49 protein-coding genes (2 of these 49 cut by a window edge) are annotated in these 56,856 nt (G+C 65.1%); 26 read left to right on the top strand and 23 right to left on the bottom strand.

Going from position 1 to position 56,856, the window contains the following annotated elements; all coding sequences use genetic code 11:
- Positions 1-680, bottom strand: partial view of a helix-turn-helix domain-containing protein gene (locus AB4099_RS16610; protein WP_441478849.1) — the 5' portion only. It extends 88 nt beyond the left edge of the window; 680 of the gene's 768 nt are visible here — the first part of the coding sequence; its start codon is at positions 678-680; its stop codon lies beyond the left edge, outside the window.
- Positions 681-807: 127 nt separating this feature from the next.
- On the opposite strand from AB4099_RS16610, the gene AB4099_RS16605 reads away from it, so the two are divergent.
- Positions 808-1,308 carry a hypothetical protein gene (locus tag AB4099_RS16605; RefSeq protein WP_441478848.1) on the top strand — a complete coding sequence of 167 codons (501 nt, stop codon included), beginning with the start codon at positions 808-810 and terminating at the stop codon, positions 1,306-1,308.
- Between the two features lie 24 nt (positions 1,309-1,332).
- Entirely contained in the window at positions 1,333-1,713 is a 381-nt protein-coding gene (locus tag AB4099_RS16600) for a VOC family protein (protein WP_113515543.1), read from the top strand.
- A 33-nt stretch (positions 1,714-1,746) separates the two neighbouring features.
- Here the strand turns inward: AB4099_RS16600 and AB4099_RS16595 are convergent, their stop codons facing one another.
- The 3 genes from AB4099_RS16595 to AB4099_RS16585 all read right to left on the bottom strand — a co-directional run bounded on the left by AB4099_RS16595 (position 1,747) and on the right by AB4099_RS16585 (position 3,986).
- Complete coding sequence (locus AB4099_RS16595; protein ID WP_441478847.1) at positions 1,747-2,361, bottom strand: DUF930 domain-containing protein; 615 nt, start codon at positions 2,359-2,361, stop codon at positions 1,747-1,749.
- Between the two features lie 282 nt (positions 2,362-2,643).
- Positions 2,644-3,486 carry a DMT family transporter gene (locus AB4099_RS16590; protein ID WP_441478846.1) on the bottom strand — a complete coding sequence of 281 codons (843 nt, stop codon included), beginning with the start codon at positions 3,484-3,486 and terminating at the stop codon, positions 2,644-2,646.
- On the bottom strand, positions 3,483-3,986 hold the full coding sequence (locus tag AB4099_RS16585) for a GNAT family N-acetyltransferase (protein WP_441478845.1): 504 nt from the start codon (positions 3,984-3,986) through the stop codon (positions 3,483-3,485). Before AB4099_RS16585 ends, AB4099_RS16590 begins: the two co-directional genes overlap by 4 nt.
- Positions 3,987-4,273: 287 nt before the next feature.
- On the opposite strand from AB4099_RS16585, the gene AB4099_RS16580 reads away from it, so the two are divergent.
- Complete coding sequence (locus AB4099_RS16580; protein ID WP_441478844.1) at positions 4,274-5,707, top strand: lipopolysaccharide biosynthesis protein; 1,434 nt, start codon at positions 4,274-4,276, stop codon at positions 5,705-5,707.
- Between the two features lie 215 nt (positions 5,708-5,922).
- Positions 5,923-6,732 carry a L,D-transpeptidase gene (locus tag AB4099_RS16575; protein WP_441478843.1) on the top strand — a complete coding sequence of 270 codons (810 nt, stop codon included), beginning with the start codon at positions 5,923-5,925 and terminating at the stop codon, positions 6,730-6,732.
- Positions 6,733-6,756: 24 nt separating this feature from the next.
- Here AB4099_RS16575 and mbfA read toward each other — a convergent pair whose 3' ends face one another.
- From mbfA to AB4099_RS16550, 5 genes are all read right to left on the bottom strand, one after another.
- A complete protein-coding gene (gene mbfA / locus AB4099_RS16570) occupies positions 6,757-7,713 on the bottom strand; it encodes an iron exporter MbfA (protein WP_113515548.1) in 957 nt (318 codons plus the stop codon).
- 121 nt (positions 7,714-7,834) lie between these two features.
- On the bottom strand, positions 7,835-8,644 hold the full coding sequence (locus AB4099_RS16565) for a DUF2076 domain-containing protein (protein ID WP_113515610.1): 810 nt from the start codon (positions 8,642-8,644) through the stop codon (positions 7,835-7,837).
- An 88-nt stretch (positions 8,645-8,732) separates the two neighbouring features.
- Complete coding sequence (locus AB4099_RS16560; RefSeq protein ID WP_113515549.1) at positions 8,733-10,037, bottom strand: UDP-glucose dehydrogenase family protein; 1,305 nt, start codon at positions 10,035-10,037, stop codon at positions 8,733-8,735.
- A 192-nt stretch (positions 10,038-10,229) separates the two neighbouring features.
- Positions 10,230-11,003, bottom strand: a complete 774-nt coding sequence (locus AB4099_RS16555; protein ID WP_441478842.1) for a L,D-transpeptidase — start codon at positions 11,001-11,003, stop codon at positions 10,230-10,232.
- A 315-nt stretch (positions 11,004-11,318) separates the two neighbouring features.
- A complete protein-coding gene (locus AB4099_RS16550) occupies positions 11,319-12,725 on the bottom strand; it encodes an MATE family efflux transporter (RefSeq protein ID WP_441478841.1) in 1,407 nt (468 codons plus the stop codon).
- A gap of 221 nt (positions 12,726-12,946) precedes the next feature.
- On the opposite strand from AB4099_RS16550, the gene AB4099_RS16545 reads away from it, so the two are divergent.
- The 3 genes from AB4099_RS16545 (at position 12,947) to AB4099_RS16535 (ending at position 17,218) form a co-directional block, all read left to right on the top strand.
- Positions 12,947-14,386: an amidase gene (locus AB4099_RS16545; protein WP_441478840.1), complete on the top strand. Its 1,440-nt coding sequence runs from the start codon at positions 12,947-12,949 to the stop codon at positions 14,384-14,386.
- Positions 14,387-14,507: 121 nt separating this feature from the next.
- Positions 14,508-15,737, top strand: a complete 1,230-nt coding sequence (locus tag AB4099_RS16540) for a Zn-dependent hydrolase (RefSeq protein WP_113515550.1) — start codon at positions 14,508-14,510, stop codon at positions 15,735-15,737.
- 68 nt (positions 15,738-15,805) lie between these two features.
- Positions 15,806-17,218 carry an amidase gene (locus AB4099_RS16535; RefSeq protein WP_441478839.1) on the top strand — a complete coding sequence of 471 codons (1,413 nt, stop codon included), beginning with the start codon at positions 15,806-15,808 and terminating at the stop codon, positions 17,216-17,218.
- 18 nt (positions 17,219-17,236) lie between these two features.
- Here AB4099_RS16535 and AB4099_RS16530 read toward each other — a convergent pair whose 3' ends face one another.
- Entirely contained in the window at positions 17,237-17,926 is a 690-nt protein-coding gene (locus AB4099_RS16530) for an amidohydrolase family protein (RefSeq protein ID WP_441478957.1), read from the bottom strand.
- A gap of 668 nt (positions 17,927-18,594) precedes the next feature.
- Between AB4099_RS16530 and AB4099_RS16525 the strand changes: the two genes are divergently transcribed.
- The 7 genes from AB4099_RS16525 to AB4099_RS16495 all read left to right on the top strand — a co-directional run bounded on the left by AB4099_RS16525 (position 18,595) and on the right by AB4099_RS16495 (position 26,017).
- Positions 18,595-20,193, top strand: a complete 1,599-nt coding sequence (locus AB4099_RS16525) for an ABC transporter substrate-binding protein (RefSeq protein ID WP_441478838.1) — start codon at positions 18,595-18,597, stop codon at positions 20,191-20,193.
- Positions 20,194-20,221: 28 nt separating this feature from the next.
- Positions 20,222-21,163 carry an ABC transporter permease gene (locus tag AB4099_RS16520; RefSeq protein ID WP_113515554.1) on the top strand — a complete coding sequence of 314 codons (942 nt, stop codon included), beginning with the start codon at positions 20,222-20,224 and terminating at the stop codon, positions 21,161-21,163.
- Positions 21,160-22,068, top strand: coding sequence for an ABC transporter permease (locus AB4099_RS16515; protein WP_441478837.1), 909 nt, complete (start codon positions 21,160-21,162; stop codon positions 22,066-22,068). The genes AB4099_RS16520 and AB4099_RS16515 overlap by 4 nt, the downstream gene beginning before the upstream one ends.
- 169 nt (positions 22,069-22,237) lie before the next feature.
- Positions 22,238-23,173 (top strand): N-carbamoyl-D-amino-acid hydrolase, encoded by a 936-nt coding sequence (locus AB4099_RS16510; RefSeq protein ID WP_113515555.1) that lies wholly within the window; start codon positions 22,238-22,240, stop codon positions 23,171-23,173.
- 22 nt (positions 23,174-23,195) lie between these two features.
- The gene (locus tag AB4099_RS16505) at positions 23,196-24,365 is read left to right on the top strand and encodes an amidohydrolase/deacetylase family metallohydrolase (protein WP_113515556.1); all 1,170 of its coding nucleotides are present in this window, start codon (positions 23,196-23,198) and stop codon (positions 24,363-24,365) included.
- 120 nt (positions 24,366-24,485) lie between these two features.
- The gene (locus AB4099_RS16500; protein ID WP_113515557.1) at positions 24,486-24,944 is read left to right on the top strand and encodes a RidA family protein; all 459 of its coding nucleotides are present in this window, start codon (positions 24,486-24,488) and stop codon (positions 24,942-24,944) included.
- Positions 24,941-26,017: a D-TA family PLP-dependent enzyme gene (locus AB4099_RS16495; protein WP_441478836.1), complete on the top strand. Its 1,077-nt coding sequence runs from the start codon at positions 24,941-24,943 to the stop codon at positions 26,015-26,017. Before AB4099_RS16500 ends, AB4099_RS16495 begins: the two co-directional genes overlap by 4 nt.
- A 151-nt stretch (positions 26,018-26,168) precedes the next feature.
- Here the strand turns inward: AB4099_RS16495 and AB4099_RS16490 are convergent, their stop codons facing one another.
- The 6 genes from AB4099_RS16490 to AB4099_RS16465 form a co-directional block, all read right to left on the bottom strand.
- A complete protein-coding gene (locus tag AB4099_RS16490; protein ID WP_441478835.1) occupies positions 26,169-26,858 on the bottom strand; it encodes an OmpW/AlkL family protein in 690 nt (229 codons plus the stop codon).
- Between the two features lie 227 nt (positions 26,859-27,085).
- Positions 27,086-27,814: a DUF1028 domain-containing protein gene (locus tag AB4099_RS16485; protein WP_113515560.1), complete on the bottom strand. Its 729-nt coding sequence runs from the start codon at positions 27,812-27,814 to the stop codon at positions 27,086-27,088.
- Positions 27,815-27,827: 13 nt separating this feature from the next.
- Positions 27,828-29,627 carry a gamma-glutamyltransferase family protein gene (locus AB4099_RS16480; RefSeq protein ID WP_441478834.1) on the bottom strand — a complete coding sequence of 600 codons (1,800 nt, stop codon included), beginning with the start codon at positions 29,625-29,627 and terminating at the stop codon, positions 27,828-27,830.
- Positions 29,628-29,647: 20 nt separating this feature from the next.
- Entirely contained in the window at positions 29,648-30,538 is an 891-nt protein-coding gene (locus tag AB4099_RS16475) for an ABC transporter permease (RefSeq protein ID WP_441478833.1), read from the bottom strand.
- Positions 30,538-31,482, bottom strand: a complete 945-nt coding sequence (locus AB4099_RS16470) for an ABC transporter permease (protein WP_113515563.1) — start codon at positions 31,480-31,482, stop codon at positions 30,538-30,540. The genes AB4099_RS16475 and AB4099_RS16470 overlap by 1 nt, the downstream gene beginning before the upstream one ends.
- 88 nt (positions 31,483-31,570) lie before the next feature.
- Positions 31,571-33,076: an ABC transporter substrate-binding protein gene (locus AB4099_RS16465; protein ID WP_441478832.1), complete on the bottom strand. Its 1,506-nt coding sequence runs from the start codon at positions 33,074-33,076 to the stop codon at positions 31,571-31,573.
- Positions 33,077-33,456: 380 nt separating this feature from the next.
- Here AB4099_RS16465 and otnK point away from each other — a divergent pair, with 380 nt between their 5' ends.
- The 3 genes from otnK (at position 33,457) to AB4099_RS16450 (ending at position 37,787) form a co-directional block, all read left to right on the top strand.
- Complete coding sequence (otnK, locus tag AB4099_RS16460) at positions 33,457-34,731, top strand: 3-oxo-tetronate kinase (protein WP_441478831.1); 1,275 nt, start codon at positions 33,457-33,459, stop codon at positions 34,729-34,731.
- 171 nt (positions 34,732-34,902) lie between these two features.
- Positions 34,903-36,237: a malonyl-CoA decarboxylase gene (locus tag AB4099_RS16455; protein ID WP_441478830.1), complete on the top strand. Its 1,335-nt coding sequence runs from the start codon at positions 34,903-34,905 to the stop codon at positions 36,235-36,237.
- Between the two features lie 20 nt (positions 36,238-36,257).
- Positions 36,258-37,787: a malonate--CoA ligase gene (locus AB4099_RS16450; RefSeq protein ID WP_441478829.1), complete on the top strand. Its 1,530-nt coding sequence runs from the start codon at positions 36,258-36,260 to the stop codon at positions 37,785-37,787.
- Positions 37,788-37,802: 15 nt separating this feature from the next.
- On the opposite strand, the gene AB4099_RS16445 is transcribed toward AB4099_RS16450, so the two are convergent.
- The 3 genes from AB4099_RS16445 to AB4099_RS16435 all read right to left on the bottom strand — a co-directional run bounded on the left by AB4099_RS16445 (position 37,803) and on the right by AB4099_RS16435 (position 41,229).
- The gene (locus AB4099_RS16445) at positions 37,803-38,567 is read right to left on the bottom strand and encodes an MBL fold metallo-hydrolase (protein WP_441478828.1); all 765 of its coding nucleotides are present in this window, start codon (positions 38,565-38,567) and stop codon (positions 37,803-37,805) included.
- A 193-nt stretch (positions 38,568-38,760) separates the two neighbouring features.
- A complete protein-coding gene (locus tag AB4099_RS16440) occupies positions 38,761-40,482 on the bottom strand; it encodes a Na/Pi cotransporter family protein (protein ID WP_441478827.1) in 1,722 nt (573 codons plus the stop codon).
- Between the two features lie 156 nt (positions 40,483-40,638).
- Entirely contained in the window at positions 40,639-41,229 is a 591-nt protein-coding gene (locus AB4099_RS16435) for an NADPH-dependent FMN reductase (RefSeq protein WP_113515569.1), read from the bottom strand.
- A gap of 75 nt (positions 41,230-41,304) precedes the next feature.
- Here AB4099_RS16435 and soxR point away from each other — a divergent pair, with 75 nt between their 5' ends.
- Positions 41,305-41,766 (top strand): redox-sensitive transcriptional activator SoxR, encoded by a 462-nt coding sequence (gene soxR, locus AB4099_RS16430; RefSeq protein ID WP_043241328.1) that lies wholly within the window; start codon positions 41,305-41,307, stop codon positions 41,764-41,766.
- Between the two features lie 9 nt (positions 41,767-41,775).
- On the opposite strand, the gene AB4099_RS16425 is transcribed toward soxR, so the two are convergent.
- Positions 41,776-42,573, bottom strand: a complete 798-nt coding sequence (locus AB4099_RS16425) for a creatininase family protein (protein WP_441478826.1) — start codon at positions 42,571-42,573, stop codon at positions 41,776-41,778.
- Between the two features lie 25 nt (positions 42,574-42,598).
- Complete coding sequence (locus tag AB4099_RS16420; protein ID WP_441478825.1) at positions 42,599-43,990, bottom strand: FAD-binding oxidoreductase; 1,392 nt, start codon at positions 43,988-43,990, stop codon at positions 42,599-42,601.
- Between the two features lie 265 nt (positions 43,991-44,255).
- On the opposite strand from AB4099_RS16420, the gene AB4099_RS16415 reads away from it, so the two are divergent.
- The 4 genes from AB4099_RS16415 to AB4099_RS16400 all read left to right on the top strand — a co-directional run bounded on the left by AB4099_RS16415 (position 44,256) and on the right by AB4099_RS16400 (position 48,472).
- Positions 44,256-45,284, top strand: a complete 1,029-nt coding sequence (locus AB4099_RS16415) for an ABC transporter substrate-binding protein (protein ID WP_113515616.1) — start codon at positions 44,256-44,258, stop codon at positions 45,282-45,284.
- A 100-nt stretch (positions 45,285-45,384) separates the two neighbouring features.
- Positions 45,385-46,197: an ABC transporter ATP-binding protein gene (locus AB4099_RS16410; protein WP_441478824.1), complete on the top strand. Its 813-nt coding sequence runs from the start codon at positions 45,385-45,387 to the stop codon at positions 46,195-46,197.
- Complete coding sequence (locus AB4099_RS16405) at positions 46,194-47,084, top strand: ABC transporter permease (protein WP_084651136.1); 891 nt, start codon at positions 46,194-46,196, stop codon at positions 47,082-47,084. Before AB4099_RS16410 ends, AB4099_RS16405 begins: the two co-directional genes overlap by 4 nt.
- Positions 47,085-47,086: 2 nt before the next feature.
- Positions 47,087-48,472, top strand: coding sequence for an FAD-binding oxidoreductase (locus tag AB4099_RS16400; RefSeq protein WP_441478823.1), 1,386 nt, complete (start codon positions 47,087-47,089; stop codon positions 48,470-48,472).
- Here the strand turns inward: AB4099_RS16400 and AB4099_RS16395 are convergent, their stop codons facing one another.
- Positions 48,473-49,360: a hypothetical protein gene (locus AB4099_RS16395; protein ID WP_113515574.1), complete on the bottom strand. Its 888-nt coding sequence runs from the start codon at positions 49,358-49,360 to the stop codon at positions 48,473-48,475.
- Between the two features lie 312 nt (positions 49,361-49,672).
- On the opposite strand from AB4099_RS16395, the gene AB4099_RS16390 reads away from it, so the two are divergent.
- The 4 genes from AB4099_RS16390 to AB4099_RS16375 all read left to right on the top strand — a co-directional run bounded on the left by AB4099_RS16390 (position 49,673) and on the right by AB4099_RS16375 (position 53,546).
- Positions 49,673-50,818 carry an MlaE family lipid ABC transporter permease subunit gene (locus tag AB4099_RS16390; protein ID WP_113515575.1) on the top strand — a complete coding sequence of 382 codons (1,146 nt, stop codon included), beginning with the start codon at positions 49,673-49,675 and terminating at the stop codon, positions 50,816-50,818.
- Between the two features lie 16 nt (positions 50,819-50,834).
- Positions 50,835-51,689: an ABC transporter ATP-binding protein gene (locus AB4099_RS16385; RefSeq protein WP_113515576.1), complete on the top strand. Its 855-nt coding sequence runs from the start codon at positions 50,835-50,837 to the stop codon at positions 51,687-51,689.
- Between the two features lie 116 nt (positions 51,690-51,805).
- Positions 51,806-52,939 (top strand): MlaD family protein, encoded by a 1,134-nt coding sequence (locus tag AB4099_RS16380; protein ID WP_113515577.1) that lies wholly within the window; start codon positions 51,806-51,808, stop codon positions 52,937-52,939.
- A gap of 10 nt (positions 52,940-52,949) precedes the next feature.
- A complete protein-coding gene (locus AB4099_RS16375; RefSeq protein ID WP_113515618.1) occupies positions 52,950-53,546 on the top strand; it encodes an ABC-type transport auxiliary lipoprotein family protein in 597 nt (198 codons plus the stop codon).
- A 202-nt stretch (positions 53,547-53,748) separates the two neighbouring features.
- On the opposite strand, the gene AB4099_RS16370 is transcribed toward AB4099_RS16375, so the two are convergent.
- On the bottom strand, positions 53,749-56,856 hold the 3' end of the coding sequence (locus tag AB4099_RS16370) for an apolipoprotein A-IV repeat region-like domain-containing protein (RefSeq protein ID WP_441478822.1). Its footprint extends 3,318 nt past the window's final position; only the last 3,108 of its 6,426 coding nucleotides appear in the window; its start codon lies beyond the right edge, outside the window — the gene reads right to left on this strand; the stop codon is at positions 53,749-53,751.

Genomic DNA, 56,856 nt, shown 5'->3' with positions numbered 1-56,856 from the left:
TCGAAGGCGATGTTCGCGATCGTGAGGTCGGACTGGCGTAGCATCATCGCTGCGCTGTGCATCCGCGTTCGCAGCAAGAACTGGTGCGGCGTCATGCCGATGAGCGTCCGGAAGGTCCGCAGAAAGTGATAGCGGCTCATCGCTGCTTCGCGGGCGAGACCGGCTAGCGTCAACGGCTGCTCGCTTTCGGCTTCGATCAGACGCAATGCTCTGGTGACCCGGCGCGTGTCTTGGGCGCTGGGAGCGACGGCCGCCGTCGGCTCGCCGTTCTGCAGGGCTGCGACAGCGCCGGCAAGCCGGACCGCGATCTCCTCGAGCTGGATTGCATCGCCACGCGCAACCTCCGCTTCCGCGGCAAGCCGGGACGATGCCAGGGACGGTGGCAGACAGGCCCGCGCAAATTCGAACCGCTTGGCGGCCGGGACGCCGGCCACGATGTCTTCCAGTTGTTCGGGCTCGAACTGGAAGGCGAGGCAGCGATCGCCCATCGCGTGTTCATGGCCGCATTCGAAGCACGTGCCTCGGTTTCCGAGCAGGATCGCGCCCGGTGCGAGCAGGGCGGTTCCGAGCGAAGAGCGGTACTGAAAGCTGCCCGCCGTGACGACAGCGATGCAGCAATGCTCATGCCGTTCCTCGAAAGCAGGATCGGAAGGGCCCGCGGTGCAGATGATGTCACGCACGCGCCAACCTGGGCCGGATGCCAGAAGTTGCGAAGTAGCGGTCATCTCGATTCAGCAATTTTTCCCAAGCGCAAAGTGGTGAGAGCGGCCTAACTCGCGGCATTCTGCACAGCACTGGAGCCTGAACATGGCAGCGGCCATCACCACCCTGAAAGAGGTGCTCCACGCCGGCGGACCCGCGCCCGATCGGGCCGACAAGATGGGTCTTTACGACTGGCTCATCGGGGCATGGACGATGGATGCCGTGATCGTCGCAGATGACGGCACTCGGCACGAAGGCAAGGGCGAGATCTGTTTCGGTTGGGTTCTGGGCGGACGCGCGATCCAGGATGTCTGGGTCCTGCCCGGCTTTTTCCATGGCACGACGCTGAGGGTCTACGATCCCGCGCTCGACGCCTGGCATATCCTCTGGAGCGACCCGCTGAAGCAGTACTACACGCGTCAGCTCGGTCGGGCCGAGGGGCCCGATATCGTCCAGCACGGCAAGCTGGAGGACGGCACGGCGATCCGCTGGCGCTTCACCGAGATCACGCCGAACGCGTTCCGCTGGCTCGGAGACCTTTCATCCGATGACGGGAAGACCTGGCGTCTCCAGGCCGATTTCCGCGCCCGGCGCGCTGCTTCCTGAAGCCACCTCTCGAGGAGAACCACCATGCTTGACCATGTTTCGATTGGCGTCCGCGAGATCGCCCGCACCAAGCGCTTCTACGACGCTTCGCTCAGAGCGCTCGGTTACCGCTGCCTGAGCCATGACGACAGTTCGCTCGGCTATGGCGGAGACGCTGTCGCCTTCTGGATCGGAACTGCCCAGGTCCCGGTTCCGCCGGATCCCGGTTCGAACCTGCACTTCTGCTTCGTGGCCCCCAGCCGGGCGAGCGTCGATGCCTTTCATGCCGCTGCGCTGAGCGCGGGCGGCATGGATAATGGCGCGCCGGGGCTGCGGGCGGATTACGGGCCGAACTATTACGCAGCCTTCACGATCGACCCGGACGGCTACCGGATCGAGGCCTATTGCGGCCAGCCGGAGGGCTGATGGATCGCTCGCTCTACGGTGGCGCCTCGCCTTTCAGTGCATCGGGGGAAGATTGTGCGCGGCCCACTCGCTACGGGGAACCGCATCGCCGACGAGGAACTCGAAACCGGCGACCTTACTGCGATCGGGCGTGGTCTCGCATCTGAACCTGAGCCTGTACCATTGCCGCTTGCTGCGGAAGGCGGCGCCGTCGGCTTGCAGCATTCCGGCCAAGAGCCTGGTGTCAGCCATGGCATAGGCGACGACCCTGTCCGGTTGGAAGTCGGCTTTCCATGCCTGGATCTGGCTCATCGCTTCGAGGTTGCATAATTGCTCGATGCGCTCTGAGGGATCCAGCTGGGTCAGGGCTTCCCGCGCCTGCCGGCTGCGCGGCTCGGCAAGGATCTTGCCGGATAGCGGTCGTCTCGCCCGGATCATGACCGGCGCCGCGCTGACGGGAGGAGAATCGGGACGCGGTTGCGGTGGCATCAGCGGCGCTGCGGCGGTGATCTCTGGCAGTGCAGGCTTGGGAGCTTCAGGAACAGGCTCCTGTTGCCTTGGTTCGGCCATGGCCTCGGCCTGCTGCGGCGTGACCAACTCGACGTCGATGCTGTCCTCCGGCGCCGGTTTCAACTGCTCGATATTTGGTAGCCAGATCAGAGCGCCCAAAAGACCGAGATGCAGACAGAGCGAGCCGATGACGCCATGGGCTTGCGCTCCGGGACGCGGATATCCCGAGGATCTCATGGATCACAGCGCTGCCGCGACGAAGAACGCACTCACCGCCGGGCCCCTCCGTGCGCTGTTCGGAAAGCCGCAGAAGTCGCAATCAATCGGGCGCTTTTGCGGCAGCCGCTCGATCATCGGACCGGATATCGTATCCGGTCCAATGATTTAACCTAATTGCATCGGCTTCCCCGAAGACCGCCATCCACTTTTCAGGCCGATGCTTTAGCGTCTGCTGACCGCAACGGCGCCGGCGACGATCAAGACGGCGCCCGCATAGGTGGTCCAGAGCGGAATCTCGCCGAAGAAGGCAAACCCGAGCAGGCTCGCCCAGACAAGCGCCGTGTACTCGATTGGCGCGAGCCGCGATGCTGCTGCGCGAGCAAAGGCCGAGGTCAGCATGAGATGGCCGGCGACGCCGAGCAGGCCGGCGCTGAGATAGGCCAGCAGGTCCTTGCCGGTCATGGGCACGAAGGCGAGCCAGGCGGGAATGGCGAGGCAAAGCGCCGGCCCGCAATTCTGGAAGGCGACGATGACGGCCGGATGTTCCTTTACCGCGATCCGTCGCAGCAGGATCAGATTGAAGGCATAGGACACTGCCGAGAACAGGGCTGCGGCGACGCCGAGCTCCGCTCCGGTGACGCCGCCCTGCAGCCTGGGCCAGACCATGACAAGCATGCCCAGCAGGCCGAAGCCGAGGGCCTGGAAAATACGCCCGTCGAGCCGTTCCTTGAGCAGAAATCCGCCGAGCAGGGCGACGAAGACTGGCGCGAGGAAGGACAGGGTGAGCGCCTCCGCCAGAGGCAGAACTGAGATGGAATAGAAAAAGCTGCCGGCAGTGAGCACCACGAGCGGCACGCGCACGACATTGCCGATCAGGCTGCTGCGGGTCGGGAAGGCCGGGCGCACCGCCGCAAGCACGACGAGGGCGCAAAGGCCGCCCGCGGCAAAGCGCATGAACAGGGCGACGATGAAGGGATGGTGCTGCATCTGCGCCTTGATCACCGCGTCCATTGCGGTGAGCAGGGCAATGCCGAAGACGGCTCGGAGCGCTGTGCCTGCGGTCATGCCGGTTGGCCGGTGAGGCGCTTGCGGAAATGGTACTCCCAGCTGAAGGAGATATCGCCGAGATAGCGCTGCCCGGGCCAGCGGACGAAGCCGTTCTTCTCGTAGAAGCGATGGCCGCGCGTAAAGCGGGCGTCGGACCACAGGATCATCTCTGCATGGTTGCCACCTTCCGCGAAGCGCAGCGCCTCCGCGAAGAGCACCTGCGCCAGACCAGCGCCGCGCCAGGCGGGAGAAACATAGACCTTCGCAAGCTCGGCGGCATTCTGTTCGGGAACAGGAAAGATGCCGAGCGACCCGGCGATCCCGCCACCAGGCGTGTCTGCGATCCAGAGCCGGCCGCCCTTGGCCGCGAAATGGCTCGCCGGCCTCCGCAACTCGGGAAATTCCGACCAGTCGAAATGGCAATCGGGATATTCGGCGAAGCTCGCGGCGATCAGGGCGGCGAGCGGTTCGGAATCATCGTCGCGCGCGGCGCGAAGCGGCGGGAGGCTTGCGGTCATGGCGCAGCGATGCAGGCCAATCCGGATTGGCGCAAGGGGGAGGCGCAACCGCTGCGCGCATGCCGTTCAGCTCAGCAATGCAAATGCCGCATCTGCGGTCAGTTTCAGCGCTGCCGTTCCGAGCGGATCGCCCGGCATCAGCGCAATGCAGAACGCAAATGGAGCGCGATTCGGCGCGCTTCTGCTTGGAAATGCACGAGCGGGCAGTTAGGGCAATTGTACATCGATGATGTGGTTGCCGCGTGAGTCGCGCGGCAGCTTCGCGCTGGCGCCATGACCGGGATCATATGACTGTTCTCGTGCCCTTCATCATCAATGCCGGGCTGAATTTCGTTCTCGGTCTGCTCATTGCCTATTTTCTCGGGCCCGCGGCTTTTGGACTCTACGCCATTGGCGCGGCCATCGTCGTGCTGGTCAACACTGCGCTGCTCGACTGGCTGAGGGTCTCGGCGATCCGCTTCTACTCCTTGGCGGCGCGCGAGAAGCAGCCGGAGATCCGCGCGACACTGGATATCCTGGCGGCCGGGATCAGCATTGCCCTGTCCGGCCTGCTGGTCGCGGCGATCGTGGCGGGCATCGATTTCCGCCTGCCGGCGATGCTGCTTGCCGCTGCCGTGCTCGGCGGCGTCGGGGCTGGGCTGTTCGACTATCACGGTGCGATCGCGCGCGCCCGGTTCCTCGACGCCGCCTACGCCAAGCTGATCGTCGTCAAGAACGTTCTGGCGCTGATCCTGATGGTCGGCGGAGCCTGGGTCACGCACGATCCCGCCATTGTTCTGCTTGGCGGCCTGATCAGCGTGGTGGTGGCGCTGCTTCTCGTCCGGCGGGCGCTGGCCGATGCGCCGCTCTCGCTGTCGGCCGCCGACAAGGCTGTCGCCTGGAGCTTCTTCATCTATTCCCTGCCGCTGATCGGCAGCAATGCGGTCTATTCGCTGATCCCGCTGATCAACCGCTCCCTGCTCGCCGGTGCCTATGGCTTTGCCGAGGCCGGCTATTTCTCCCTGGCCTCGGATATGGGGCTGAAGCTCTTCGGCACACTCGCCTCGACCCTGGAGATCGTGCTTTTGCGAGAGGTCATTCGCCTCGACGAGACGCGCGGGCGGCGGGCAGCATTGCGGCGCATCGCCGAGAACGTCGTCGTGGTCTTGATGGTGGCGCTCCCCGTCGCCGCCGGCCTCTGGCTTGTCCTGCCCGCCTTTGAACGGATTTTGGTGCCGCCGAGCTTTCACGGCCATTTCTCGGCCTATATGTCGATCCTGATCGCTGGCTTCGTGGCTCTGACGGTCTCGCAGGCCGCCTTCATCCCGGTCTTTCTCCTCGACAAGCGCACCCGCATCGCGCCCATGGCAACGGGCCTCGGCCTGGCCTGCAATCTGCTGCTGGTGCTCACTCCCTGGGGGGCGGCGGGACCGCAGCGTTACGCCTATGCGCAGGCGAGTGCCTTCATTGTCGCGCTTGGGGTGACTGCGGCTGCGGCACTCCGTTCGCTGCCGGTCTGGCCGTCACTGCGAGATTGCGCCTGCGTGCTCCTCGCCGTGCTGTCTATGGCTGCTGCAATCTGGCCGCTGTCTGGCCGTTTCGCTGCCCCCATCGAACTCGTGCTCCAGGTTGGCGTGGGGGCGCTCGTCTATGCGGTCGTCATCCTGGGCTGCGACGTGATGCGCAGCCGCACCCGGCTTTCCTTGTGGTGGGTCATGCGCAAGAGCCGTGCGGCCCGATGACACGGCAAGGTTTGCTCGATAGCCCGGTACCGGCCGAAGAGCTCTGCACGGTCACCCGAAACGCTTCGTTCACCGTCTCTCTAGGCGGGTTGCTAAGGTTAATTCGCTGAAGTCGCGCGATCGGTGGCGGAAACGCTGACGAAGCAGCAGCGATTCACCATTCCTTTGAGGGCGGCTCCCCAGGCTCTTCGCAGCTTGCTGAAGAGAGTTGCGTCATGCGTCCCGTCCTGTTCGTTCCGCTCGCGATCCTGTCCGGGTTGTGCGCCACCAACGGCCCCGTCTCCGCGCAGAGCTACGGGCGGCCCGCCGATCCCCTGGTGACCGGCTCGACCGCGCGTGGCAACTACGGTGGCGGCTTCATCGAGATGCTGATGACTGGCCGTGACCCGACGCCCCAGGGTCGTGGCGGGGCGGTCTATAATCGGCCGGGCGGCTACTCCGCCTATGGCCAGCGCGTCGTGCCCGCGCAGGGCTATGGCGCCGATCCGTTCGAGCAGGCATCCCAGCCGCGGGCTCCGGGGCGCCGCATGGCCGCGCTGGGTGAGCCCATGCAAATGGAGAGGCCAATCGAGCGCGTACTCGATCCGCGTTTCCAGAAGCAGGAAGTCGCCTATGACGGCCCGCACAAGCCGGGCACCATCGTCATCGACACGCCGCGGAAATTCCTCTTTCTCGTCCAGCCTGGTGGCCGCGCCTTGCGTTATGGCATCGGCGTTGGGCGACCGGGCTTCGAATGGGCTGGCATGAAGGCCGTGACGCGCAAGGCGGAATGGCCGAGCTGGACGCCGCCGGCCGAGATGCTGAAACGCCGCCCGGATCTGCCTCGCTTCATGCCCGGTGGGCCCGAGAATCCGATGGGTGCGCGCGCGCTCTATCTCGGATCGTCGCTCTATCGAATCCATGGCACGAACGAGCCGCACACGATCGGTCAGGCCGTCTCCTCAGGCTGCATCCGCATGACCAATGACGATGTGACGGACCTCTATGGCCGGGTGCGGGTCGGTGCAAAGGTGTTGGTGATCTGAGGCGGCGCACCACCTGCGCAGCCGTCAGGAACTGCCGATGAAAATGCCGGTCGCAAGGACCAGCAGGCCACCGAGCACGATCTGAACGATCGCCGATGTGAACGGCGTCTCCATGTAGCGCCAGCGGACCCAGGCGATCACGATCAACTCGATCGCCACGATGATGCCGGCGATGGCCGTGGCGGTCCAGAAATCGGGAATGAGGTAGGGCAGGGTATGGCCGAGCCCGCCGACCGTGGTCGCAACACCGCAGGCGGCGCCACGGACCCAGGGATGCCCCCGTCCCGTGATGGCGCCGTCATCCGACAGAGCTTCGGTGAGCCCCATGCTGATCCCCGCGCCGACCGATGCCGCGAGGCCGACCTGGAAGGCATTCCAGGAATCATGGGTCGCGAAGGCGGCAGCGAATATCGGCGCGAGCGTCGAAACCGAACCGTCGATCAATCCAGCAAGCCCTGGCTGGACGATCTGCAGCACGAACAGGCGATGACGGGTCTGGTCCTCCTCGGCGGTCACATCTGAGGTCAGGATGGTTTCGCCGAGGCGCTGCGCCAGGCTCTGATGCGATTTCTCGGCCTCGGAAAGGTCAGCCAGGAGTTTGCGCGTATCGACGTCATGCGCCCGTTGCGCGGCCTGGGCATAGAAGCTCGAGGCTTCCTCTTCCATCAGCGCCGCTTGCGTCCGGGCGGTGTCGAGTCGCAGCCCGTCCATCAGCCAGACCGGGTTGCGCTTCAGGAAACCCTTCACGTCCTGGCGGGTGATGTAGGGCAGTTCCTTGCCGAAGCGGCGCTCATAGAGCGAAAGCAGGCTGTGGCGATGACTTTGCTCTTCCGCCGCCATCTCCTCGAAGACCTCGGCGGAATGCGGGTAGATCGGCCGAAGGCGATTGGCGAGGGAAAGGTAAATCCGGGAATCCTCTTCCTCGTTGGCGATCGCGAGCGCGAGGATCTCGGCCTCGTCCAGATCGTCGATGCGTTTCATGATCACCTCTTAGATTAGAATTATTCTAATCTAAGAGGTGCGCGCCGGGTTGGGAAGGCCCTAAACGAAAACGGCTCGCCGCAAGGCGAGCCGTTTTTGGTAGGGGTGGACGCAGCCGGAATCAGGCCCAGTCGCCGCCATCATCAATGGGGTCGTCGTCCTGGCCGGGTTCATAGGGCTCGTCGTAGCTGGCCTGATCGTAGCTTGCCTGGTCGGAAGCACCCTGATCATAGGCTGCCTGCTGGTTGTCGGCGGTGCCGGCATCCTTTTCAGCCGTATCGGTCGGTTTGCTGGCGTCGGCTGCCTTGCTGGCATCCGCCGTTTCCGCGGCTTTTGCCTCGCCGCCCTTGCCGCCGCCAAAGGCGTTGGTCAGGACATTGCCAAGCATCATGCCGCCAGCGACGCCCGCTGCCGTGGTCAGCGCTGAGGCCATGAAGCCACCGCCACGTCCGGGTGCCTGGGCCTGCTGGTTCGCCCAGGGGCCGGCCTGCTGCTGGCCTTGCGGGCCGCCGAAAGCCTGACCGGGGGCTGGCTGCTGCTGCGGCTGCTGACCGGTCCAGGCGGCCGATGGGGCTTGCCCTGCCGGGCGCGCCGGGAAGGCCGGCACGGAACCGCTGCGTGCCGGGGCGTCAGCTGGCCGAGATGCGCCGCCGAAGATGCCCGACAGGAAGCCGCCGGCCTGCGCCGGAGCCTCGCTCGGTCGGTTCTGCAGGTCACGAACCTGCGCCTGAAGTTCCTCGACCTGGGCCTGAAGGTTGGTCAGCGCCTGTTCCTGAACGTAGACGGCCTGCGCCATGGCATAGGGCGCATAGGGCTGCTCGCGCAGGCGCTCCGCGATGTAGCCTTCAGCCTCGGGGTCGCGGGGCTGGTTGGCCGCCTGTCTCAGGCGATCGAAAATCCCGGCGATCACGTCGCGTTCTTGCGGCGTCATCGTCATCTCCTCTCATTTGGGCGGCGCGGCTGCGCCGCCGCGTCAAGAGGTGGGGGCTGCCTGTGACGCTATCAAGGCAGTGCGTCGATCAGGCATTGCCGACATTGCTGTACTGGAAGCCACGGCGGCGCATGTCGTCCGAGCGGTAGATATTGCGCAGATCGACAACGACGGGCTCGCGCAGGGCGGCCTTGACCGCGGCGAGATCGAGCGCGCGAAAAGCGTCCCATTCCGTCACGATCACCAGCGCATCTGCGCCCCTGATGCAGGAATAGGCGTCGCTCGCATAGGAGATCCCGGGCAGCAGGGGCTTGGCGGCATCCATGCTCTCGGGATCATAGGCAACGATCTCGGCCCCGGCATCCTGAAGCGCGGTGATGATCGCGATCGAGGGCGCTTCGCGCATGTCGTCGGTGTTCGGCTTGAAGGCGAGGCCAAGGATGGCGATCCGCTTGCCGCGCACCGAACCACCGCAGGCGGCGAGCACCTTGCGGGCCATGGCTCGCTTGCGCTGGTCATTGACGGCAACGACGGTCTCGACGATCCGCAGCGGAGCAGCGAGGTCCTGCGCCGTCTTCATCAAGGCCAGCGTATCTTTCGGAAAGCAGGAGCCGCCATAGCCGGGACCTGCATGCAGGAACTTCGCGCCGATGCGATTGTCGAGGCCGATGCCGCGCGCGACCTCCTGGACATTCGCGCCGACGGCCTCGCAGAGATCGGCCATTTCATTGATGAAGGTGATCTTGGTCGCGAGATAGGCGTTGGCGGCGTATTTGATCAGCTCGGAGGTTCGGCGTGAGGTGAAGAGAAGGGGCGCGGCATTGAGATAGAGCGGCCGGTAGATGTCCTCCATCACGGCGCGCCCGCGTGCATCGTCGGTGCCGATCACGATCCGGTCCGGACGCTTGAAGTCGCTGATCGCGGCGCCCTCGCGCAGGAATTCCGGGTTCGAGACCACAGCGAAATCGGCCTCCGGCCGGCTCTCCCGCATGATCCGCTCCACCTCGTCGCCGGTGCCGACCGGAACGGTCGACTTGGTGACGACGACGGTGAAGCCTTCAAGCTCGGCCACGACGTCGCGAGCGGCCTGATAGACATAGGAGAGGTCGGCATGGCCGTCGCCACGCCTGGCCGGGGTACCGACTGCGATGAAGACCGCGTCGGCGCCGCGGACGGCACCGGCCAGCTCGGTGGTGAAGGAGAGGCGGCCTTCGCGCACATTCTTGGCGACGAGATCGTCCAGGCCGGGCTCGAAGATCGGGATCTCGCCGCGGTTGAGCGCCTCGATCTTGCGAGCGTCGGTGTCGACGCAGGTCACGACATGGCCGAAATCAGCGAAGCAGGCACCCGAGACCAGGCCAACATAGCCCGAACCGATCATCGTCACGCGCATGAGGTATCGTCCTCTCTCGCGGGCCGGAGCGGGATTGATCCGGGCCTCTCGTATGCGGCAGCTGGAGCACGGCTCCCCGCCCTAGCACCGCCTATATCAATTTGTGGCGCTGGGAAATGAAGAGGCGCGCAACCCCGAACCCTATGGGTTGGTGATGCGCGCCAATCTCTGGGCGATGACGGAGGGTGGCGATCAGCCTTCGAACGGCTCGGCCGGCTCGACACCTTCGGAGACGAACTCGTCGAAATTCTCGCCGGGCTCCGGCTTCAGCAGCGGGGTGCGGTTCAGGACCACGACGGTGGTGCCGGTCGGCACGCGGCTGTGCAGGTCGATGATGTCCTGGTTGAACATGCGGATGCAGCCGCTCGAAACCGCCTTGCCGATGGTCCAGGGCTCGGAGGTGCCGTGGATGCGGTAGAGCGTGTCGCGGTCACCCTGATAGAGATAGAGCGCGCGCGCGCCGAGCGGGTTCTCGAGGCCCGCGTCCATGCCGCCGGCCCAGGGGCGGTTCTTGGCAGGATCACGCGCGATCATCGCAGGGGTCGGGGTCCAGCGCGGCCAGGCTGCCTTGCGGGCAACAGTTGCGCGACCGCGCCAGGACATGCCCTGCTTGCCGACGCCGATGCCGTAGCGGATGGCACGGCCGTTCTCGCGGACCAGATAGAGATAGCGCTTGTTGGTGTCGACGACGATCGTGCCGGGCCGCTCGCTGGTCGGATAGGCGACTTCCTGCCTCAGAAAGCGCGGGTCGACTTCGGCAATGTCGGTTTCAGGCAGAGGGAACTTCTCGTCGGGCATCTCGCCATACATGGCGAGTGCAGCCGCGCTCGGTCCGGCAGGTCTTGCGGCCTCGAGGGCTTGCTGGCGCGCGCCGACACAGGCTGCCAGCGATAGCGGCAACAGCAGCACCATCATGCACTTGAAGAGGCGATGGCGGAGTGCGCCGGCGATCGAGTCGAAGGACATCAGTTTGGCTCGCGTATTCTTGGTCTTGCGGGACTAGCAACGGACGAGCGATCGCGCAGTTCCACGGAGTTCCACGTCTTCGCCCAATGGGGTTCAAGGCGGATGGCGTGGCCGTGGGGTGAACACAGTGCGGCAAAATTGTGTCTTCAGCTGGCTGTGCTGAATCCGCAACAGCTCGAAAACACCGGGAAATCGGCCGTGTTATCGGGCGATCAGGCGGATGCTTGGCAAAAAGAGCGCCGAATCGCGCAAACCCCTGGAAACTGTGGACATCGCTGGCGGCTTGCTGTGTCCGCCCTGCAATGCGGGTGCAACCTAGCTTGGCGTCGACGCGGGCGCGACCAGGCCGAGCCTTTCGCGCTGCGACCAGCGCCACAGCATCAGCACTGCCACCACGGCAAGGCCGGTCGCCAGTCCGATCCAGATTCCGCTGCCGGCAAGCGGTGTCCAGAAGCCGAGAGCCGCCGAAAGCGGCAGCCCGATGCCCCAGTAGCCGAGGCCGGCCAGGATCATCGGCACACGCGTATCGCGCAGGCCCCTGAGGATGCAGGAACCGACCACCTGCGCCCCGTCGGCAATCTGGAAGATCGCTGCGAACAGGAGGAAGCGCATCGCGAGTTCGGCAACGGCCTGCGAACCCGGTTTGCTTGCGTCGAGAAAGGGCGCGACCAGCAGGTGCGGCGCCAGCAGCATCACGAGTGCGGTCAGCGCCATGAAGGAGATCGCGAGCACGATCGCGGTGGTGCCGGCACGCGTGATGCCGTCGCGATCGCCGGCGCCATAAGCGCGACCGACACGCACGGTGCCGGCCTGGCCGATGCCCATCGGCACCATGAAGGTCAGGGATGCGATCTGAATGGCGATCGCATGCGCGGCCAGCGAGGTCGAGCCGATCAATCCCATCAGGAAGGCGGCGCCGTTGAAGATCACGACCTCGAAGGCGAGCGTCAGGCCGATCGGGAAGCCGAGCCGCCAGAAGGCGCGATATCGCGGCCAGTCCGGCACCCAGAAGCGCCCGAAAAGATGGAACCGCCGGAAACGCCTGTCGACCGAAACGACAATGGCAAGTCCAAGGAACATCAGGGTCGAGGAGAGTGCGGTGGCGATCCCTGACCCCGGCAGACCGAGGGCCGGGAAGCCGAGCCGCCCGAACATCAGGCACCAGTTGGCAAAGACATTGAATGCGACGGCGAACAGGACGACCACGAAGGCCCAGAATGGCCGCTGCAAGGCCGCGACGAAGCCGCGCAGGACCAGATAAAAGAAGAACGGCAGCAGGCTCCATTGCAGGGTGTGGACATAGCTCGCGGCCGCTGCGGAAAGCGCAGGATCTTGCCCCATGGCGCGCAGGATCGCTTCGCCCTGCCACAGGAACAGCCACATCGGTCCGACCAGTGTCGCCGCCACCCAGAGACCCTGGCGCACGGTGCGGCGCACGTCGCGCACTGCATGGCGGTTGCGCCCGAGCTCGATCGAGATCATCGGCGCGACCGCTGCCATGACGCCGATGCCAAAAATCAGGACTGCCGTGTAGAGATTGGCGCCGAGCGCTCCGGCCGCGAGCGAGTCGGGGCCGAGATGCCCCATCATCACCACATCGGTTGCCGTCATCGCCGTCTGCGCCACATTGGTCAGCACCATGGGCCAGCTCAGGGCGAGCATGGCCCTGACTTCAGTGAGCCAGGGATGAGCGCGCGCAGTGGGGAGGGCGAGATCGGTCATGGGCCGTCGCTTCTAGCGCCCATTTTCTGTGCAGGACAGGGTCAGGCACGCTGGGCCTGCCCGCGCTCGGCGCGTGAGCGTGTGGGAGCGGCCCGCTGCGCGTTTTCGCGATCCGGCCCCTGCGCAAACGTCGCTACCGGCATTCGGCCATGGCGGCCATCATCACCGACAAGAAGAAGACAGAGGAACCGTTAGGGATGTCAGATTTGAGAAACGCAGCCATGGCTGGCGACATCGTCGGCCTGGACGCTGTTGCGCTGTCGCACGCGATCCACGCGCGCAAGTTGTCCTGCGTCGAGGTGATGGGCGCCTATCTCGATCAGATCGAGCGGCATAACCCGACGGTCAACGCCCTGGTGGCCCTGCGCGACCGCTCCGATCTGCTGGGGGAAGCCGAGGGGCTGGATGGCGAACTGGCAGCAGGCCGGTCGCGCGGCTGGATGCACGGCTTTCCCCAAGCCATCAAGGACCTTGCCGCGGCCAAGGGGTTCGCGACGACGCAAGGCTCGCCGCTCTTCAAGGACGAGATTGCGCAAAGCGACGCCATTTTCGTCGAGCGCATGAAGGCTGTCGGCGCCATCATCATCGGCAAGAGCAATACGCCGGAATTCGGCCTGGGCTCTCAGACCTTCAATCCGGTCTTCGGGGCAACGCGCAACGCCTATGACCAGTCGAAGACGTCGGGGGGCTCGAGCGGTGGCGCTGCCGTTGCGCTGGCGATGCGCATGCTGCCGGTGGCCGACGGCAGCGATCATGCCGGCTCGCTGCGCAATCCGGCTGCCTTCAACAATGTGCTCGGCATGCGGCCGGGCTATGGCCGCGTGCCCTCGAGTGGCGACGAGGTCTTCATTCCGCAGATGGGCGTGGCCGGCCCGATGGCGCGCACGACCCGCGATCTTGCCGCGTTGCTCGCCGTGCAGTCGGGCTACGATCCGCGCGTTCCGCTCTCCATCCGCGAGGAGCCGGCCGCCTTCCTGGGCAATCTCAATCGCGACATCGCCGGGCTCCGCATCGGCTGGCTCGGCGATCTCGGCGGGCATCTGCCGATGGAGGATGGGGTCCTGGCGCTTTGCCGCGAGGCTTTGAAGGCCTTCGAGGACATGGGGGCGCGGGTCGAGGAGGCGAGCCTCGGTTTCGACCCCGAAGCCGTCTGGCAGGCCTGGACCAGACTCCGGGCCTGGCAGGTCGGTGCGAGCCTCGCCCCCATCCACACCGACCCGGCGCGACGCGACTTTCTCAAGCCCGAAGCGCGCCACGAGGTCGAGCAGGGCCTCAAGCTCTCGGCCTTCGACGTGATGAAGGCCTCCAATCTGCGCTCGTCCTGGTATCAGCATGTGCGCGGCCTGTTCGGACGCTACGACCTGCTTGTCCTGCCCAGTGCCCAGGTCTTTCCCTTTGCCGTCGAAACGCATTGGCCGCGCGAGATCGCCGGCCGCGCGATGGACACCTATCACCGCTGGATGGAGGTGGTGATCCCGGTGACGATGTCGGGCTGTCCGGCGGTCAGTGTCCCGGTCGGCTTCAACGCTGCGGGCTTGCCCATGGGCATGCAACTCTGGGGCCCCAACCACGCGGAGCGTCTGCTGCTCGAGGCCGCGCAGGCCTATGAGGACGCGACCGGTTGGGTCGAGAAGCGCAAGCCGGCCTTGCTCACCGGCTGAGCGGCCGGCATCGTTCATGCTCTAAACTATGAGAGTCGATCACGTTTTCTGCGTTTGGACGAATTCGTCCAAGCGCAGCGTGATCTACGGCCTGTGGCCGGCCTTTTGGGAGAGTTGGCGAATGAGCTCGAACCTGCGGATCGACGGACCAAGACTGGTCTCGAGGCTCGAAGCCCTGTCGAAGATCGGCGCGACGCCGGAAGGCGGTTGCCGGCGGCTCGCGCTCTCCGACGAGGACAAGCAGGGGCGTGACTGGCTCGTCGGGCAGATGCAGGCGCTCGGGCTCGATGTGAAGATCGACGCGATCGGCAACGTCGTCGGCATCCTGAAGGGGCGGGAGGAGGGACCCGCCGTCATCCTGGGCTCCCATATCGACACGGTGGGCACCGGCGGGCGCTTCGATGGCGCGCTCGGCGTCATCGCCGGCCTCGAGGTGTTGGCGGCGCTGCGCGATGCAGGGCTGCAGCCGAAGCGCGACATGGCGGTGATCGCCTTCACCAATGAAGAGGGCGCCCGTTTCCATCCCGATATGCTCGGCTCCTATGTCTGGGCCGGCGGCATGAGCGTGGAAGCGGCCCATGCCGAGAAGGATGCTGAGGAGGCGGTGCTCGGCACCGAATTGAAGCGGATCGGTTATCACGGGCCGGAGCGGCCAGGTTTCCTCAAGGCGCATTCCTATCTCGAACTCCATATCGAGCAGGGGCCGGTGCTCGAAGGCGAGGGCGGCGGGCTCGGCGCTGTCACCGGCATCCAGGCTATTACCTGGCTTGAGCTGACGCTGAAGGGCCGCCCAAGCCATGCCGGTACGACGCCGATGGCCTATCGCAGGGATCCCGGGTTGGCGGCTGCGCGAATCAACCTCTTCGCCAACGAGCTGACAGGCAAGATTCCGGGCCAGCTTGCCAATTCCGGCGTCATCCGCGTCGAGCCCGGCAACGTCAATGTGGTGCCGGAAAGTGTGGTCATGTCGCTCGACCTGCGCAATCCCAAGGACGCGCTCCTGACTGAGGCGGAGGCCGCCGTCCGGACGTTTTGCAAGGAGCTCTCCGAGCGGGACGGCATCCAGATCAGCTTCCGCGATCTCGCCCGCTTTCCGGCGGTCGAATTCGCATCGGAGCTGATCTACGGCGTGGAGATGAGCGCAGCCGAACTCGGCCTGCCGATCCGCCGGATGATCTCGGGCGCGGGACACGACGCCCAGATGATGTCGCGCATCTGCCCGACGGCGATGATCTTCATCCCCTCGATCGGCGGTCTCTCGCATAACCCGGCGGAGTTCAGCACCGACGAGGACATGGTCGCCGGCGCCAATGTCTTGCTGAGTGCCGCCTGGCGCGCGGCGAATAACTGATCAAGCGCGGCGCGCCGCGAAAGACACCTGCTCCCAGCCCTGGTCCTTCCTCCCCACGAGAGATGCCGATGACCGCAATCGCTTCCCTGTCTGCTGTCGCGCTGAGCAAGCTCTACGCTGGGCGCAGCCTCTCGCCAGTCGAGGTCGCCAAGGACGCGCTCGACCGCATCGAGCGTTTCGAGCCCGATATCAACGCCTTCGTCGTGCGCGATGCCGAGGTCACGCTCGCCATGGCCGAGGCCTCGCAGGCACGCTGGCTCAAAGGCGCTCCGCTTGGTCCGCTCGACGGCGTGCCGGTGACGATCAAGGACAATATCGGCGTGAGGGGCTGGCCGATGCGCCGCGGCTCCGCGCTGGCCTCCGGCGCGCCCTGGCCGGAGGACGCTCCGGCGACGGCGCGGCTGCGTGAGGCGGGGACCGTCTTCCTCGGCAAGACGACGATGCCGGAATATGGCTGGAAAGGTGTCGGCGACTCGCCGTTCTCCGGCATCACCCGCAATCCCTGGGATATCCGGACCGGGCCGGGCGGCTCCTCCTCCGGCGCGGCCTCCTGCGCCGCGCTCAATCTCGGCTGCATCCATATCGGAACCGACGGTGCCGGATCGGTCCGAATCCCGGCGGCCTTCACCGGTGTCGTCGGCTTGAAGCCGACCTATGGCCGCGTGCCGGCCTATCCCATTTCGACCATGGGTTTCCTCGCCCATCTCGGTCCGCTGACCCGCACCGTCGCAGATACGGCGCTCGCCATGAATGCGATCGGTCAGCCTGATGGCCGGGACATGACCGCGATGATCGAGCCCCCGCCGGATTACGTCGCCGGCCTTGCCGGTGCCGTGAAGGGCCTGCGCATCGCCTGGTCGCCGCGCCTTGGCGGCAATCATCTTGTCGACCCCGAGATCGCAGCGCTCGCCGCGGCGGCCGCGCTTGCGTTCCGTGAGCTGGGTGCGAGCGTCGAGGAGGTCGATCCCGGTTTCGACGATCCGCTTGAGACCTTGATGACATTGTGGTCGGCGGGAGCCGCCCTGGCCCTGCGCGGAGCGGGGGCGGAGAAGCGAGCGCAGATGGACCCGGGGCTCGTGGCCGTGGCGGAGGCTGGCGAGCAGATTCCGGGCTCGGCCTATGTCGACGCCCTGCTCAATCAGCGCAACGCGCTTGCCCATCATATGGCGCAGTTCCACGAGCGCTTCGATCTGCTGCTGACGCCGACTTTGCCCCTGCCGGCCTTCGAGGTCGGACGCAATGCCCCCGGCCACGGCGGATATGGCGAGGACTGGACGCGCTGGACCCCCTTCACGTACCCCTTCAACATCACCCAGGCGCCCGCCATCTCCGTGCCCTGCGGCCTGACATCGGCCGGGTTGCCGGCTGGACTGCAGATCGTCGGGCCGTTCGGGAGGGATGCGCTGGTTCTGCGGGCCGCGGCTGCATTTGAAGCGTTGCACCCCTTCGCGCGGGTCGACGCGCCCATCAGAATAGCCTGAAGAGCGAAGCCGGGCTTGTCAGGGCCTGGGTTCGGTCAGCCCCAGCAGATTGGCTTGCGCCACCCGTTCCCGTGTTGCCGGACTGAGTTGGCGCAGGAAAGACTGCACGCTCTCGAATTTCATCCGCTCGCTCTCCAGCGAGCGATGGCTCGCGTCGGTTCCGATGATGAAGCGGCCGGGCATCGTCTCGATGAGCTCGAGCCATTCCGGCCAGACACTCCTGCCGTCCTGCAGGATCGTATAGTCGGGGGAGCGCGGGTGCCGCGGCCAGGTTCGCGCGCTCAGCTCGTAGGTGAGGTTTGGGTGCCGTTCGAGCATCCTGCGGGCAAGGAATAGCGGCGTATAGCCGCCATGGGCCCAGATCAGGTTAACATCGGGAAAGGCCTCGAGCAGCGCTGCCAGTTCTCGCATCCGTGTCGATTCGACATGGACCAGGACCGGCACGCGGTATTTGCGCGCCAGGGCCATGATCCCGCCCATCATCGGGCCTGTCGGATCGTAGTCCGACTCCGGAAACCCGGGCGACGGAAAATGCACTGCCGATATCTCGCCGATACCCTTGAACTGGCCGGTGGCCAGGAGACCGTCGAGCTCCTCGAGCAGCGCCAGGTCCTGATCCTCCCATGCCCTTCGATGAGCCCGGCGCTCCGGAGAAATCGAGGCAAAGCCAATGAACAGGTCGGGACGGCGCTTGACGGCATCGGCAATCGACCCGTTGTCGCCGTTGCGCCCCCAGACACGACGGCACGCTTCGCCCCGTAGTGCCGCATCAGTTCGATCTGCATGGCCTCGTCGTTGAGATGGACATGCGCATCGACGAACGGCACCGTTTCGAGACTTGGTGCGGTGCTTTCCGGAGCGGCCGAGTTCTTCACCCGCTTCAGAACACGGGGCTGATCCTGACCCGATACGCTGGCGCCGAACGATAGCGCCAATGCGCAGCCTAGAACCAATATCCCCACTGCCAAGCGCATGGACCTGCCCAAAAAACCCGCGTCAACGCCCGAATGCCTAGCAGAACTCTGCGGGGCGACAGAAGGGGGGCGCGTCTGGCGCGCGGCGCGTGACGAGGCCTGAGCGGGCGCTTCGTCTTCGCCGGTCAGCGAGGACCTTTCGCGTGCTGGGAAAACGCTGTGATTAGGCCAGTAGCGCGCCGATCAAATCGATTTAGCTGACGTTGCGCAATTTTCTGCGGATTTATGTTCGATTGGCGCGGGCCCATGGCGTTGGGGGCCAGCCGGTACCGTTTGGCACGGACTCTGCAAGCCTTCCAGCCGCGGATTTCGACCGGCGCGGCGTGTTGTCAGGGTGATCTTTCTCGCCCACACTCGCCTCAAGGTCGCCCGTCAGAGGTAGCCGTTTCAGGGGAGAGAGTCATGGATCGCAGGACATTCTTGAAATCTGCCACTGGTGCCGGCGCTCTGGCCGCCACCGGGGGGCTTTCCATTCCGGCCTTGTCGCAAGGAGCGGCGGCCAAGACCCTGCGCTTCGTGCCGCAGGCCAATCTCGCGAATTTCGACCCCATCTGGGGCACGCAATATGTCGTCCGCAATGCCGCTGCGCTGGTCTGGGATACGCTCTACGGCATCGACGACAAGTTCCAGCCCCAGCGCCAGATGGTCGAAAGCGAGGAGGTCTCCTCCGACGGTCTGACCTGGACCTTCAAGCTCCGCCCCGGCCTCAAGTTCCATGATGGCGAGCCGGTGCTTGCCAAGGACGTGGTGCAGAGCCTCGTGCGCTGGTCGGCGCGCGACCCGATGGGCCTGATGCTCCGCGCTATCCAGAACGAACTGGTTGCCGTCGACGACCGGAGCTGGAAATGGTCGCTGAAGCAGCCCTTCCCGAAGATGCTGCTGGCGCTGGCGAAGAACAACGCACCCTGCTCCTTCATCATGCCGGAGCGTATCGCCAAGACCGATCCGTTCCAGCAGATCACCGAATATGTCGGCTCCGGGCCGATGAAGTTCCTGCGCAATGAGTGGGTGCCGGGCGCCAAGGCGGTCTTCGAGAAATTCGCCGATTACGTGCCGCGCTCCGAGCAGGCGAACTGGCTCGCCGGCGGCAAGAAGATGCTGATCGATCGCATCGAGTGGGTGATCATGCCCGACCCGGCGACCGCTGCCGCTGCGCTGCAGAACGGCGAAATCGACTGGTGGGAGACGCCGCTCGCCGATCTCGTGCCGGTGCTCAAGGCCAACAAGAATATCAATGTCGATATCGGCGACCCGCTCGGCAATATCGGCGCCTTCCGCATGAACCACCTGCACCCGCCCTTCAACAATCTGAAGGTGCGCCAGGCGGTGCTGACTGCGATGAACCAGGAAGACTACATGCGTGCGCTTGTCGGCGAGGACGACAAGCTCTGGAAGCCGCTTCCCGGGTTCTTCACGCCGGGCACCCCGCTCTATACCGAGCAGGGCGGCGACATGCTCAAGATGCGCAATATTGAGGCTGCCAAGAAGCTGCTGGCCGAGTCCGGCTACAAGGGCGAGCCGGTGGTCTGCGTAGTGGCGCAGGACATGTCCGCCACCAAGGCGATGGGCGACGTCACGGCCGATCTGCTCAAGCGCATCGGCATGAATGTCGACTTCGTCGCCACCGACTGGGGCACGGTCGGTTCCCGGCGCGCCCAGAAGACCGGGCCGGGCCAGGGCGGGTGGAGCATGTTCCACACCTGGCATGCCGGCGCCGACTGCATCAATCCGGCCTCGTATACGGCGATCCGCGCGAATGCCGACAAGGCCTGGTTCGGCTGGCCGGACGTGCCTGCCGTCGAGACCGAGGTGACGAACTGGTTCAACGCCAAGGATCTAGCCGAGGAGAAGGCGGCCATGGGCCGGCTCAACCAGGCGGCTGTCCAGAATGTCGTCTACGCGCCGACCGGCTTCTATCTCGGCTACCAAGCCTGGCGGAAGAACGTCTCGGGCGTCGTCAGCGGGCCGTTGCCGTTCTTCTGGGGCGTCTCCAAGGCCTGATTTGCAACGATAGGGATACAGCGCCGCGATGTTGGCTTTCATCGTCAGACGCATCATCACGACCATCCCGGTGATGGCTTTCGTGGCGCTGTTCGTCTTTTCGCTCCTCTACATAGCGCCGGGAGACCCGGCGGCGGTCATCGCGGGTGACCAAGCGACGCCCGCGGATGTCGAGAAGATCAGGCTGAGCCTCGGGCTCGACCGTCCCTATCTGATACGGTTCGGCGAGTGGCTGTTCAGGGTGCTGCAGGGGGATCTCGGTACGTCGATCTTCACCTCGCTGCCGGTGACGCAGCTCATCTCCCAGCGCATCGAGCCGACTGTCTCGCTGATGGTGCTGACGCTGATCTTTGCGGTCGTCATTGCGGTGCCGATGGGGGTGATCGCGGCCTGGAAGGCAGGCACCTGGGTCGACAAATCAGCGATGGCCTTTGCCGTTCTCGGCTTTTCCATCCCGGTCTTCGTCGTCGGCTATCTCCTGGCCTATGTCTTTGCGCTGAAACTCGACTGGCTCCCGGTGCAGGGCTACACGCCGCTCTCGGAAGGGCTGTGGCCCTGGTTCCGGAACCTCATCCTGCCCTCCGTTACGCTCGGCCTCGTCTATATCGCGCTGATCGCCCGCATCACCCGCGCGACAATGCTCGAGGTGCTGCAGCAGGACTACATCCGCACGGCGCGTTCCAAGGGGCTCGGCCAGCGCAGCGTCCTGTTCCTGCATGCGCTGAAGAATGCCGCGATCCCGATCGTGACGATCATCGGCATCGGCATCGCTCTGCTGATCGGCGGTGCCGTGGTGACCGAGAGCGTCTTTGCCATTCCCGGACTGGGCCGGCTGACGGTCGATGCCATCCTGCGGCGCGACTATCCCGTGATCCAGGGCGTCGTCTTGATGTTCAGCTTCGTCTACGTGCTGGTGAACCTCATCATCGATCTGGTCTACACGCTTCTCGATCCGAGGATACGCTATTGACGACGCGCTCCGAGAGCCCTGCCGCGGTCGCGGCTCCCGCTCTGGCCGGGATCGCGCCAGAAAGATCAGCCCTGAGAAACCTGCTGCGCTTCATGCGGCGGCATCCCTCGGTCGCGATCGGCGGCGGCCTGCTGCTGCTCATGATCCTCATCGGCATCCTTGCGCCGCTGCTCTGGACCGTTGATCCGACCGCGATCGCGCCGGCGAGGCGTACCAGGATGCCCTCGGAGCAGTACTGGTTCGGCACCGACATGCTCGGGCGCGACATCTATTCCCGCGTCATCTACGGCGCGCGGGTTTCGCTGATCGTCGGCTTCACCGTCGCCATCCTGTCGTCCCTGGTCGGGTTGGCGATCGGCCTCTTCGCAGGCTTTGTGCGCCGGGCTGACGGCATTGTCATGCGTGGCATAGACGGCATGATGTCGATCCCGCCGATCCTGCTGGCGATCGCGCTGATGGCTCTGACGCGCGGCTCGGTTCAGAACGTCATCATCGCCATCACCATCGCCGAAATCCCGCGCGTCGCCCGCCTGGTGCGCGGCGTGGTCCTCAGCCTGCGCGAGCAGCCCTATGTCGAGGCGGCCGTGGCCGCCGGCGCACGCGCGCCGCGCATCATCATGCGCCACATCCTGCCGAACACCATCGCGCCGATGACCGTGCAAGCGACCTATATCTGCGCCAGTGCGATGATCGTCGAGGCGATCCTCTCCTTCATCGGAGCCGGCATTCCGCCGGCAACGCCGTCCTGGGGCAATATCATGGCCGAGGGCAGGGCGCTCTGGCAGGTCCGGCCGCATATCGTGCTGTTCCCGGCTGTCTTCCTGTCGATCACGGTGCTTGCCGTGAACCTGCTCGGTGACGGCCTGCGCGACTCGCTCGATCCCCGCCTGGCGAAGAGCCTCTGAGGGGAACCGCATCCACTATGCCGGCTGGCTCTGCCGCAGCGTCCGCAGGCCTCGCACCCCGAATTCCGGGTGCGGTCTGCGGAAATCCGATGGCGACCATGCGGCCTGACCGGCTTTCGCCTGCCCTGCATGATCGCGATGCTGGCGGGTGTGCTGAGGAGGAAACAAGGTGAGTCGAATTCTGACGGTGGCCGCAGCCCAGCTCGGCCCCATCCATCGGGATGAAAGCCGCGCTTCGGCCGTCGCCCGCATGATCGCCTTGATGCGCCAGGCCAAGGGGCATGGTTGCGATCTCGTCGTCTATCCCGAAGCTGCCCTGACAGCCTTCTTTCCGCATTGGTGGATGGATGACGAGGACGAGATCGATTCCTATTTCGAGAGTGCCATGCCCTCGAACGAGACGGCGCCGCTCTTCGAGGAGGCAGCCCGTCTCGGTATCGGTTTCCATCTCGGCTATCCCGAGCTCGCCTTCGAGGACGGACGCAAGCGGCGCTTCAACACCGCGGTCCTGGTCGACAAGAGCGGCTCTGTCGTCGGCAAATATCGCAAGATCCATCTGCCCGGACATCCCGAGCACCGGCCGGGTGCTCCCTTCCAGAATCTCGAGAAGCGCTATTTCGAGACCGGCAATCTCGGCTGGCCTGTCTGGCGGACCATGGACGCCAATATCGGCATGATGATCTGCAACGACCGGCGCTGGCCCGAGAGCTATCGCAGCATGGGGCTGCAGGATGTCGAATTGATCGTGCTCGGCTACAACACGCCCAAGCATAACCCCCCGGCGCCAGACCACGACCGCCTCGGCAATTTCCACAATCAGCTCGTCATGCAGGCCGGCGCCTACCAGAACGCCACCTGGGTCGTTGGCGTCGCCAAGGCGGGGCTCGAGGCCGGCGTCGACCAGATCGGCGGATCCTGCATCATTGCGCCGACCGGCGAGGTCGTGGCCCAGGCCGTCACCGAGGGTGACGAACTCGTCGTCGCCCGTTGCGACCTCGATCTCGGCAAGAGCTACAAGGCATCCACATTCAATTTCGCCCGCCACCGCGAGCCGGAGCAATACCGGATGATCGTGGAGCGCAAGGGCGCTATCTCACCGCTCTGAGTTTGCCGTCAAAGGACCAGCCATGAACCATGATCTCATCCTGAAAGGCGGGCGGGTCATCGATCCCTCGCAGAAGCATGACGGCATTCTTGATGTCGCCTTCACCAACGGCAAGGTCTCGGGCTTCGGCAAGGACCTGAAAGGCGGCGCCGATACTGAAGTTCGCGATGTCTCCGGCTATATCGTTTCGCCCGGCCTGATCGACCTCCACACCCATGTCTATTGGGGCGGCACCTCGCTCGGCATCGATGCCGACGAATTCTGCCGCATGTCCGGCGTCACCACTTCGGTCGACACCGGTAGCGCCGGACCGGGCAACTGGGCCGGTTTCCGCAAGCATGTGATCGAGCAGAGCCAGGCCCGCATCCTGGCCTATCTTCACGTCTCGCATGCCGGCATCTACGGCTTCGATCATCGCGTCATGGTCGGCGAGAGCGGCGACCTGCGCATGATGAACCCGATCGATTGCGTCGAAGTCGCCGACGCCAATCGCGACTATATCGTCGGCATCAAGGTTCGCGTCGGCCTGCATGCCTCAGGCACGTCCGGGACCGTGCCCCTGAATATCGCGCTGCAGGTCGCCAACGAGGTCGGCATGCCGCTGATGTGCCATATCGACCATCCGCCGCCATCCTACGAGGAAGTCATCGGCATGCTGCGGCCGGGCGACGTACTGACCCACGCCTTCCGGCCCTTCCCGAATGCGCCCGCGACGGCGCAGGGCACGGTGAAGCCTGAGGTGCTCGCTGCCCGCAAGCGTGGTGTCATCTTCGATATCGGCCATGGCAAGGGCTCGTTCTCGTTCAAGACGACGCGCGCCATGCTTGCCAATGGTTTCGAGCCGGATGTGATCTCGTCGGACGTTCACAAGCTCTGCATCGACGGCCCGGCCTATGACCAGGTCACCACCATGTCGAAGTTCCTCTGCATGGGCATGAGCCTGAACAACGTCATCGCCGCCTCGACCGTGAATGCCGCCATGGCGCTGAAGCGTCCCGAATACGGCTCGCTCAAGGTCGGTTCGCTGGGCGACGCCACCATCCTCACCGTCAAGGAAGGCAAGTTCGACTATGTCGACGTTGTCGGAGAGCACCTGATCGGCGACAAGAAGTTCGTCTCCGAGGGGGTGGTGCTGAAGGGCAAGTGGTGGCACCCGAAGCGCTCGAACAAATTCAAGAAGGTGGCGGCCTAGATCAGGTCGTGCTGCCGACAAGCCCGGGCTTGACCCGGACATCTCACGTCGAAGTCTCACGGGCGCGCGTTGTGTGCGGCCCGCGGAACCCCGCGCCACAATAACGATAGAGGAAACACCATGTCTGCCGAAGCCAGGCTAAAGGAACTCGGGCTGACACTGCCCAACGTTGCGACACCGGTCGCCAACTATGTCCGCTTCAAGCGGGCTGGCGATATCGTCTATCTCTCGGGCCAGGGGCCGCGTCGCGCCGACGGCAGCTATCCGACCGGCAAGGTCGGTGCCAATGTTACGGTCGAAGAGGCTTATGAGCACGCCAAGCAGACAGGGCTTGGCCTGCTTGCCGCCATGCAGGAAGCGGCCGGCTCGCTCGACAAGGTAGAGGTCATCAAGCTGCTCGGCATGGTCAACGCGGTGCCGGATTTCGCGGAACAGCCCAAGGTGATCAACGGCTGCTCGGACCTGTTCGTCGCCGTTCTCGGCGAGAACGGCCGTCACGCCCGCTCGGCCGTGGGCATGGGCTCGCTGCCCAACAACATGACCGTCGAGATCGAAGTCATCATCCGGGTGCTGCCATGACTGCGCTTGCCGAGGAAATCGCCCGCGTCTACGGCACGCCGGCCGTCGTCATCGATCTCGACAAGGTCGAGGCCAATATCGCGCGCCTCCAGGCCGCCTGCGATGCCGCCGGCGTCGCCAACCGCCCGCATATCAAGACGCATAAATCGCCCGAGCTCGCGCGCCTGCAGCGCGAGGCTGGCGCCCGCGGCATCACCTGCCAGAAGCTTGGCGAGGCCGAGGTCATGGCCGATGGCGGGCTCGACGACATCATGATCAGCTACAATATCCTGGGCGAGGAGAAGCTTGGGCGCCTCGGCGCGCTGCAGCGCCGCGTGCGGATGATCGTTGCAGCCGACAATCCAGTCACCATCGCCGGCCTGCCGACGGCCGCCGAGATCGCCGGGCGCGACCTCGAAGTCGTGGTGGAATGCGACACCGGTCGCCAGCGCGCCGGAGTCGAGACGCCGGGTGAGGCGGTCGAGCTTGCGAAGCTGATCGCCGGTTCCAAGGGCCTGCGCTTTGCGGGCTTCCTGATGTATCCGCCGGAGGATGGCTGGGACCGGACGCAGCTCTTCCTCGACACGGCCAATGCGGGCCTGCGCGATGCGGGGCTCGAGGCCGGCATCGTCTCGACCGGTGGCTCGCCCAATATTCCGAATATCGGCAAGCTCAAGGGCGCGACCGAGCACCGCGCCGGTACCTCGATCTTCAACGACCGCATGCAGGTTGCGGCGGGCGTCGCCAGTCTCGAGGACTGCGCGCTCACGGTCTATGCGACGGTGGTGAGCCGTGCCGGCCCGGAGCGCGGCATCCTCGATTCAGGGTCGAAGACGCTGACGAGCGATACCGGCGGCCTGGAGGGCCACGGCTATATTCTGGAGTATCCGTCAGCCAAGATCGCCAAATTCGCCGAGGAGCATGGCTTCCTCGACCTTGCGGCCTCGAATGAGCGGCCGAAGGTCGGCGAGGTCGTCCGGATCGTGCCGAACCATGTCTGCGTCGTCGTCAACATGGTCGACAGGCTGATCACGGTGCGCGGCGACAAGCTGATCGGCGAACTGCCGGTCGCGGCGCGCGGCAGGCTGACCTGATACGCCTGGATCATCGGACCGGATCTCGTATCCGGTCCGATGATCTGATTGTCTGCGTCTCTATCGGCCCGAAAACCGCAATCCGCTTGTCGGGCCGATACTTGCGGCTCCCTCGCGGCGTCCGGCCGGGGGAGCGCGAACGACTTACGCCTCAGAATTTGTAGGTGACACCTGTCCCGATCAGCCATGGGTCGATCTTGACCTTGCCGCTGACCAGGCCGTTGTTCACCTTGACCTTCGGCTCGAGGAAGATCTTCTTCACGTCGAAGTTGATGCCCCAGTGGTCGTCGATCATGTAGTCGAAGCCGGCCTGCAGGGCGAGGCCGAAGCTATCCTTCAGATCGAAATCGGTGAAGCCGCCCTTGGCCTTCTCGTTGAAGAAGACCGTGTAATTCACGCCGGCGCCGACATAGGGCTTGATGCGCCCGAGATCGGTGAAGTGATATTGCAGCATCAGCGTCGGCGGCAGCAGCCAGGCAGAGCCGATCCGCGCTCCGGCGAGAGCGCCAGCGCCTTTGACGCGATGCGGGGTGACGCCAAGGATCAGCTCGGCGGCGATATTCTTCGTGAAGAAATAGCTGATGTCGAGTTCGGGCACGACCGAGGTCGAGATGCTGACATCGGCGCCGGGCACGGTGACGCCGCCGATCCGGAGCGAAGCATCTTCCTGCGGCACCACGACGAGTGCGCGCCCGCGAATCATCCAAGGGCTCCACTGCGCCAGAATCGGCGCGACCGGCTGTACCTTGTAGGAGGGCAGGTCGGCTGCCTCAGCGCTTGTCAGCGCGGTACCTGCGAGCAGGACGGCGCTCAGAACGGTCGGGAGAAGGCGTGTCGTCATGATGGTCCCCAGCTGCTGCCGGTGGGCGACTCAATCCATCGCAACTTGCCCTGCCGGTGGGACCGTTCTTCGCCAGTGCTTGGGGAAAGTGATTGATCTGCGTCAAGACGGCGACAGGACTGCCGACGATCACGGCGCCCTGTTGCAGCATTGACTCAGAGATTGTGCTTGGCGCCCATCCGAAGGCGGGGCCAGGCGCGATGCCACGCCCCGGACGGCCGCAGGGCTCAGCTCTCGGGGTGCCTCGCATTCCAGGCCGCAGCATACTCGCTGCACAGTCGATCGAGCTCGGTGCGGTCCGTGATCCCCGCCGGTCGGGCACGAGAAGGCGAGGCGGCCTGGTAGGGCACGGAGCGCTGGTGCGCGATGCGCCAGAGCCGCCGCAATTCGGCCAGTGGGTCTGCGTGATCGTCGACGCGGATGTCGAAGCTCGGAAAGGCATCGGTCGACCAGATCCGGATCGCACAGGACTGGCGCCCCCGCTTGTCGCCGCCAGCCCGCTCTCCGGCCTCAAGCGCAACCAGCAAGCGCTCGTCGAAATCAAGCGCCGAGGCCGCGATATAGGCCTTCAGTGTTTCCTCGATCACCTGCGGTCCGGCGAGCATGTTACCGGCGACCGAGACCTGCGGGCCTTCGACCGAGCCGCACCAGTCGACGCAGGCCGAACCGGTATGAGCGGCGATCTTGCCGTCCCGGTCGATGACATGCAGCTGGCGATGATTGCGCCCCTCATCGGCCGCGGTGAGGTTGGCGACGATCTCGGCGGCCGGGCGGCCTTCGAGCAGAAGCCGCAGGCCATCGATGCCATAGAGCGGGTTGAGGAAGGCTTGTGTGGCAAGCGCCCCCGTGCGCGCCGCGCCCTGCGGCACGCGCGAGCCGACGGCGAAGGCGCAGGTGGAAACCGCGACGCCATAGGCGCCTGTCGCCGCATCGCGGGCGACGATAGACCAGGTCATGGAGCAATCCCTCTCAGCGGCCGGCGGCGTAGGCCTGCATCAGACGTGGCGTCGCTGCGGCACGCAAGAGGCCATTGCTGCTCTTCTCCGCGGCGGTCAGGCGCCCGACGGTCCAGGCCGGGGCCTTCTCGATATCATGGCCGCGCTGGACGAGATCGGCGATCGCCGCGGCACCGATGCTCTCCTCGACCGTGAGATGCCCCGGTCGGGCTTCGCGCGGATAGAAGGTCGAGGGGAAGTGCTGCGTGTGGAACAGCGGCAGGTCGATCGCCTCCTGCAGGTTGAGACCGTGGTGCACCCGGCGCAGGAACATGCCGAGCTGCCATTGCTCCTGCTGGTCGCCGCCCGGCGTGCCGAAAGCCAGGCGCGGTTCGCCATTCTCGAAGGCCAGTGTCGGCGTCAGCGTGGTGCGCGGGCGCTTCAGCGGCGCGAGCGAGGCCGGCAGGCCCTCTTCCAGCCAGAATGCCTGCGCGCGCGAGTTCAGGGGGAAGCCAAGCTCGGGGATGACGGGAGAGGATTGCAGCCAGCCGCCAGACGGCGTGGCGGCGATCATGTTGCCCCATTTGTCGATCACGTCGATATGAACGGTATCGCCGCGCTTCGACGATGCAACCATCGAGGCGAGCGTCGGTTCGCCGACGGTTGCGCCGCCGGCGCCGCTCTGCCCGGCGATGCGGATATTCGCCAGCATCTTGCCGACCTGCTCCTCGAAGCCGGGGATCATGCCGGGGCGCAGCTCATGCGAGGCCTTGTCGGTGATGAGATTGCGTCGGCCGCGGGCGTAATCCTCCGAGAGCAACGTGGCCATCGGCACCTTCACGAAATCCGGATCGCCGTAATAGGCTTCGCGGTCGGCGAAGGCGAGCTTCATCGCCTCGGTGACGTGATGGATGAATTCCGGGCTGGCCGGTCCCATCGCAGCGATATCGATGCCTTCCAGGATCTTCAGCGTCTGCAGGAAGACCGGGCCCTGGCCCCAGGGTCCGATCTTGAAGACCTCCCAGCCGTGATAGTTGACGCTCGCGGGCGTCTCGTAGGTGGGCTTCCAGCGCGCCATGTCATCGGCCGTGAGCAGGCCCTTGTGGCGCCGGCCGGAGGAATCGATCGCCTCGGTCGTACGGCAGAATCTGTCCATCGCCTCCGCGACGAAGCCCTTGTACCAGGTGTCGTATGCGGTCTCGAGCTGCTTCTCGCGCGAGCCGCCGGCGGCTTCCGCCTCCGCGAGAATGCGCTTGTAGGTTTCCGCCGCAGCCTTGTTGCGGAAGAGTTCCTTGCCCTTCGGGACGTTGCCGCCCGGCAGATAGACGGCTCCCGAGGTCGGCCACTCCTCGGTGAAGAGATCGGTCAGGGTCCCGATTGTGTCGGAAACACGCGGCAGCATCGGATGACCGTTCTCGAAATAGCCGATCGCCGGCTCGAGCACTTCACGCAGCGACAGGCGACCATGGTCGCGCAGCAGCGTCATCCAGCCACCGAAGGCGCCCGGCACGACCGTCGAGAGCAGTCCCGAGCCGGGGATCAGGTCGAGGCCGAGCTCCTTGAAGGCTTCGATCGTCGCTGCCTGCGGCGCCGGACCCTGGGCGCAAATGACCTCGACCTTCTTCGTCTTGGCCGAATAGAACACGGCCGGCATGTCGCCGGCTGGGCCGACCAGATGCGGCTCGACGACCTGGAGCACGAAGGCTGCGGCGGCACAGGCATCGAAGGCGTTGCCGCCCTTTTCCAGCATGGCCATGCCGGAGGCCGTCGCGAGCCAATGCGTCGAGGTGACGACACCAAAGGTGCCGAGGATTTCGGGGCGGGTCGTGAACATGATGCTATCCCTAGGCTTGCTTAGTGTTCTTTGGGGTCGAGCGCGTCCCGCAGGCCATCGCCGAGCAGGTTGAAGCCGAGAACGGCGAAGAAGATGGTGATCCCGGGCGCGACCGACATCCACGGCGCCTGCTCCATGAAATTCTTGGCGACGTTGAGCATCTGACCCCAGGACGGAGCGGGAGGTTGCTGGCCGAGGCCGAGGAAGGAGAGGGCCGCTTCCAGGATGATCGCCTGCGCCATGAACAGGGTGGATTGCACCACGATCGGCGAAAGCGTGTTCGGCAGGACGTGAAGGAACAGGATCCGCATGTCGCGGGCACCGATCGCGCGCGTTCCCTCGATGAAATCCTCGGCCTTGATGCTGAGCACTTGGCCTCGGACCAGCCGGATGAAGATCGGAACGGCCGAGAGGCCGATCGCGATCATGGCGTTGGTCAAGGAGGGGCCGAGGATGGCCGCAAACGCAATCGCGACGATGAGGAAGGGGCAGGCCAGCATCGCTTCGGTGACGCGCGAGATCGCGATGTCGATCCAGCCGCCATACCAGCCCGCCAGCAGTCCGAAGGGTACGCCGACCGCCAGCGCGATCGAGACCGAGAAGATGCCGGCCAGCAGTGAGGTTTGCGCTCCGTAGAACAGGCGGGAGAACTGGTCGCGCCCGAGTTCATCGGTGCCGAACCAATACAGTGCCGAAGGCGGCTTGCGAATGGCGAGGAAGTTCGACTTCAACGGGTCTGCTAGCGGCAACAGGGGCGCCAGGACGGCCATCAACACGAAGATCAGCACGAGCGCGCCGCCGATCTGGGCGGAGCGGTTGTGCAGCAGTTTCGTCCAGGCGCGCGGGCTTCGCGCCGGCAATGGTTCCAACGAGCTGGTCGGGGACGGGCGGTCCAATGCGATATTCGCCATCAGCCGTCCCTCAGGCGTGGGTTGACGAGGATGTAGAGCAGGTCGGCAAGCAGGTTCATCAGGATGAAGCCGATTGCAGTGCACAGGACGACGCCTTGCACCACGCCGTAATCGCGATTGAACACGGCGTCGATGATCAGCTTGCCGAAGCCGGGAATCGTGAAGACCTGTTCGGTCAGCACCGCTCCGGCCAGCAGCTCACCGAAGAGCAGCGTCGAGAGGGTGATGATCGGAATCAGGGCATTGCGCAGCGCATGGCGGTTGACGACCGTCTGCTCGTCGAGCCCCTTGGCGCGCGCGGTGCGGACATAGTCGGACTGCAGGACCTCCAGCATCGCCGCGCGCGTATGGCGCATCAGGAAGGCCGCAAGCCCGCCGCCGAGCACGAAGGCGGGCATGATCAGCCGCTCGATCGCTCCGATCGGATTGCTGAAGATCGGCTCATATCCCGATGCCGGCAACAGTTTGAGCTCCACTGAGACGAGCAGGATCAGCATGATGCCGAGCCAGAAATTCGGGATCGAGAGACCCGACAGCGCGAGCGCGCTGGCGGAATAGTCGAGGGCAGTCCCCTTGTTGCGGGCGGCAATGATGCCCGCCGGGACGCCGATCGCGACGGCGACGAGGATCGAGGCCGTGGCGAGCTGGATGGTGACAGGCAGCTTTTGCAGGATCAGCCCGAGCACCGGCTCACCGGTTCGCAGCGAGCGACCGAAATCGCCCTGCACGACCTGGCCGAGCCAGGCGAAGAACTGGACGACGATGGGATCGTCCATCCGGTAGATTTCGCGCAACCGGGCGATCACCTCCGGATCACGTTCCTCGCCGGCGATGACGAGGAACGGATCGCCGGGCAACGCTCGCTGCAGGGCGAAGACGAACAGCGACACCAGAAAGAGTGTCGGGATCGCGATCAGGACGCGGCGGCCGATCAGGGTCAGCATGGCCGCCCCCCAAGCCCGGCCGCCATTCCGGGCGACGCAAGGGGCGCCCGGAGCTGACGAGAGTGTTGGCTTCGAAGGAAGGCGGTCATCACTTCTTCTTCAACCCGGCGAGGCGGATCATGCCGTCGGGATTGATCACGAAGCCATCGATGTTGGAGCGCAGCGCAAAGAACACCGTCTGGTTGTAGAGATAGACGATCGGCAACTCGTCCTGCAGGATTGCCTGCGCTGCGTCGTAGAGCTTCTTGCGCTCAGCGACGTCATAGACGGTGCGCGCCTGGTCGAGCATCTTGTCGACCTCCGGATTGCTGTAGCGTCCGTCGTTCTGGTTGCCCTTCGACGTCACGAACTGGTGGATATTGCCATCCGGGTCGATGCGGCCGGACCAGCCGATGCGGCTCATCTGGAACTTGCCCTGCTGCTGGTCGCGCAGCTGGCTCGCGAATTCGCTCGAGCGGATCTGGATGTCGATGCCGGCTTCCTGAGCCATTGCCTGGATGACCTGGCCAAGCTGCGCGTCGACGGGATTGTTGGTGACGAAGAGCTCGGCCGAGACCTTTTCGGCACCGGCCGCCTTGAGCAGCGCCTTCGCCTTGGCGACGTCACGCGCCGGCACCGGGAAGTCGGCGCTGAGATAGGGGTTGCCGGGATTGAAGGGCTGGATCATCGGCTCGTACAGCCCTTCGAACACGACCTGGCTCAGGACCTTGCGGTCGATGGCGAGCGAAAGGGCCTGGCGGACGCGCTTGTCCTTGCCCATCGGCTGGCTCGCCGCCTCGCCATTGGACGTGTTGATGGTGATGCCCTGGTAGCCGAGATTCGATGTGCTCGCGATCTTGAGCGACTTGTCGCCCCGGGCTCCCGGTACGTCGGTCGGGGCAAGGCGCTCCAGCATGTCGAGCTCGCCAGCCCGCAGATTGGCGAGGCGGACCGTGGTGTCGGGGATCGAACGATAGAGCACCCGGTCGAACTGATAGTTCGCTGCCTCCCAATGCTCCTTGAACTTCTCCAGCACGATGCGGTCGTTCTGGACGCGCTCGACGAACTTGTAGGGGCCGGAGCAGATCGGCTTGGCGCCGACATCGCCGCTGAGGCTCTTGGGAGCCAGCATCATGCCGGCGCGGTCCGTCAATTGGGCAAGCAGCGTCGCGTCAGGACGCTTGAGCTTCAGCACGAGCGTGGTGGCATCGACGGCCTCGACACTGTCGACCGACGCAAGTTCCGATTTCCGCAGGGAATCCGGCAGCGTCCGCGCGCGTTCTAGATTGGCCTTGGCGGCTTCGGCATTGAAAGGCTCGCCGTCATGGAACTTCGCATCGCTGCGCAGCTTCATGGTCAGCGTCAGCCCGTCCGGGGAGAACGACCATTCGGTCGCCAAGCGCGGGACCAGCTTGAGGTCAGGCGTGATATCGAGCAACCGGTCGCACAACCCCATGAAGACGATGCGACCGACAAAGGTGCGCGCCTTGTGGGGATCGAGCACGTCGGGGTCTTCCTGCAGGCCGACACGCAGGGTGTTCGGCGCCTGCGCCACAGCTGGCAGGCTGGCGATCGTCAAGAAGGTCGCTGAAACCAGCGCGGCAATGAGCTTCATCGGTTTTCCCCTGTTGGATTTCTGTGTGAGGCGCGTTCGCGCGGTCGGATGGTGATCTGGCGTATGGCCTGCCGAACGCAGGTCGTTTGCGCCGCTGGGTCGATAGGCAGAATCCGAAAGCGAAGAGCCTCCCGGGTTGGTCCCGTTCAGCACCAAGTTGGCGCAAGTTTCGGCGGCCGTCGATCATGCGCTGCATCATTCTTGCGTGGGTGTTGTTCCCGGGGTGCGGTTCAGCTTGTATGCAAGTTGGCGGCCAAGCTCTCCGCTTCTGGCTGAGGCCGGCATGTCCGGGCAACGCGCGCGCAGGGCGTGATCTCTGCTATGCCTGCGCCGGACGGATACGGGTGTCAGGCGCGGTTTGTATGCGCTGGAAACAGGGAATGGGACGAATGCTTCTGGGTGTGATTGCCGACGACATGACGGGTGCGACCGACGTCGCCCTGATGCTGAACCGGGCCGGAATGCGGACGGTTCAGGTGATCGGCGCGCCATCGGCCAATGCAACATTGCCGGAGGCCGATGCGGTTGTCGTCGCGTTGAAATCGCGCACCAATCCGGTTTCGGAAGCGGTGGCGCAGTCGCTCGCCGCCTGCGAGGCGCTTCTCGCCGCCGGCGCGCGCCAGATCCTGTTCAAATATTGCTCGACCTTCGACTCGACCCCGCATGGCAATATCGGCCCCGTGGCGGACGCCCTGATGCGTCGGCTCGGTGCAGAGAGCGTCATCATTTGCCCGGCCTTTCCGGCGAATGGCCGCTCGATCTATCAGGGCTATCTCTTCGTCGGCTCCGTGCCCCTGCATGAGAGCTCGATGAAGGACCATCCGCTGACGCCGATGCGGGATTCAAACCTGATGCGCCTGATGGCGGCGCAGACCGAGACCCCGGTCGGCCATATCGGATACAGCACGGTTCTGGCTGGGCCCGATGCGGTCAAGACCCGGTTGGCGGAACTGGCGGGGCAGGGCGTGCGCTATGTCGTGACCGACGCGCTCACCAATGACGACCTGATGGTGCTGGGCGCCGCGGTCGATGGAGCGGTACTGCTGACCGGCGGCTCCGGCATCGCGATGGGGCTGCCGCAGAACTTCCGCAAGGCAGGGCTGTTGCCGGATCGCGATATCGCGGCGCAGCTCGAGGCGCCCGAGGGGCGGGCCGGCATTATCTCGGGCAGCTGCTCCACCGCCACGCGCGGCCAGATCAAGGCGGCGCTTGACGTCGGTTATCCCGCGCTGAAGGTCGACCCGCTGGCTCTGGCCACAGGCGAGCAGACGGCGCAGATCCTGGCGGATTGGGCGTTGGCGCAACCGGCCGATCGCCCCTTTCTCGTCTATTCCAGCGATGACCCGGCCGAAGTCGCCGCGATCCAGGGGCAGCTCGGCCGCGACAAGGCCGGTGAGATCGTCGAGCAGGCTTTCGCTGAAACAGCGCGCCTGCTGGCCAAGGGCGGTGTCACGCGCCTGCTCGTCGCCGGCGGCGAGACCTCGGGCGCCGTTGTCCAGGGGCTCGGCATCCAGACGCTCGAGATTGGGCCTGAGATCGATCCCGGTGTGCCGTGGACCCGCGTCGTCGGCAGCCCTGTTATGGCTGTTGCACTGAAGTCCGGAAATTTCGGCGCGCCTGACTTCTTCCTGAAGGCATGGAGCCTGCTCCGCTAGGTCATCGAACCGGATATCGTATCCGGTCCGATACCTAGGTTCTATGTTTGCATCGGCTTTTCCGAAAACCGCGATCCACTTTTCGGGCCGATGCTCCAGCCAGGACAGGCCTTTCATTTCGGCGCAGCAAAACTCGTATAGGATCGCATCACGAGGGCAGCGGAGACGGGGATGGACATGGCGTTTCTGGGCGAACTCCTCACGAGCGTGGCGGACCGTGGCCGCGCGCTGATCGGCCTTGAGCGCTTCGCCGGGAACCGCAACCGGTCGCTTGACCGGCTCTGCGAGGATCTGTTGTCAGGGCGCGGTGAGGCCTCCGGCATGGCATTGGCGCAGGCCGTTCTCGACCAGTGGGAACGGCTCGATCCGCCCGGGCGCCTCAGTTTCTTCCGCTTGCTCCAGGATCGCTTCGGTCCGGATCAGGAGAAGTTGAGCGCCGCCATCGCGCGCTACCAGAATGAGCCGGACGCGGCTGCGATCGCAGCGCTGCACATTGCCTCCGAGCCGCGCCGGCAGGAACTCTTCCGCCGCCTCAACCTCGCGCCCGGCGGCACCCATGTGCTGGTCCGCATGCGGGAGGCGCTGTTCGAGGCCATCGAGGCCGAGCCGGCGCTGAAGCCGGTCGACACCGATTTCCGGCATCTCTTCGGCTCCTGGTTCAATCGCGGCTTCCTGGTGCTGCGCCGCATTGACTGGCATACGCCGGCCAATGTGCTGGAGAAGGTGATCCGCTACGAGGCGGTGCACGAGATCCAGGGCTGGGACGATCTGCGCCGCAGGCTCGAACCGGCAGACAGGCGCTGTTTCGCCTTCTTTCATCCGCAGCTTGTCGATGAGCCGCTGATCTTCGTCGAGGTTGCGCTGACGGGCGCGATCCCGCGCAGCATTGCTGAAGTCCTGAGTGAGGAGCGCGAGGTCCTCCCGGCCCAGAATGCGTCGACGGCGGTGTTCTATTCGATCTCGAACTGCCAGGAGGGGCTGCGTGGCATTTCATTCGGCAATTTCCTGATCAAACAGGTCGCCGAGGACCTGAAGCGCGAGCTGCCTGGGCTGGACACCTTCGTCACGCTCTCGCCCGTTCCCGGTTTTGCGCGCTGGCTTGCGGGCGTCGTCGCCGAGCCCGGTGACCCGCCGCTCACCAATGAGGAGCTCTCGGAGCTTGCCCGCCCGCTCGGCGAGACCATCGCGCTCGACGAGCCGGAGAGGGCGCGACGCGACAAGCTGCTCGGCCAGATGGCGGCGCATTATCTGCTGCGCGCCCGCGCGTCGTCCGGGCGCGTCATCGACCCTGTTGCACGCTTCCATCTCGGCAATGGTGCAAGGCTGGAGCGCATCAATGTCAGCGGCAATCTCTCGGCCCGGGGGTTGCACGAATCGCACGGCGTGATGGTCAATTACCGCTACGATCTCGGCGATATCGAAGCCAATCACGAGGCTTTCGCCAGCCGCAACACCGTCGTCGCTTCGTCCGCCGTCCGTAAGCTGCTACGTCCTGCCTCCGCCTGAACGAAAACTCGAGACCTGTCATGGCCAATCATCTGTTCGCCCTCGTCACTGCGCGAATTCCTGCGCCGAACGCTCCCTTCGCGCTTCTCGATGACGGCCGTCGCTACAGCTATGGCGAGATGGTCGCGGTATCCGCCCGCTTCGCCAATACTCTGGTGGCGCTTGGCGTGAAGCCGGGCGACCGCGTTGCCGTTCAGGTGGAAAAGAGCATCGAGGCGCTGATGCTCTATCTCGGCACGATCCGCGCCGGCGCCGTCTTCCTGCCGCTGAATACGGCCTACACCCCAGCGGAGATCGAGTATTTCCTTGGAGATGCCGAGCCTGCGGTCTTCGTGTGCGACCCCGCCAGGGCCGAGGCCCTGCAGCCTTATGCCGAGAAAGCCGGCGCCAGGTTGGAAACGCTCGGTGTCGCGACAGGGACGCTCTTCGACAAGGCTGCCAGCGCTTCCGCAGAATTTGCCGATGTCGCGCGTGGCCCGGACGACTTGGCCGCGATCCTCTACACCTCGGGGACGACCGGGCGTTCCAAGGGCGCGATGCTGAGCCATGACAATCTGGCCTCGAATGCGCTCGCGCTCGTCGACTACTGGCGCTTCAGCAAGGACGACCGGCTGCTGCATGCGCTGCCGATCTTCCATACGCATGGCCTCTTCGTCGCGACCAATGTCGTGCTCTTTGCCGGCGCCTCGATGATCCTGCTGCCGAAATTCGATCCCGAGCAGATCATGAAATACCTGCCGCAGGCGACCTGCATGATGGGCGTGCCGACCTTCTATGTCCGGCTGCTGCAGGATCCGCGCCTGAACAAGGACGCGACCCGGCATATGCGCCTCTTCGTCTCCGGTTCGGCGCCGCTGCTCGCCGAGACGCATCGCGAATGGCGCGACCGTACCGGCCACGCGATCCTCGAGCGCTACGGCATGACCGAGACCAATATGAACACCTCCAACCCCTATGAGGGCGAGCGTGTTGCCGGCACGGTCGGTTTCCCGCTGCCGGGCGTAAGTGCGCGCGTCACCGATCCGGAAACCGGCAGGACGCTTGGTGCCGACGAGATCGGCATGATCGAGGTCAAGGGCCCGAACGTCTTCAAGGGGTACTGGCGCAATCCGGAGAAAACCAAGGCCGAGTTCCGCAACGATGGCTTCTTCATCACCGGCGACCTCGGCAAGATCGACCACGCCGGCTATGTCCATATCGTCGGGCGCGGCAAGGACCTGATCATCACCGGCGGCTACAACGTCTATCCGAAGGAAGTCGAGACCGAGATCGACGAGATGCCGGGCGTGATCGAGAGCGCGGTCATCGGTTGTCCCCATCCCGATTTCGGCGAGGGGGTGACGGCCGTGGTCGTGGTCAAGCCCGGAGCCGAGATCACCGCCGCGTCGATCTCGAAGGCGCTCGACCAGCGCCTCGCCAAGTTCAAGCTGCCGAAGCATGTCTTCATCGTGCCCGAACTGCCGCGCAACACCATGGGCAAGGTCCAGAAGAACCTGCTGCGCGACAGCTATCGCGACATCTACGCCAAGGCCGCCAAAGCGGGGGAGTAACCCAGCGCCGCGCGGTCAAACCCGCGCGGGCTCCCTGATTTCGATGGTTTCGCCGTCATCGGGGATCAACAGGCGCTCTGGCCCGATACCGCGCTGTTCCGCGGCCTTGCGCAGGGCCGCCCGGCTGACGCTCGCATGGTCGAGCGCTTCCATATGGGTCGCAATGACGATGGCCTCGGGGGCTGCTTCGCAGAGTGCCAGCGTCTGTGCGTCGTCCATCACGATCAGGGTGTTGTCCCAGAGTGCGCCGCAGGAATGGGTGACGATCACATCCGGCGCGGTCGCTGAAACCGCTTCGAGCAACGGCGGATAGAGAATGCTGTCCCCGCACCAATAGAGCGTCGGCTCGCCCGGCGCTTCCAGGCTGAAGCCCATCACCGGTCCCATCTTCTCGACGACGGCTCCGCTGCCATGCTGCGCCGGGACGCGCTTCAGGATAATCGGGCCGATCCGTTGGAAGCACTCCACGGGCGTGACCGACTGGAAACCCGCCTCCACGATCCTGTCCTCGTCGCCGGGGCGACAGGTCAGCGGCAGGTATTTGGGAATGCGCTCCTTCGCGACGCTGTCGAAGTGGTCGGAATGCAGGTGCGATACGATCACCTGGTCGACACCAGCGAGAATGCTCTCGATCGGCTCGGGCAGCTCGACCATCGGGTTTGCGGATTTGCCCGTGAAAGAAGGGCGGCCGTGCATGGGGCCGAAATCAGGGTCGATCAGGAACGTCCTGCCCGCATAGACAAGCTTGAGCGTGGCATTGCGGAGGAGTTGAAGCCGCATGAGTGTCTCCGGACAGTTGCAACGCAGCTCATCATGCGTTCTCCCGCTCGCCAGCGGCCAGTTCTATTTTGTGAAGTCGACAGCACTCCGCGTTGATCAATGCCGACCCTGAATTGAGATCAAGGAGAAACTCTCGCGGCCTCCCAAAGACCTACGCCTTTGGACTATATGTCCGCGAGGGCTCCCGAGGGGCTCAGCCCTTGGGTTGCGGCACCATGCCGAGATCGAAATCAGCCTCGGCGGCGGACGCTTCGCGATGCCTCAGGCGGCTCTCCCGCAATTCGCCGGCCGTCTCGAGGATGGGATAGGCGATCGATGTGATGTGCCCGTGGATGCGCTTGAGATCGCGCAGCACGTCGAGATGGATCGAGCTCGTCTCGATCGATTCCGGCACGCCGCTGCGCAGCCGCTCATAGTGGCTTTCGGTCGCACGGCGCTCGGCGGAACGCATCACGGCCTTCTCATCGAAGAGTTGGCGCGCCAATGCGATGTCGCGTGTCGCGAGGACGTTCAAGGCCAGACGCAGGCTGTGGGACACCCGCGCATGCAGTGCGCTGATCTCGGCAAGCCCCTCTGCCGAGAAGCGATAGCCCTTGCGGATCTTCTTCTCGGCCAGTTCCCGGAGGTTCTTGTCGATGACGTCGCCGATATGCTCGAGGTTGGTGTTCAGCGTGATGATTTCGAGCAGACGGCGGCTTTCCTCCGTGCTCAGCTCGGACCGGGACAGGCGTACCAGATAGAGCTTGATCGCCTCGTGGATCGTGTCGACGCCGTCATCGGCCTCCGAAATCTCGCGGGAGAGCTTGATCTGATCGCCATCCAGCAAGGTCAGCGTGTCCTTCAGCATCTCGCCCACACGGTCGCCGAGATGGAGCGTCTCGCGCATCGCACAGGCAAGCGCTTCCGACGGGCTGTCGAGCACGCCCGGGTCGAGATAGAGCGGGCGGATCACGCGCTCGTTTGTCGGCGCGCTCGGCATGAGCCGCAGGACGAGGTCGGAAATCGGCGTGATGAAGGGCAGGAACAGCAGCCCGCCGGCGATGTTGAGCGCCAGATGCAGTTCGACCGCGAGCCGTCCGGGATGGAGCGAAAGGGAAGAGAACCAACCGGCGAGCGGGCCGGCGAACGGGATCACGATGGCAGCAATGACGAGGCGCGTCAGCAGATTGGCAACGGCGACACGGCGCTGCGCGATCGGGGCGCCGAGCTGGTCGATGACCGGGACCAGAGCATTGCCGAGATTCGCTCCGACGATCAGTGTCACGGCCATGGTCGGGGAGAGCAGCCCGCCCGACCAGAACGAGGCGATCAGCAGCACGATGGCGAGGCTGGAATGGGTCAGCCAGGTCGCGGCGACGGCCACAAGCACGGCGATGACCGGCTCGCCGGCCAGTGCCTGCAGAATCAGCTTGAAGGTCGGAGACTGCGCGAGCGGAGCGGCGGCGGATTTCAGCTCGACGAGCGAGAGCAGGATGAGCCCGATGCCGACCAGGACACGGCCGATATTGCGCGCCCGGTCCATTGCCTCGTTGGCGAGATAGAGCGCAACGCCGACGGCGAGGCAAAGCCCCCAGATCCAGCCAAGGTCAAGCGAGACGAGAAAGGCCGCGAGCGCCGTGCCGATATTGGCGCCGAGCAGCACGGCAAGCGCCATCGGCAGGGTGATCAGCGATTGGCCCGCGAAGGAGGAGAGCAGCAGCGTCGTCGCCGTCGAACTTTGCAGCACCAGCGTCACCGCGGCGCCACTGGCCAGCGCCGTGAAGCGGTTGCGCGTGAAGCGTGCGAGCGCTTGCCGCAGGGAGGAGCCGAAAGCCCGCGTGGCGCCCGTTCTGACCAGGCGCACGGCCCAGATCAGCAGAGCCACCGCCCCTGCAAGGTGGATCAGGACCGAGGTGGTGCTGTCGACTGCGTTCATCTCGTACGGTGGTCTCCGAATCGGGGGTGCCAAGGGCCTCGCGAAGCGCAGCCAATCTAGCTGAATTTCATTAGCCGTCTTATAAAATATGCGGGTTGAAAGGGGCCATTTGATGACCCCTCTCCCGGCTATTGTTGTCGGTGGTTGCTGATCGGTTCAAGCCGCGAATGTGCCGTAGGGAACGTTCTCCCGGGCATCACGCAGGGCTGTCGCCCACCAGTGCAATTGCGCCAGCATGGTCGCCATCGCCTGCTCCGCCTTGGTCGCATCCGATAGCTGCCCCATCTCGTCGAACTGGCACCAGGCATGCGCAAAGCAGACGACGTCGCGAACCGTGGCCGCGTGCAATTCGTTGAAGACCTGGCGCAACTGATCGACGGCACGCAAGCCGCCCGAGACGCCGCCGTAGGACACGAAGGCGACCGGCTTGCCGCGCCACTCCGCCCCGACGAGATCGATCAGGAACTTGAGCGGCGCCGGATAGCCGCGGTTATATTCCGGCGTCACCACGATGAAGCCATCGGCGCGCCCGATGCGCTCCCTGAGCAGGCGCACCGTGGGAGTTTCGCCGCGCGGGTGACGCTTAGGCAGGTCGAGCGTCAGCGGATCGATGACATCGACGACAAAGGGGCCTTCGCCTTCGATCTGCGACAGCGCCCAGCTGGCCACCCGATCGCAGAGCCGCCCCTCGCGGGTGCTGCCATAAATCAGGGCGAGGTGGATCCTGCGGTCTAACGGGCGGTGCATTGTCGCGCTCCAGGCTGCTTGCACATCGGAAGCGCAGGGTTATAAAACCTCAAGCAAGGTTAAGGTCAAGCGCCGATGAGCAAAGCGGATCACGCCCATTTCTTCGAGGAGATGAGCGTCGGCGAGGTGGCCAGGCGCAGCGGGCTCGCAGTCTCCACCATCCATTTTTATGAGGCGAAAGGCTTGATCCGAAGCGCGCGCAGCAGCGGAAATCAGCGCCGCTATCCGCGCGAGGTTCTGCGGCGCGTGGCGATCATCAAGGTGGCGCAGCGCACGGGCATCCCGCTGAAGACCATCGGCGACGCCTTCAAGGCCTTGCCATCGGAGCGCACGCCGACGGTGGAGGATTGGTCACGCCTGTCATCGGTCTGGAAAGCCGAACTGGAGCGTCGGATCGATCGGTTGACGCGGCTGCGCGACCACCTGACCGACTGCATCGGTTGCGGCTGTCTCTCGGTGAAGAGCTGCCCGCTGCACAATCCCTGGGACCGGCTGGGCGAGCAGGGCGCGGGACCGCGCCTGCTCGACCCCGATTGAGGCTGCCGGTTACGACGCCTTGTGAAGTTGCGAGAGCGGGAACTTGGCGACGTCTGCCAGCAGCTCGGCAAAACCCTTCGCCTGAAGGGCAGCTGTCGCCTTGCCCTTTTCGGCCGTCGCCAGGCTGGCATCGCCTGCCGCGCCGCTGGGGTTGACGTCCTGCGCCATCCACGCATGCGCATGCAGGCCAGTCGGCCGGAGCCAGGCATATTCGCCCTGCATCTTGATCGTGCTTGGCTCGAAGTGTCCGGCCTTGCGCATGTCGACGAGATCCGGCCGGAAATGCAGCATCAGCGAGGTCTCGATGTCGCCGGCATGGATGCCGTGATTGGAATCGAGATCGGCATAGACGCCTTGGGGCAGACCGAAGGCGCGCCAGGCGGTGGTGACAGCCAGCATGCCGTGGCGCACACGCAGTTCGCGCGCGACCACCTTCATCGGGTCGATATTGCCGCCATGCGAGGTGACGATGACGAGCTTGCGCAGGCCGGCGCGCCGTACGCTTTCGCCGATCTCGAGCCAGCTCTGCGTCGCGCTCTCCCAGGACAGGGTCAGCGTGCCCGGCGAATGCAGATGCTCGTTCGACTTGCAGATCGGCAGCGTCGGCAGCACCAGCACATCGAGATTGGCGGGCACCAGCGGCATCGCCTCGGCCAGCATCGAATTCATGATGGTGGTGTCGACCGAGACGGGCAGATGCGGCCCGTGCTGCTCGATGGCCGCCAGTGGCAGCACCGCCACGGTCTTGTCGGGCGACAGCCCCTCGAAATCGGTGGTCTTCAGGTCGCCCCAGAAACGCGCGCTCATCGCTCAATCAGTCCTTATCTGCTCGTCATTCCGCCGCCTGTGCGGCATCGGCTTGCCAGTTCAACAGCTTGCCAGGGTTCATCAGTCCTTGCGGATCGGCGATCCGCTTGAACTCGGGTTGCGGCGCATCGACCTTTTTCCAGCCGGCATTGTTCAGGACCCAGCTATGGGGGTTCGATGCCTGGATGCCTGCCGCTTCGGCCTGCGCCATGATCTCGTGCAGGCGCTCGGCCGTGGTGAAGCGCACCAGCGGCAGGCTGGAATGGTAGACCTTGCCCTGCCTGCGCTGGAACTCGATGTGGAAGAGCACATCGTCGTGGAAATGCGTCTCGGCCCAGGCCAGCAGTTCAAGGTTGCGGACGGGCGGGAAGCGCAGCTGCAGATAGGTGATGTCGGGGTCGACCTTCAGCGCATGCAGCGTGGTGTGGTTCCAGGTGTATTCGTAGAGCGGGCCGGGTGCGCCCTTCTCGCGATGCTCTCCGAACGCCGCGGCGCGGGCTTCCGTCGCTCCGCGCACAAAGGTGACCGTCCCGCCCATCTCGGCAATCAACCGGTCGAGCTCGTCGCCCTGCGGCTCGGACACCATCAGGATGGCAAAGGCCTTGTTCTCGCCCAGCCAGGGGGCGAGCCGGCGCAAATACGGGGCAATGCGCGGATCGTGGATGCTGATCAGCTTCTTGGCGATGCCGTCGCATTCGGTGAAGGCCTGGCCGAAGGCGGCCGCCTGGCCCAAGGTATCGAAGGTCGCGATCCGTTCCGCCCATGCATGGGCGGGCGCCAGTGGCACCTCGACCTCGGTGATGATGCCGTTGACGCCATAGGCGTGCATGACCTTGAGGATGTCCTTGCCGCGCAGCTCGATCAGCCGTGGCTCGGGCTCGACGGTCATGACTTCGACAGCGATGACCGCGCCTGGATTGTCGATCTGCCCCCAGGTGCAGGAACCGGCGCCGGCAGCTCCGCCGGCGATGAAGCCGCCGAGCGTTGCCTGTGCCCGGGTCGAGGGATGCATGCGCAACTCCTGCCCGAGCGGGGCAAGTGCCTTGTCGATATCGAGCATGTTCGCGCCGGCCTCGAACCGGCCCGCGCCGAGCGTGGTCGAGACCACGCGGTTGAAACGGGTCAGGTTGAGCACGACGCCGCCTTCGAGCGGCACGGCCTGGCCGTAATTGCCGGTGCCGCCGCCGCGAACCGTCAGCGGCACGCGATGGCGCGCGCAGGCCGAGGCGACGCGACGAACCTCGTCCTTGGTCTTCGGCAGGATCACGAGCTCAGCCTGCTTGCCCTCGAGATCCGGCTTCAGCACGGGCGAGAACCAGAAGAAGTCGCGGCTGTGCATCCTGAGCGACGGCGCGTCGTCATAGATGGTCAGATCTGCGAGTTCGGCGCGAAGTGCGGAGAGGGCAGGGCTGGTCATGCTGATCTCGGATTTCCGTGGACGGCGTCACCATAGCCGGAAGTGAGGGCGGAGGAAGCCGCGCCGCCGCATGGCGCCGTCGCGGCTGTTGATCAATTCGGGCGTTGCAGTTCTGGCGAGGAATTGGGCAAATGCCCGATCTCTGTGCGTAATAATGCGATGCCGGATTTCCAGCGCGCCTGCCAGCGTGGCATATATGTTGCTCGCTGGTGGCCACAGCGCGGCGCGGACGCCGCTGGCTAGCCTGTTCCTGGAGGTCCGTTCCATGACGATGAAGTATCGCGTGAGCCGTCGCGCTGCGCTCGGCCTGATCGGCGGCTCGGCCGCTTCCGCCCTGATCCCGGTTCCCGGAGCCAGGGTCAGCGCCCAGACGCTGGACAAGGTCAGCTACCAGACGAACTGGCGGGCCCAGGGCGAACATGGCGGCTTCTATCTCGCCCTCGCCAACGGCATCTACAAGAAATACGGCATCGACGCCGACATCCGCATGGGCGGCCCGCAGCAGAACCCGTCGCAGCTCCTGCTGGGTGGCCGGGTCGACATGATCATGTCGAACTCGTTCGAAGCAATCCGCTATGCGCAGGAGAACCTGCCCTTCATCTGCATCGCCTCGATCTTCCAGAAGGATCCGCAGGTCCTGATCTCGCATCCAGGCCAAGGCAACGACACGCTGGCTGCCCTCAAGGGCAAGCCGATCCTGGTCGGCGCCGGCGGACGCACCAGCTTCTGGCCCTTCCTGAAGGCGAAATTCGGTTTCACCGACGAGCAGATCAGGCCCTACACTTTCAACATGGCGCCCTTCCTGGCGGACAAGACGATCTCGCAGCAGGGCTTCCTGTCCTCCGAGCCCTTCGCGATCCGCAAGGCCGGGGTGAACCCGGTCGTGCACCTGCTCGCCGATTCCGGCTTCGGCAACTACAACACGACCATCAACATCTCGAAGAAGATGGTCGCCGAGAAGAAGGATGTGGTGCAGCGCTTCGTCACCGCCACTCTCGAGGGCTGGGCCGAATACATGAAGGGCGGCCCAGCGATCGAGGCGGCCAACGCGCTGATCCTCAAGGACAATCCCGACATGGACGGCGAGAAGCTCGCCTATGCCCGCCAGGTCATGAACGAGAACGGCATCGTGCTCTCGGGCGATGCGCTGACGCTTGGCATCGGCGCGATGACCGATGCCCGCTGGGCCGATTTCTACAAGATGATGACGGAAGCGGGCGTCTTCCCTGCTGGCATCGACATCAAGAAGGCCTATAGCCTTGAGTTCATCAACAAGGGCGTCGGCAAGGCGTAGGCGGCTTCCGCCCTTCATGGACCCCGGGTCGGCGCGGCGGCGCCGATCCGTCCGGGATGGCCGGAAGACGTTCGACAGCAGCAAGATGGATCATCAGGCTTTGGACACAGCCTATCTGAGCAGACCTCATGTCGAAGGCAGCGGCGCCAAGCCGCTCGTTTCAGTCCGGCATGTCTCGAAGCAGTTCGCCAACGGCACATTGGCCGTGCGCGACGTCAATCTCGACCTTGGCACGGGCGAATTCATCAGCCTGCTCGGCCCCTCGGGCTGCGGCAAGTCGACCTTGCTGCGGATGATCGCGGGCCTGGGCGCGCCATCGACGGGCACGATCGACTGGCCGACGACGAGCCATGACGCCTCCGGCAAGCCGGAGCGCGATCTCGGCTTCGTCTTCCAGGACCCGACATTGATGCCCTGGGTGAATGCCCTGTCCAACGTGATGATGCCGCTCATCCTCAAGCATGTGCCGAAGCGCGAGGCCGAGGCACGCTCGGCCGAGATGCTGGCGCTGGTCGGGTTGAAGGGCTTCGAGAAATCCTATCCGCGCGAGCTCTCCGGCGGCATGAAGATGCGCGTCTCGATCGCCCGCGCGCTGGTGATGCGGCCAAAGATCCTGCTCATGGACGAGCCTTTCGCGGCGCTGGACGAGATCACGCGTCACCGGCTCAATGACGATCTGCTCGAGCTCTGGTGGAAGACGAAGTTCACCGCCGTCTTCGTTACGCATTCGGTGTTCGAGTCGGTTTATCTGTCGAAGCGCATCGTCGTCATGGCGGCCCGCCCCGGGCGCGTCATGGCCGATCTCGACGTCGATGCTCCCTATCCGCGCGACGAGCTGTTCCGCACCTCGGCGGATTACGCGCATCTGTGCCGTGTCGTTTCCGGCAAGCTCAAGGAGGCGATCGGCTCATGAGCGCGCCGTCCCTGGATACCACCATGCCGCATGTGCCCCATGACGGGACCGATGCGGAAGCGCGCCCGATCTTCGCGGCCGAACCCCGCATCCTCGGCCTGCCCGCCAGCGCCTGGCCCCGCATCCTGGCGCCGATCGCGGTTGGCGTGCTGGCGCTTGGCCTGTGGGAGTTCCTCGTCCGCTGGAAGGAAATCCCACCCTATATCCTGCCTGGGCCGGTGCTGATCGGGCAAACGCTGATCGCCGACTGGGGCACGCTTTCGGGCTCGCTCTGGATCACGCTGCGCATCACCTTCATGGCGCTCTTCGCGGCCGTGGTCGTCGGCGTCACGCTGGCCGTGCTCTTCACACAGTCGAAATGGCTGGAGATGTCGCTCCTGCCCTATGCGGTGGTCCTCCAGGTCACGCCGATCGTCGCGATCGCGCCGCTGATCATCATCTGGGCCGGCGACATCAACCTGTCGCTGCTGATCTGCGCCTGGATCGTCGCCTTCTTCCCGATCCTGTCGAACACGATCCTCGGGCTGAATTCGGCCGATCACAACCTGATCAACTTCTTCCAGCTCTATGGCGCGACGCGCTGGCAGACGATGCGCTATCTCAAACTGCCGGCGGCTTTGCCTTACTTCCTGGCGGGCCTGAAGATCTCCGGCGGTCTTGCCCTGATCGGCGCGGTGGTGGCGGAGTTCGTTGCCGGAACGGGTGGAAGCGAGTCGGGCCTCGCCTATCGCATCCTCGAGGCCGGTTATCAGCTCAAGATTCCGCGGGTCTTCGCCGCCCTGATCATGATCTCGCTCTCGGGCATCGCGATCTTCCTGGTGACGAGCTGGATTTCGCATCTGCTGTTGCGGCGCTGGCATGAAAGCGCGCTGAAGCGGGAGAATTGAGCATGAACGCCGTGCCGGACCGCAAGCCGAGGGCGGTTCAGCCCGCGCGCTACGATATCGCGGGCTTCAAGACCGACATCGCCGACATCCCGCTGATCGACGAGCCCCAGGTCGTGCGCAAGCGCTCGCGCGACTTCTTCTGGTACTCGCCGATCCTCAATGCCGAACTGGCGAACAAGTCGGCCGACATCATCGTCTGTCCGCGCGACGAGGCCGATGTGGTGCGCGTTGCGGCGGCCTGTGCCAGGCGACGCATCCCGCTGACGGTGCGTGCTGCCGGAACCGGCAATTACGGTCAGGCCGTGCCGCTCGAAGGCGGCGTCCTGCTCGATATCACTGCACTGACCGCGATCGAGTGGCAGAAGCCCGGCGCGATCCGCGTCCAGGCCGGCGCCAGGTTGCTCGATATCGACATGGCGACCCGGCCGTCCGGCTACGAATTGCGCATGCATCCCTCGACCAAACGGTCGGCGACTGTCGGCGGCTTCGTCGCGGGCGGCTCGGGCGGCGTTGGCTCCGTGACCTATGGTGGCTTGCGCGAACCGGGCAATATCCTGGCGGCCCGCGTCGTCACGGTGGAGGCGGAGCCGCGCATTCTCGAACTGCGCGACGACGCGGCCCAGAAGGTCAACCGAGCCTACGGCACGACGGGCATCATCACCGCGCTTGAAATGCCACTGGCACCGGCCTGGCCGTGGATCGACGTCATCGTCGCCTTCGACGATTACATGGAGGCGTTTCAGGCCGGCTATGACGTCGCGCTGGCGGACGGTGTGGTCAAGAAGCTGGTGACGCCGATCTCATCGCCGATTCCGTCTTATTTCGGCGCGTTGAAGCAGCATTGCCCCGCAGGCAAGAGCATCCTGATCTGCATGATCGCGGAGGCTTCGCTCGGCCCGTTCAAGGCGATCATCGGTGCGCGCGGAACGGTGACCTATGAGGCGCCCTCGGAGGAGGGGCCGGGCACGGTGCCGCTCTATGAGTACACCTGGAACCACACGACGCTGCAATGGCTGAAGAGCGATCGCTCGATCACCTATCTACAGTGCCTGTTCCCGCATGACCGGCTGGTCGCGAGCGCCCACGAGATGATCGCGCGCTTCCCGGACGAGGTGCTGCCTCATCACGAATTCATCCGCTTCGGCGGACGTGTGACCGCGAGTGCCCTGCCGATCCTGCGCTACACGACTCCGGAGCGGCTGAACGAGATCATCGCGCTGCATGAGGAGGCGGGCGTGATGATCGCGAACCCGCATGTCGTCTCGCTCGAAGGCGGCAGCCGCCACAAGCGCGCCGATGCCGACCAGCTCGGCTTCAAGCACGAGGTCGATCCCTACGGCCTGCTGAACCCCGGAAAGATGGACAGTTTTGTCGCGAAACTCGGCTGATCAGGCGAAGAAGGCGAGCTTCTCGTCCACCGGGAGCGCATCGATCTTGCGCAACTCGACCTCCGACGTCGTCGCAGCGCCCCTGGGCTTCGGCGCAGGCCCTGTGACCGCAACCTCGGGGGCTTCCGCGAAGACGAGGTCTTCCTCCATCATCTGAACCGTGCTGAGCCGCCGGTGATTGGTGGCTCTCGTTCGGATGCGCGGGGTCTCGTGCAGGGTGGAGCGCGGCTTGTCGTCGATCTCGACGATCTCGATGTCGTCATAGGTCGAGAGCGGAACGGCTTCGCGCAGATCAAGCGTCTTGGCGGGCATCGGGGCCGCCGTGATCCGGCTGGTGTCGGGGGCGACATGCATGCTGCCGGCGATGGCCCGCAGGCTGCTGTCGAGCATCGCAATCGTGTCGGCGATCTTGCCGATCTGCTGCGCGGTGCCCTCGACAACGGCGCTTGCCGCATAGATTTCCGTCGCCCGCCGATCGAGCAGGTCGCACATCACTTCCGCCGCGCCGCTCTCGCGCAGGCCCCAGGCAGCCTCCTGGATGCTCTCCGTTGCGCCGATGATGCTGCCGGCCGCGGTCTCGATCCGTGCAGCGAGGCGCGAAGACGGCTCGCCGGCCTTGCCGCTGATCCGTTCCAGATCGCTGCGCAGATCCATGATCAGCGCGATGGCCTCGCTCACATCCGGCCCGCTCGAAGCCGGAGCGGTGGAGACGCCCATGGCATACTGCAGCCTGTCGATGGCGGCCAGCACCTGAGCGGTGTCTGCCTGCCGGTTTCGCTTGGCGTGCTCGGCCATGAACCAGCGCCCACGCGCGGTCTCCATCACTGCCGCGGCGATAGCCTCGTAGTCGGTCTCGCTCAGCGGTGTCAGCGAACGCGCGTCGCCCATGACGAACCTGCTCTCGGGGAGGACTGACCGATTCGGGCCGGGCAGTCGTGATGATCCGACGAAAACCGTGCGACAGAATTGATTAAGGAAGTGCTGCCATGCGGCATCGAAAGCGGCTTCGATGCACAAAAGGGCTGGTGCGCGGTGATCCCCGGGTGGGAGCGCTTGCGGCGGCATCGATGCAGCGCGACGACGCTTGCCAAGCGTGCCCGGCGCGGCGATACAGGTTTCGGGGATAGGGCCTGACCTGGCAGAGGGTGCCACGCGCGGACGGAGGTCCGATGAGGCCGTTCGAGGGACATCAGGGAGACCATGGCGAGCCTCGACACCGCCGAACCCCAGGCCGTCTTTCACGACGATGCAGGTAGCCTCGCCATCGAGCTCACCGGCTCCTGGAGCGCCGAGCGCGCGCCGCGCATCGAGGAACTGATCGCTGAAATGGGCGAGCGCATCGCCTCGGTGTCGCGCGCCACGCTCGATCTCTCCGCGATCATCCGGCTCGATACGCTCGGCGCCTATGTTCTCAACCGCCTGAAGAACCAGCGCGAGGCTGCCGGGGGCTCGGTCGAGCTCGTCAGCCGGCGACCAGAGCATGCGGTTCTGCTCGCCGAGGTCAATATCCACGACTGCTCCGTCCCGCCGACAGTCCATCATTTCGGCATTGTCAGCGTGCTGGTGAATATCGGCGAGGCCATGGTCCGCTTCGGGCGCGACATGGTCGGCGGAGCGATGTTCCTGGGCGAGGTGGTGGTCGGCTCCGTCAGCGTGATGTTCGGTCCGCGCAAGTTCAGGGGACCGCCGCTCGTCAATCAGATCGAACTGATCGCCTTCAACGGCGCGCCGATCATCATGCTGATCTCGTTTCTGGTCGGCTGCATCGTTGCCCAGCAGGGCATATTCCAGCTGCAGCAGTTCGGCGCTTCGGCCTTCGTCGTCAACTTGACGGGCATCCTGATCCTGCGCGAGCTCGGAGTACTGCTCACCTCGATCATGATTGCCGGCCGTTCAGGCTCGGCCTTCACCGCCGAGATCGGCTCGATGAAGATGCGCGAGGAAATCGACGCCTTGCGGGTGATGGGGCTCGATCCGATCGAGGTCCTGGTCGTTCCGCGCATCCTCGCGTTGATCATCTCGCTGCCGATCCTCACCTTCATCTCCTCCATGGCCGGCCTGGCGGGCGCGGCGCTGGTGAGCTGGCTCTACGGCGGCATCGGCATCGATACCTTCCTGGCGCGCCTGCAGTCGGTGATCACCTGGAAGCACTTCGCCGTAGGGCTGATCAAGGCTCCCTTCATGGCCTTCGTCATCGGTCTGATCGCCTCGATCGAAGGTCTCGCCGTCCAGGGCTCGGCCGAGTCGCTCGGCCGTCAGGTCACGGCCTCGGTGGTGAAGGCGATCTTCATGGTCATCCTGGTGGACGGGCTCTTCGCCATGTTCTTTGCATCCATCGAGTTTTGAGGGCGGTGGGGCGGGCATGAGCGCAAACTGGAGCCAGTCGTCGGGATATCCGCTGTTGCATGGCGTGGCCGAACCGTCCGGGAGCAATCAGGACGCGCCGGAGCCTGTCATCAAGGTGCGTAATCTGAAGGTCGCCTTCGGGGACAAGGTGATCATGGACGGCCTCGATCTCGACGTCATGCGCGGCGAGATCCTGGGCTTCGTCGGTGGTTCCGGCACGGGAAAATCCGTCCTCACCCGGACGATCCTCGGCCTCGTGCGCAAGCAGCGGGGCACGATCGAGGTCTTCGGCGAGAATGTCGACGATCTCGAAGGGGCGGCGCGACGCACCCTGGAGCGGCGCTTTGGCGTCATGTTCCAGCACGGCGCGCTGTTCTCGGCGCTCAGCGTCAAGCAGAACATCCAGGTGCCGATGCGGGAGTACCTGAAGCTGTCGCCCGCGCTGCTCGACGAGATGGCGATGCTCAAGCTCGAGATGGTCGGTCTCAGGCCCGACGCGGCCGACAAGGCGCCTTCCGAGCTTTCAGGCGGCATGATCAAGCGCGCCGCGCTCGCGCGGGCGCTGGCGCTTGATCCCGAGATCGTCTTCCTGGACGAGCCGACCTCGGGCCTCGATCCGATCGGCGCTGCCGAATTCGACCAACTGATCATGACGCTGAAGGAAACGCTCGGCCTCACCGTCTTCATGGTGACGCATGATCTCGACAGCCTGTATTCGGCCTGTGACCGGATCGCCGCGCTGGCGGACAAGCGCGTCATCGCGGTCGGGCCGCTCGCAACGATGCTGGCCTCCGATCACCCCTGGCTGAAGGCGTATTTTGGTGGCGAGCGAGCCCAGGCTCGCCTCACCGCTGACCTGAGAAGGTCGTGAGGCGAGTTCGATACGCTATCACGGCCGCGAAACCCGGCCTCGATTGACGCGTTGGAGGAGAATGTTGCCCGAAAGCTGCTTCGCCCCTTGCAGAATCCTGCTCTAACGTTGCGCTAATGGAATCGCGAGCGAACTACGCACTGGTCGGTCTCTTCACGCTCGCGGTTCTCGCGGCGATGTTCGGCTTCGTCTACTGGTTCAACAGTGGTCTGGCCGGCCGCCGGCAGGATGTCCGGATCGTCTTCAGCGGCACCGTCACCGGGCTGGGGCGCGGTTCCAGCGTGCTTTTCAATGGCCTGCGCGTTGGCGAGGTCACCCGCATCGAATTGCTGCCGGACGATCCTCGCCGGATTTACGCTGTCGTTCAGGTCGACAACAGCACGCCACTCAGGGTCGACACCCGGGCCCGGATCGAGGCTCAGGGGCTCGCAGGCGTCGTCGCCGTGCAGTTGCTGGGGGGCGACCCGGATTCCCCCGTGCTGAAGCCGCAGCCTGGCCAGAGCCTGCCGACGATCATTGCCGAACGGTCCGAGTTCCAGGACATTCTCGAAACGGTGCGCACGATCGCCAAGCGGGCCGACGAGGTGCTCGGCGGCATAGAGGGGCTCGTCAAGGACAATGCCGGGTCGATCAGCAACACGGTCAGGAATGTCGAGAAATTCTCCGCCGCGCTCGGCAACAATTCCGACGGCGTCGACAAGCTGATGAGCAGCTTCGGCCAGATTGCCGATACCATTTCCCCGCTCTCGCAGAAGCTCGGCAGCCTGAGTGATGAACTGACCGAGGTTGTGAAATCCGTCGACCAGCGCAAGGTCGCGAACATCGTTGCCAATGTCGACAAGTTCACCGCCGCATTGGGCGACAACAGCGAGGATGTCGGCAAGGTGGTGAAGGATGTCGCCTCGATTAGCGAAAAGCTCAACAAGGCGGCTGATCAGGTCGAGGGCGTGCTCAAGGCTGCGCAGGGTTTCCTGAATTCCGGGGACGGGCAGGGGGCGCTGGCCGAGGTCGGCAATGCTGCGCGCTCGATCCGCACCCTTGCCGAGAACCTCGACAAGCGCACCGCCGAGATCACGACCGGAATCAACCGCTTTACCGGGCCGGGCTTGCGCGACATCGAGAACCTGGCAGCCGAAGGCCGCCGGACGCTGACGGATTTCAACCGGACGCTGCGCAATATCGAGCGCAATCCGCAGCAGTTCATCTTCGGCGGCCGCCCGCCGCTTCCCCAGTATAGCGGATCGCGTTAGTCAGATGCCGATGTCGTCCCGCCTTGCGCCAGAACCTGGCTTCACGCCGATCGCCGCTCTTGTCCTGGCCGTCTCGCTCACGCTGAGCGGTTGCGGCGGCGGCGCGACGCCGACCACCTACGACCTCTCTGCGCCGCGCGATTTCGGTCGGATCGGGGGCGCGCGCGCAACTCTTGTCGTCAACGAGCCGACGACCGTCCAGACCCTCGATTCCGATCGCATGATTGTCCGGGACTCTGCCGGCGCGCTGTCGTTCCTCGGCGGCACGCAATGGGCCGACAGCGTTCCGAAGCTCGTGCAGGCACGGTTGATCCAGACCTTCGAGAACGGCAGCCGCATCGCGTCGGTCTCGCGGCCGGGAGAACGGATCGTTCCCGATTTGCAGCTCAACACCGACATCCGCAGCTTCAATATCGACGCTGCGACGAACAGTGCCGTCGTCGAAATCACGGCGAAGCTGGTCGGGGACCGGACCGGGCACATTCAGCGCGCCAAACTGTTCTCGGCCAAGGTACCTGTCGGCGCCGTCGACGGTGCCGCTGCCGCCCATGCGCTCAATCAGGCGTTGTCGAAGGTGCTGATCGATATCGTGCGCTGGGCTGCTTAGATCACGCTGCGTTTGGACGAAATCGTCCAAACGCCGAAAACGTGATCGACTCTCATAGTTGAGAGCATGCTCGATGCGAAAACCCGTTGCCACTTTTTCGCAGCATGCTCTAGGCGAAAGCGACATCGACCTCGCCAGGTTTCAATGAAAACGGCCGCCCGATGGGGCGGCCGTTTTGCATTCCGGGGTAGTGGAGGGCCGCTTACTCGAAGCGCCCGCTCGCATGGGCCAGCATGGTGTAGACCTTGCCGGTCTCGGAGGTGAGGTAGGTCTTCGCCACCATCGAGTCACGGTCGTCCTTGGCGGCCTCGCCGAGCAGGCGCTCGAACTCGTCGATGTAACGGTCGACGGTCTCCTTGAACTCCGCGTCGCGACGGTACTTCCGCCGGATCTCGTCGAAGGTCTGCTGACCCTGCAGGGTGTAGAGCCGGCGCGTGAAGACGTTGCGCTCGCCGCGCTTGTAGCGATCCCAGAGCTCGACGGCCGCATCGTGGTCGATCATCCGGGCGATATCGACGGAGAGCGAATCGAGCTTTTCGATCGAGTGTGCGGTCGGCTTGCTCGGCTCCGCCTGCCGGTCCTCACGCGAGGCGCGGTTCAGCAGATCGGACAGCCAGCCGGATTTGGCCGGGGGGTGTTCCGGTGTGGCCGGACGGCGCGCAGCATCCGGTGCGGGCGTCGGGCGAGCCGGGGCTGCCTTCGCATCGGCGCGTGGCTCCGGCTTGGCAACCTCGGCGGTCGCGTCGATCGAGGGCCGCAACGGTTCGGCCAGGGTCGTCACGCGCGCCTGCGTGACGGACGCGGAATAGGCCGGCGCTGCGGGCATCACCGCAGCCGGACGGCGAGCCGGGGCTTCGGCAGGGCCGGTGTTGCGGCCGGCGCGTGTCGCGATTTCGGTCAGCTCGTTGAGCGCCTTGATCTGCTCGGCAACCACACGGCGCATCTCTGCCGTCGATTCCTGCGTCTCCTTCGGCAGGTCGAGGACGCCACGCTTCAGTTCGGAGCGTGTCGCCTCGAGCTCGCGCTGGATCTCGCTGGAGATCTTGCGCATGTCCTCAGCGGCACCCTGGAAGCGTTCCGTGACCTTGGACAGCTCGTTGCCGAGTTCTCCGCTGACCTGCTCATAGGCCGAGCGCAGCGCGTGCGCAGTGCGTTCACGCTCCTTGCCCGTGGTGGCACGGATCATCTCGAACTGCTGCATGATCGCGCCGGTCGTGGCTTCGGCCGAGTCTGTCAGCACGCCGCCGATCTGGCGGGCACGCGCTTCGGCGCTGCTCAGCGACTCGTCGATCAAGGCCGCGAAGGAACGCGTGATCGTTTCGATGTCGTCAGTCTTGCCCGAGATCAGGCTGTGCACTTCCTCGAGCGTGTCCTTGCGATCGGAGAGAGCCTTGCCGACACGCGCCTCGACCTGCTCGAGCCGCGAGGCGACAGCGTGCAGCGCGGCCGTGCTTGCCTGGGTAACCTCGGAGAGCGAGGTGCCCTGGCCGTCGAGCTGGCCGACAAGCGCAGTGGTCTGGCGCAAGGTGCCTTCCGAGAAAGCCTTGAGCTCCTCGACCTGGGCCGCGACCTGTTCGGTCGCCCCCTTGGTCTCGTCCATGACGGTGGCGAGCACTGCCTGCAGGTCGCTGACGCGTTCCGACAGACCGGCCTCGATCGCGCCGAGGTTCTTGTTCGCCCCGTTGACGATCTGCTGCATCAGCTTGTTGGCTTCGCCCAGGCGGCCAAGCATGCCGCCGAGCTCGCCGCGAAGCTGCTCGTTGGTGTTGACCAAGGCTTCAACCGACTGGCGTGTTCCGGCCTCGAGCGTGTCGCGCAGCCCTGCCGACGATGTGTCCAGCGCAGCCGTGATCTCCGTACCGCGTTCGCGCAGGCCGGCGAGGATCGACGAGCCGCGGCTCTCGATGGCGCTGACCACGGTTTCGCCGACCGACGCGACCTCGTTGGCGATGGCCTCGCCGCGCTGGCCGAGCGCTGCAACCATCCCGCCGCCCTTATCATCGAACAGGGCGCGCAGTTCGTCGGCGCGGGCGCCGAGCGAGACCGAGATTTCCTCGGACTTGTTATGCAGCGTGTCGGCGATCTGCTGGCCGCGTGTGTCGAGCGTCCCGGAGACGGAGTCGAGACGGTTGACCACGCGCTCCTCGAAGCGCGCAACGCTCTGGTCGAGCGTATCGGCGATCTGCAGCGCCCGCCCGCCGAGGGTGGCGTTGATGGTGTCGGCCTTCTCGCTGAGCGTGCGCGTGAGCGACTCGCTTTTCGAGGTGACGACGTCTCCGATCTCGTCGGCCTTCGCCGCCAGGGCTCGGGTGACCTCCCGGCCGCCCTCGGCAAGCACGCGGGCGATGTCGACCGTGCGTTCGACCAGCGCCTCGTTGAGCGCGGTTGCCCGCGAGCCGAGATTGCCGTCGATGCGAGCGATGAGCCCGTCGAGGGAGGTGGCGATCTCGGCGCTCTTGGCGCCGGAGCGCTCCTCAAACACCTTGATCTGCTCTTCCATGGCCGTCGCCGCTTCCTGCGTCCGGGCGGCGAGGATATCGGCAGCCTCTGCCGCACGGGTGCCGATGCGGTCGGCCAGGGCCTGGCCGTCATTGGTCAGCAAACGCTCGGCCTCGTTCAGGCGCGCCGCCACGGAATCGGTGAATTCGCGCGTGTCGGTGCTGAGCTTGGCCGCAAGTGCTCCGCCCTGACGGACCACGATGTCTTCGAACGCGTCGAGGCGGATGCCGAGCGCGGCCTCCACTTCGCGGCCCTGCGTATCGAACAGGCGCGTGAAATCGGCAAGGCGTTCGCCAAGGCCGCTCTCGATGTCGCGGCCCTGCGTGTTGAACAACTGCGTGAAGGCGGCGAGACGCTCGTCGAGGCCGCTTGCGATGCCGTGGCCATGCGTGTCGAACAGCTGGGTGAAGGCCGCGAGGCGTTCGTCGAGGCCGCTTGCGATGCCGTGGCCCTGCGTGTCGAACAGCAGGGTGAAGGCCGCGAGGCGTTCGTCGAGGCTGCTCGCGACGCCGTGACCATGGCTGTCGAACAGCTGGGTGAAGGCCGCGAGGCGTTCATCGAGGCCGCTGGCGATGCCGTGCCCCTTGGTCTCGAACAGCTGGTTGAAGGCGGCGAGGCGCTGGTCGAGGCCACTCGCGATGCCGTGGCCCCTGCTATCGAACAACTGGTTGAATGCGGCGAGGCGCTGGTCGAGGCCGCTGGCGATACCGTGGCCCTTGCTGTCGAACAGCTGGTTGAACGCTTCGAGGCGTTCGTCGAGGCCGCTGGCGATACCGTGACCCTTGCTGTCGAACAGCTGGTTGAACGCTTC

This window comes from Allobosea sp. 2KB_26 (assembly GCF_052115715.1).
Classification (GTDB): Bacteria; Pseudomonadota; Alphaproteobacteria; order Rhizobiales; family Beijerinckiaceae; genus Allobosea.
This window is presented reverse-complemented; position numbering and strand designations above follow the sequence as displayed.

Coding starts and splice junctions, on each gene's coding strand:
- AB4099_RS16605 (WP_441478848.1), top strand. CDS start 808: ATGGCAGCGGCCATCACCACCCTGAAAGAGGTGCTCCACGCCGGCGGA.
- AB4099_RS16600 (WP_113515543.1), top strand. CDS start 1,333: ATGCTTGACCATGTTTCGATTGGCGTCCGCGAGATCGCCCGCACCAAG.
- AB4099_RS16590 (WP_441478846.1), bottom strand. CDS start 3,486: ATGACCGCAGGCACAGCGCTCCGAGCCGTCTTCGGCATTGCCCTGCTC.
- AB4099_RS16585 (WP_441478845.1), bottom strand. CDS start 3,986: ATGACCGCAAGCCTCCCGCCGCTTCGCGCCGCGCGCGACGATGATTCC.
- AB4099_RS16580 (WP_441478844.1), top strand. CDS start 4,274: ATGACTGTTCTCGTGCCCTTCATCATCAATGCCGGGCTGAATTTCGTT.
- AB4099_RS16575 (WP_441478843.1), top strand. CDS start 5,923: ATGCGTCCCGTCCTGTTCGTTCCGCTCGCGATCCTGTCCGGGTTGTGC.
- mbfA (WP_113515548.1), bottom strand. CDS start 7,713: ATGAAACGCATCGACGATCTGGACGAGGCCGAGATCCTCGCGCTCGCG.
- AB4099_RS16565 (WP_113515610.1), bottom strand. CDS start 8,644: ATGACGCCGCAAGAACGCGACGTGATCGCCGGGATTTTCGATCGCCTG.
- AB4099_RS16560 (WP_113515549.1), bottom strand. CDS start 10,037: ATGCGCGTGACGATGATCGGTTCGGGCTATGTTGGCCTGGTCTCGGGT.
- AB4099_RS16555 (WP_441478842.1), bottom strand. CDS start 11,003: ATGTCCTTCGACTCGATCGCCGGCGCACTCCGCCATCGCCTCTTCAAG.
- AB4099_RS16550 (WP_441478841.1), bottom strand. CDS start 12,725: ATGACCGATCTCGCCCTCCCCACTGCGCGCGCTCATCCCTGGCTCACT.
- AB4099_RS16545 (WP_441478840.1), top strand. CDS start 12,947: ATGGCTGGCGACATCGTCGGCCTGGACGCTGTTGCGCTGTCGCACGCG.
- AB4099_RS16540 (WP_113515550.1), top strand. CDS start 14,508: ATGAGCTCGAACCTGCGGATCGACGGACCAAGACTGGTCTCGAGGCTC.
- AB4099_RS16535 (WP_441478839.1), top strand. CDS start 15,806: ATGACCGCAATCGCTTCCCTGTCTGCTGTCGCGCTGAGCAAGCTCTAC.
- AB4099_RS16525 (WP_441478838.1), top strand. CDS start 18,595: ATGGATCGCAGGACATTCTTGAAATCTGCCACTGGTGCCGGCGCTCTG.
- AB4099_RS16520 (WP_113515554.1), top strand. CDS start 20,222: ATGTTGGCTTTCATCGTCAGACGCATCATCACGACCATCCCGGTGATG.
- AB4099_RS16505 (WP_113515556.1), top strand. CDS start 23,196: ATGAACCATGATCTCATCCTGAAAGGCGGGCGGGTCATCGATCCCTCG.
- AB4099_RS16500 (WP_113515557.1), top strand. CDS start 24,486: ATGTCTGCCGAAGCCAGGCTAAAGGAACTCGGGCTGACACTGCCCAAC.
- AB4099_RS16495 (WP_441478836.1), top strand. CDS start 24,941: ATGACTGCGCTTGCCGAGGAAATCGCCCGCGTCTACGGCACGCCGGCC.
- AB4099_RS16490 (WP_441478835.1), bottom strand. CDS start 26,858: ATGACGACACGCCTTCTCCCGACCGTTCTGAGCGCCGTCCTGCTCGCA.
- AB4099_RS16485 (WP_113515560.1), bottom strand. CDS start 27,814: ATGACCTGGTCTATCGTCGCCCGCGATGCGGCGACAGGCGCCTATGGC.
- AB4099_RS16480 (WP_441478834.1), bottom strand. CDS start 29,627: ATGTTCACGACCCGCCCCGAAATCCTCGGCACCTTTGGTGTCGTCACC.
- AB4099_RS16475 (WP_441478833.1), bottom strand. CDS start 30,538: ATGGCGAATATCGCATTGGACCGCCCGTCCCCGACCAGCTCGTTGGAA.
- AB4099_RS16470 (WP_113515563.1), bottom strand. CDS start 31,482: ATGCTGACCCTGATCGGCCGCCGCGTCCTGATCGCGATCCCGACACTC.
- AB4099_RS16465 (WP_441478832.1), bottom strand. CDS start 33,076: ATGAAGCTCATTGCCGCGCTGGTTTCAGCGACCTTCTTGACGATCGCC.
- otnK (WP_441478831.1), top strand. CDS start 33,457: ATGGGACGAATGCTTCTGGGTGTGATTGCCGACGACATGACGGGTGCG.
- AB4099_RS16455 (WP_441478830.1), top strand. CDS start 34,903: ATGGACATGGCGTTTCTGGGCGAACTCCTCACGAGCGTGGCGGACCGT.
- AB4099_RS16450 (WP_441478829.1), top strand. CDS start 36,258: ATGGCCAATCATCTGTTCGCCCTCGTCACTGCGCGAATTCCTGCGCCG.
- AB4099_RS16445 (WP_441478828.1), bottom strand. CDS start 38,567: ATGCGGCTTCAACTCCTCCGCAATGCCACGCTCAAGCTTGTCTATGCG.
- AB4099_RS16440 (WP_441478827.1), bottom strand. CDS start 40,482: ATGAACGCAGTCGACAGCACCACCTCGGTCCTGATCCACCTTGCAGGG.
- AB4099_RS16435 (WP_113515569.1), bottom strand. CDS start 41,229: ATGCACCGCCCGTTAGACCGCAGGATCCACCTCGCCCTGATTTATGGC.
- soxR (WP_043241328.1), top strand. CDS start 41,305: ATGAGCAAAGCGGATCACGCCCATTTCTTCGAGGAGATGAGCGTCGGC.
- AB4099_RS16425 (WP_441478826.1), bottom strand. CDS start 42,573: ATGAGCGCGCGTTTCTGGGGCGACCTGAAGACCACCGATTTCGAGGGG.
- AB4099_RS16420 (WP_441478825.1), bottom strand. CDS start 43,990: ATGACCAGCCCTGCCCTCTCCGCACTTCGCGCCGAACTCGCAGATCTG.
- AB4099_RS16415 (WP_113515616.1), top strand. CDS start 44,256: ATGACGATGAAGTATCGCGTGAGCCGTCGCGCTGCGCTCGGCCTGATC.
- AB4099_RS16405 (WP_084651136.1), top strand. CDS start 46,194: ATGAGCGCGCCGTCCCTGGATACCACCATGCCGCATGTGCCCCATGAC.
- AB4099_RS16400 (WP_441478823.1), top strand. CDS start 47,087: ATGAACGCCGTGCCGGACCGCAAGCCGAGGGCGGTTCAGCCCGCGCGC.
- AB4099_RS16395 (WP_113515574.1), bottom strand. CDS start 49,360: ATGGGCGACGCGCGTTCGCTGACACCGCTGAGCGAGACCGACTACGAG.
- AB4099_RS16390 (WP_113515575.1), top strand. CDS start 49,673: ATGGCGAGCCTCGACACCGCCGAACCCCAGGCCGTCTTTCACGACGAT.
- AB4099_RS16385 (WP_113515576.1), top strand. CDS start 50,835: ATGAGCGCAAACTGGAGCCAGTCGTCGGGATATCCGCTGTTGCATGGC.
- AB4099_RS16380 (WP_113515577.1), top strand. CDS start 51,806: ATGGAATCGCGAGCGAACTACGCACTGGTCGGTCTCTTCACGCTCGCG.
- AB4099_RS16375 (WP_113515618.1), top strand. CDS start 52,950: ATGTCGTCCCGCCTTGCGCCAGAACCTGGCTTCACGCCGATCGCCGCT.